This window comes from Arachnia sp. (genome assembly GCF_057238465.1).
On sequence record NZ_DBHHFZ010000019.1, the window covers coordinates 1 to 51,636 of the forward strand.

Genomic DNA, 51,636 nt, shown 5'->3' on the forward strand with positions numbered 1-51,636 from the left:
GTAGCGTTCCCAGAATTCGGGCACCGTCGTGGTGATCATCTTCCTCAACGCCGCGCTCCACGTACGCAACGTCTCCGACGCCGGCTCTATAAGCTGCCCCAACCCCCTGGCACGTTCCCCCAACCGCTTGATCGACTCCGTATAGGCATCCGCATCCTCACCGATCCAACCCGGAACCCCATCAGACCGGTCCCGAGCCACCTGCGTACCCATCACCCCCTTGACAACAGCATCCCAACCCGAAGCAACCTCCTCCACACAAACCGACACATCCTCAGGAAGCGGCATCACATCCTCAGCACCCATCCCTCAACCCCCCATCCTCGCCACCAGCTCCCGATACCCACTGGTGTTCTGAAACTCCGTCACGTCATAGTTCGCGATCGCCGCCTCCTGCCCCGACCCCAACACCGCACACGCATCCGAATACTCCTGCAACACCATGCTCACATTCTGACCGAACACACTCGCAGCCCTCCGCAACGCCGCAACCCCCGCATTGTCCCCGGCAGGAAGCTCCTTCGCCACCCCCGCCGCCGGCAAGGTCGTGATGAACTGACCGATCTTCCCGAACATGTCCGAATCCACCCAGTCCTTCTTCGCACTGACCCCAACAGCCGCCCGATTGAACTCGATCCTGCTCACCGTCGCCCGTCCTTCCCGCCACCATTGGCCCACCCCGACCCTAACCGAAAGCCAACCACCCTGCCAGAGAAACCAGAAAATTTTCCGGGAGCTTATCCGGGGGAGTGGTTGGTAGGGATCCCCGGTGGGCTGGGGTGTCACCAACGAGTGGTTTCGACACGGGCTGCTCCTTCTTCGCAGCCCGGCTCAACCAGCTTCGGGGAGGATGCTTCAGGCACGGCCCCACTCAAGCAGCTTCAGGGAAGGCGGCTCCTGCGCTGGTCGGCCCGGCAGTCGCGTGGAGTCCTCGGTGCGGGAGCCAAAGGGGGCGGGCGGCCGGTGTGGCCGCCCGCCCCCTCTACCGGGAAAGCGCGTGATCCGCGGTCAGCCGATGAGGGCCAGCAAAGGACCCTGCAGGAAGTAGATGATGAAGAGCGCGGCAACCACGTACATGAGCGGGTGCACCCGCTTCGCGTGACCACGGATCAACTTGATGAAAACGTGGGCGAGGAAACCGATTCCGATGCCGACGGTGATGGAGTAGGAGAAAGGCATCAGAATGATGGTGAGGAATGCGGGAATGCCCACCTCGGGATCACTCCAGTCGACATCCACCACCTGCTCGATCATCAGGAAACCGACGAAAACCAGCACCGGCGAGGCGGCCTCGGAGGGCACCATGTTGATGATCGGCGACAGGAAAACGGCTGCCAGGAAGGCGAGACCGGTGACGACGGAGGCCAGGCCCGTGCGTGCGCCCTCACCGACGCCCGCCGTCGACTCGACGTAGCAGGTGTTCGACGACACCGACCCGAGGCCACCTGCCACCGCACCCAGCGAATCGACGAACAGGATCTCGGTGACGTGGTCGGGCATGCCGTGCTCATCCAGCAGCTTGCCCTCGGAACCGACGGCGACGACGGTGCCCATGGTGTCGAAGAAGTCCGCGAGCAGCAGTGAGAAGACCAGCACCATCAGACCCAGGAAGGTCGGGAAACTGAAATGACCGTCGACGTAGAAGGCCCCGATCATGTCCACCCGGAACAACAACCCGAGGTCGGGCAGGGAGAAGTTCGTCAGGGAGGGCACGTTCAGCGCCCAACCGCCGGGATTCTCCGCCCCGACGTGGGCCCCGACATGACCAACGGCCTCAATGACGATCGCCATCACAGTCGCGGCGACGATGGAGATCAGCATCGCGCCCTTGACCTTCAGCACGTGCAGGGCGATCAGCAACCCCAGCCCGATCACGAACACGAGAATGGGCCAGCCGGTCAGCGACCCGGAGATGCCGAGTTCCACGGGCGGGGCACCCGCGGGTTTGCGCACCACTCCCGCGTTGATGAGCCCGACGAAGGCGATGAACAGGCCGATGCCGACGGAGATCGCGGTTCGCAGGGTCTTCGGCACGGCCTTGAACACGGCCGTGCGGAACCCGGTGAGCACGAGGATCGCAATCAGGATCCCCTCCCAGACCACCAGCCCCATGGCCTGCGGCCAGGTCATCTTCGGCGCGAGGGTGTAGGCGACGAGGGCGTTCAGTCCGAGCCCCGTCGCGAGCCCCATCGGGAAACGACCGACCAACCCCATGAGGATGGTCATGATTCCGGCTATGAACGCGGTACCGGCGGCCACCATCCCGATCGAGGCGCCAACCGCGGCGGGATCCACCTGGGTCATTGCCTCGTCAAGGAATTTCGGCGCACCTGAGATCAGGTTGCCGTTGATGTCGGTGGCGGTGCCGATGATGAGCGGGTTCAGCGCGATGATGTAGGCCATCGCGAAAAACGTCACCAGACCGCCGCGCACCTCCTGGCCGACGCTGGACCCCCGCTTGGAAAGGCGGAAGTGGCGTTCAAGCCAAGAAGCATTCGGGGAAACGTCCGGGCTCTCGGGGAGCTTGGCAGCTTTTGGGGATTTCATGACCACGTATCGGGATCATAGACCCGGGACCACGGGTGAGGGCAACACCCGTGCGAGGTTGATCAGTCGAATAGCTGTTCGTCGATCCCGATGGTGTCGAACACCGGGGCGGGCAGCTCCCGGGCCCGTTCGGCGGCCACCACGTCGGAATGCCCTCCGCAGCCGTGTTCGAGGCTGACAACACGCGCATCCGAGGGCGAGTACTCGTTCGCGCAGGCCCCGAACAGGGTGCCGAGTGATCCGCGCAGCGGCACGAAGTAGCCGCATGACGAACAGGTTGCGGGGGCGTGCCTGCTGGATTCGTCGCTGTTGCCCGGTGCACCCGAGAGCCAGCGTTCCGCTGCGGCGTCGCGCCCGGCGGCCGAGAGCACCCGCTCCCTCCCGAGCCCCAGCTCGGCCACGGTGGAACGCAGCTGTGCCCATTCGGCCGGGTCGGCGTCGGCGGGCAGGTCCGTTGCGGCGAAACCGGGTTCCAGACGCGGGTCGTTGTCGGGGGTGGCCATGAGCATCCCCGGGCCGATGTCCCCGGGTTGGATGCGTCGTTCCCAGGGCACCCATGCCGGGGCCAGCAGCGCATCGGTGCGGGGCAGCAGCACCACCTCGTTGACGGTGGCGGTCCGCGCCCGGGACGCACGCACCAGGGTCACCGCCCAGTACCAGTCCGGGTAGCCAGCCAGCAGGCAGGCGAAGGAATGGGTCACCACCCGCTCCCCTTCGGCCACCACCCCGACATGCTCACCAACAGCGTCTTCCCCCCCGGATTCGACGGCCGCGGCGCGAGCCAGGTCGATCGCGGAGGCGGCAACCGAATCAAGTTTCAGCGTCGCCACTCTCACAGCTCCAGTTCATCGGCCACGCGCCGCAGCACCGCTGCGATCTTCGCGCCGTGTTTGTCATCCGGGTAGCGGCCGTGCCGGTACCCATTGCCCAGGGCGTCGAGCATCTTGATCAGGTCCTCGATGATCACGGCCATGTCCTGGGCCTTTTTCCGCGACGCCTTGGACAGCGACGGCGGGGTCTCCACCAGACGCACGGACAGGGCCTGTTCGCCGCGGCGACCCTCGATCACCCCGAACTCCACCTTCTGTCCGGGTTTCAGCGATGTCACCCCCTTGGGTAGCACACCGGCCCGGACGAAAACGTCACCGCCCCCGTCCTTCGTGATGAACCCGAACCCCTTGTCGGCATCGAAGAAGCGAACTCGTCCGGTGGGCATGGCAGGCTCTCCCTCGTGGTCGTGACTGGCAGGCAAGTCTATCTTGCACCGGAGCCGGGGAAAACCTGGCCGATGCGGCGCTCATCGCCCCTGGTCAGATCAGATTGCCGACGACGTGCCGGAAGTAGTCGGCGTGGTTCAACCCGGTGGCGGCGGACTCGTCGACAACCACGAGGACGCTCGGGTGGAACTGGAGGATCGAGGCCGGACACACCGCCGCCACGGGTCCCTCGATCATGGCGGTCACCGCCCGGGTCTTGTGTGGCCCCGTGGCCACCATGACGATGTGCCTGGCCTCCATGATGGTCCCCAGCCCCTGGGTCACGCAGTGCGTGGGGACCTGTTCGCCTTCGCCGAAGAACCGGGCGTTGTCGGCGCGGGTCTGCTCGGTCAGGGTCTTGACGCGGGTGCGGGAGGCGAACGAGGAGGTGGGCTCGTTGAAACCTATGTGACCGTTGCTGCCGATGCCCAGCACCTGCACGTCCACGCCTCCCGCGGCCGCGATGGCCCGGTCGTACTCGAGGGCGGCGACGGCCAGGTCGGGGGTGAAGCCGTTCGGCACACGCACCCGGTTGGGGTCCATTCGCAGCGGTTCAACCACCGTGCGCAGGATGGTCTGCCGGTAACTGAGTGGGTTTTCCGGGTCGATTCCCACGTACTCGTCCAGGGCGAAACCGATGCCGCACGAGAAGTCGACCTCCCCCGCCGCCACCCTGCGGGCCAGTTCGTTGTAGAGGGCCAGCGGGGAACTGCCCGTGGCGAGCCCCAGCACGGGGGTCGCGAGCCCCTCGACCCACTGGAGAACTCGGTTCGCGGCGACCTGACCGACCTGTTGCTCGTCGGAACAGATGACTACCTCCATCGCGGGCTCCTTCACCACACAACCAAAATGTTCATGTTGAATTCAAAATGAACATTACGCCAGGGAAAACTGCGCGGCATGCTCAGCGGGGACCTTCTGCATCATTCAATCAACCTCGATGCGCGGCTCCCGCGGGAAGCAACCCGGAGATGCCTGTCCCGGCTTCCCGCTACTCTGGTGCCCATGGCTTCCTGGACTGACGGGGCCGCTTACGCCCCAATCGAGCGGCCGGACGGTTTCGCGGTCCCCGATGTGGAGCCGCTGACCGCCGCAGAGCCCGCCCCGCAGCTGACCCCGGGAGCCGTGGCACCCCCGTCCGGTTTCGCGCCGATGCCCCCGGCGGTGGCGCTGGAGGATCTCGGGAAGCAGGAGAAGCTCCGCCGCAACCCCACGACACCGTTCAATGTGTCCTCCGCGCTGATGATGGCCTACGCGGCGGGTTACGGTTCCCGCGACCCGAGACAGCCCTTCGAGGTCGCGGTGACCGGTGGGGCACAGCCGTCGCCCGTCCCACCCGACCCGACCGCCCGCCTGAGCCTGCCGCCGAACCCCTATCAGACGGTGCAGATGGCCCCGTATCCGCAGTACGGGACCGGTCCTGTCCCCATGACCCAGGCCCAGCGGGGCATCATGTGCATCGCCGGTGTCGCCTCCCTCCTGGGGGCGCTCCTGCCCTCGGCCCTGCCGATACTGATGCTGATAGGGGGCGGGTTGTTGCTCCGGACCGGCAAGTTGGGCAGCCAGATCGGGATCGCGTCCCTGACCATCGGGGCCATGCTGGCCCTGGTCCTGATCGCACGGGCACAGTACTTGCTGGACGGGCTGGGCAGGTGGATCGGTCTCATATTCGGGATCGCCTGCCTGGCCACCGCTTTCAGCCCAGCGCAGCGTTGACCCGATTCCAATCGGCGGGGCTCAGCGGCACGGCCGATTCCTCCCGGTCGGCCAGCACCAGGGGGTGATCGGGATCTGCCTCGGCGATTTCGGCCACACATGACGGCCAGACCTCCCCCGGCAGGGAGTCGAGCCGCCACCAGCGAAACCCCCTCATGCGTTTCCTCTCGGCTTCGGTCCACCCCAGGTTGCTCGGCTCGAAACGTCGCGTCCGGGCGAGAAAGAAAACCTCGTCCTGCACCCGGATGCGATCGGAGTAGCCATGACAGACCCGGCCCTGCACCACCGGCCCGATGAGGTCGACGGGATCCAGGCGCAACCCGGTCTCCTCCTCCACCTCCCGGCAGGCCGCCTCCGCTGGGTTCTCCCCGGCGTCGATTCCGCCACCCGGAGCCACCCACCAGGAGGAGCCGGGGATACCGGGGTCGGAGTCGTTCAGCAGCAGCACTTCCTCGCCCGCCAGCAGCAGCACCCGGGCGCCGCGACGCAATCTGAGGGGGCGGGGACTCACCGCGGCTCCCTGACAGCGGCGGTCTGCTCGTCGATCAGTTCCCGCCAGGTGCGCACCAGGTCGGGGTCGACGTAGGCCTTGTAGCTGCCCCCGGGACGTGCGGGGCTGCCAATGTGGAAGGCCCGCACCCCGGCGCGGATCAGCCATGGCACGTGTTCGGGTCGCAGCCCTCCCCCGGCCATGATCACCCGCGCGACCCCCGGGTTGGAGCGGGCCCGCTCCAAGAGTTCGTCGAGTCCATGCTCAACCCCCCGGGCCGAGCCCGCGGTGAGCACCTGATCGAGACGCGGCAGGGTGGCCAGATCCTCCCAGGCGTCGTCGAAGTCCAGGCAGTTGTCGACGGCCCGATGGAAGGTCCAGGCGAAGTCACCATCGGCGACGAGCGCGTTGCACACCTCGAGGTCCACCCCGGCGTGACCGTTGAGAAACCCCAACACCACCCCGTCGGCCCCCTCCCCCAGGTAGGCGGAGATGAGTCCCTTCAGGCGGGTGAGTTCTCCCCCGTCGGTGCGGAACCCGCCACGCAACCGCACCATGGGACGGATCTGGATGGAGGTGGCGCGGCGCACCTTCGCGACCATCGCGGGCTCCGGCGAGAGCCCGTCCTCGTCCATGGTGCCGAGCAGCTCGACGCGATCGGCCCCACCCTCCTCGGCGCGACGGGCGTCGTCGGCATGCAGCGCAATCACTTCCAACAGGCTCATGGGACCAGTCTGCCCAGTCCTTCCGCATCCGGTCCATGCGGGGTAAACCACGTACTCCCCCACCCAACCGGTTCACAGAACCAAACGGTTATGCCCAGAACGGGCAGCTCCTGAACGGGCCCGGAAGCCACGTGATCAATGTCAAACAGGAAATCGCTGGGGGTTCGTCCCCCTTCCCGGCACCCAACCTCGGCGGCGTCATGGAATCCTGGCACCTGCGATACTTGTGACAGCTCCAGCAATGGGGACGAGCTACTCGACGTCGGAAAGAAGAACAAGGATGGATGACGCACCTGATTCAGCCGCCGGTGGCGGCAGAGGTGTTGATGAGGTGAATGCTGAAGGAGATTCGCCCGCTTCGAGCGAGTTGAAGATCACAGAGTCAACGATCCTCATGGAAGTGGCCGACGATGTCGCGGTCTTGTTCGGCGAGGTCCCGGAAGGCGTTGAACTCATCGACCTCGATCTGATTCCGGAGTACGACCGAACCCAGCTCTCTAGGGCACTTGGTTCCATCGGGAATGCTGGCACGATTACCGGCAATATCGCGGAGGCCGCCACCAGGGCACAGGGGCTTTTCCGCCTCAACGGAGCAACTTCCTCGCTCCTGAGGAACGGAGGCGAGCTTGCCACCAAGGAGGGCGCCAAGATCGGAGCCATCTTCAAGAACGGTAAGGTCATCGCTCAGGCCCGCTTCATTCCAGTCTCCGTTACCGCCGCCACGGCCTTCGCCGCCATAGGTCCAGCCGTCGCAATGATTGCGCTCCAGATGCAGCTGGGCGAAATATCGAGCCTCATTCGCACCAGTATTGCGCTCACCACACAGACCCTCAAGGCAATCCGCAACGAGCAGTGGTCCGAGCTCGAGAGTTTGGCGGACTCGATCGATGATGCGTCCCAAAAAGTTCGTGAAATCGGCGCCCTCACTGACACGCTGTGGGAGTCAATCGCACCCATGGGGCAACCGACCCGCAAACAGACGAGGCTTTACCGGAAGAACGTCACCGGCCACATCCAGGAAATCAGAAAATCCGGCGAGCACGCCAGAAGGCAATATCTCGAATCCAATGCCGAGGCAATCGTCTTCGACATGTACGCCTTGTTGACCTCACTCAAGACGCACGCGACCTACCAAGCGCTGATGGCCACACGAGCCAGAAAACGAAGCGAAACCGACAAGAACGAAGCCAGGCTTTTCGAAGAAATCACTCGCGACACGCCGCCCAAGATAGAGGAATCCCTCGAAGAGATCGGCCAGCTCACCGAATCACTCGTCCGCGAACTGAGGATCATCGCCGAGCTCCCCGGAAGGGCCACCATGCCGCTCACCAAGAAACACCGGGACGCCAAGGCCGCGAAACTGACGTGCGCTCAACTCCTCGAAGCCATCGAACCGCTGGCCGACTTGCTCCACCCCGCAGTCGCCATGCCGGTAGTCCCGGAGACGGTGTGCGCACCCGATGACCTTGACCTCGATCCCTATCTGCATGTGCTTCGGTGGTTCCTGGAGGACGGCGAACAACTCCACGGCATTGCATTCCCGTACGAGGCCAGCGCACACAACTTTTCGAGGAAACTACTCAACAAGCCAGTCGACGCAGCCTGGCAAGCCGGAAAGGTCGTCTTCAGCACCTTCATCGCGGTGACCGACCGCCGGATCATCACAGCGAATCCGAGGAAGCTTCTCCGTCATGGCGAGCTGGGCGCCACGTACCCACTTGATGACGTGGAGGACGTGCACTCGAGGGCTGACAACACGGACCACGTGTGCCCAGTCATCGGCGTAACCACTAAGCAGAGTGATATTCGGTGGATGTTTCCCGCCCGCGCCGACCAGACGAGCATTGACGATCTGGCAACCATGATTGATGACCTGGCAGCCGCGGTAACAAAGGGCGCTTCCGGCCATGCTGAAACGCGGACCGCCATCGCTTCCTCTGCTATTGAGACAGCATCCTCTTGATCCTCACCTTGCGGCAGCACAGGGACACGACCGATTACGCGACCCAAAAACCAGAATTCGTCACTCCGGCAAACCATTCCGCCGGAAAAACACATCGAGGATGTGGGCGGGAGCACCGGGAAATGACAAAGGGTGGGGCCTCCCGGAGGAGACCCCACCCTCATGGGTTTCGAGCAAGCGATCAGAAACCGCCCATGCCACCCATCTCGTCCATGCCCGGGGCACCGGCAGCGGCGGGAGCCTTCTCGGGCTTGTCCGCGATGACGGCCTCGGTGGTCAGGAACAGGGCCGCGATGGATGCGGCGTTCTGCAGCGCCGAGCGGGTGACCTTGGCCGGATCGATGATCCCGGCGGCCACCATGTCGACGTACTCGCCAGTCGCGGCGTCGAGGCCGTGGCCCTTCGGCAGACCGGCAACCTTCTCCGCGATGACGCCGCCCTCGAGGCCGGCGTTCATGGCGATCTGGCGCAGCGGGGCCTGCGCGGCGGCGATCACGATGTTCGCGCCGACCATCTCGTCGTCGTCCAGGCCCTCCACCTTGGCGGCCTTGGAGGCGTGCAGCAGCGCGACACCACCGCCGGGCACGATGCCCTCCTCAACCGCGGCCTTGGCGTTGCGCACGGCGTCCTCGATGCGGTGCTTGCGCTCCTTCAGCTCCACCTCGGTGGCGGCGCCGACCTTGATGACGGCCACGCCACCGGCCAGCTTCGCGAGGCGCTCCTGCAGCTTCTCGCGGTCGTAGTCGGAGTCGGAGTTCTCGATCTCGCGGCGGATCTGGGCGACGCGACCCTCGATCTGGGCCTGCGCGCCACCGCCGTCGACGATGGTGCACTCGTCCTTGGTGACGATGACCTGACGGGCCCGGCCCAGCAGGTCGAGGGTGACGGTCTCGAGCGACAGCCCGACCTCCTCGGCGATCACCTGACCGCCGGTCAGGATGGCGATGTCACCCAGCATGGCCTTGCGGCGGTCGCCGAAGCCCGGGGCCTTGACCGCGATGGACTTGAAGGTGCCACGCAGCTTGTTGACGATCAGGCCGGCCAGGGCCTCGCCCTCCACGTCCTCGGCCACCACCAGCAGCGACTTCCCGGACTGCATGACCTTCTCCAGCACGGGAAGGAGGTCCTTCAGGGAGGAGATCTTGGAGTTGACGATCAGGACGTAGGGGTCGTCGAGGGTGGCCTCCATCCGCTCCGCGTCGGTGACGAAGTACGGGGAGATGTAGCCCTTGTCGAAGCGCATGCCCTCGGTCAGTTCGAGTTCCAGCCCGAAGGTGTTGGACTCCTCGACGGTGATCACACCCTCCTTGCCGACCTTGTCCATGGCCTCGGCGATGATCTCGCCGACGGTGGGATCGGCGGCGGAGATCGACGCGGTGGCGGCGATCTGCTCCTTGGTCTCGACGTCGATGGCCAGCCCGGACAGCTCCTCGGCGATGGCGGCGACGGCGGCCTCGATGCCCTTCTTCAGGGCCATCGGGTTGGCGCCGGCGGTGACGTTGCGCAGACCCTCGCGGACCATCGCCTGGGCCACGACGGTGGCGGTGGTGGTGCCGTCGCCAGCGACGTCATCGGTCTTCTTGGCGACCTCCTTGACCAGCTCGGCGCCGATCTTCTCGTAGGGATCGTCCAGCTCGATCTCCTTGGCGATGGAAACGCCATCATTGGTGATGGTGGGGGCGCCCCACTTCTTCTCGAGCACGACGTTGCGGCCCTTGGGGCCGAGGGTGACCTTGACCGCGTCTGCGAGGGTGTTCATGCCCCGCTCGAGGCCGCGGCGAGCCTCTTCGTTGAATTCGATGAGCTTTGCCATGGTGTTTCGGGAATCCTCCCGTCCAGCCGGGGCGGGGCCCCGGAATCCTGTTGTCTTGTTCGGCAGGAACAGTGCCCGCGACGGACGGCCCTTGGCCTCACCAACCCTACCGGTAGCACTCGGAGGCCCCGAGTGCCAACTACATTTTTAGCACTCCACCAAGGAGAGTGCAAAGAACAGACGTAGAATCCCTGGACATGACCGGTCCGGCGCGGACCCCGTTACCGACGCCCCTGAGCGCCCCGGCAACGGCCACCCGCCTCGGGCCCGGGCCGGGCAGGCATCGGACAGCCGCCACCCCTGGGGGAGCTGTGCGAGGATTCTCAGGACGCTGTTGGGAAAGGACCGGGAACCAGAAGGATGAAGACATCAGTGAGAATCCGTCCCGCCGTGAAATCCGACTGTCCCGCGATCCTGGAGGTCATGTTCTCCACCCCGATGAGCCGTGAGTCGAGTTGGTGGCTCAACACCGTGGATTCCCTCGAGACCAAGCTGGCCTGCGGTGGGGGTTTCGTCGCCGAGGTCGACGGCCGGGTCGTTGGCTGCGTCATGCATGTCACCTCGGGGACGGATCTGGTGCTGCGCGGCCTGGCGGTGCGGCCGGAGTTCGGGAACCGGGGCATCGGCACCGCCCTGGTGGAGGCGGTCGAGGCCGGGGCACGGGCCCGGGACCTTCCCCGGGTGCTGCTGGCCGTCAGCGCCTCCAATCTCGAGGTCTGCGACTACTACCTGCGTCTGGGCTACGTCGTCAGCGAAGAACCCTACGCGCACGCCGCCCCGGGACGCCCGGCACCGGTGGTGTTCACCAAGGAGCTGTGACCCGACCCCTGCCGGGGGTGGTCAGGGCAACACCACCAGCGTGTGGTCGCGGCCCTCGAGTTCCTCGTCGATGATGGCGGCGATCCTGTCCCAGTCTCCCCCGGCGAGACCCGCCCCGATCTTCGGATAGCCGATCCGGGCGTCGGGGAAGTTCTTCGCGACGGCCCGGAAGTTCGAGCGGACGGCGTCGTAGTCGACGAGCGCCCCACTGCCCCGGTAGTTGCCCTGGGTGTAGGCATTGATGACGGTGAAGCGCACGTCACCACGGACGATCTCCGCACTGGTGTAGGTGCCGAGCTTCCCGAGGTCTCCCTTGATGGTGGCCCTGTCAGCGGCGAACGCCTCGGGCAGCCGGTCCCTGACGGCCCGGGCGATTCCCGCGCCCATCGTGTTGTAGCAGTTGCAGCCGTGAATGATGACGTCGAACTCTCCCTCGAAGGCCAACGTGATCAGGTCACCGGTGACGGTTCTCATCTCAACCCCGCAGCCTTCGGGCGGAGCGGGCGGCCTGACGCTGCGCGCGCTGGCGACGCAGCCGCTTGACCAGCAGCGGTTTGTAGCCGAGGGCCGCCGGGTCGTCGATGAGCGTGTTGAGCCGCTGGTAGTAGCGGGTGGTGGAGCAGCCGAAACGCTCCATGATGGCCTGCTCCTTGGGAACCTCGAGGGTGAACCAGCGTTCCTCGAAGTCGAGCATCGCGGCGTCACGGTCGGCGATCGGGTTCTCCAGGGCGGCCTCGGTCATGACCCCATGCTACGCGACGATTTCCGGTGCGAATCACATGTGTGTCATTCGGGCCGGTTCGGCCAGGTGGCCGACACCCGAGTTTCCCCGAAACGCCTGCGAGCCGGCTGATTCTGCAAGAGACTTGGAGCAACCCGCTGATCCGGGTTCACTGGTATGAACATGTTCATCTGGAGGAAACGATGTTGGAACTGATCGGGGTACGCCAGAGCTACCCCTGGGGCACCAAGGACGCCATCCCCGCTCTTCTCGGCCGGCCCGCGGACGGCCAGCCCTGGGCGGAACAGTGGTTCGGTGCCCATCCGCTCGGTGACTCCCCCACCCCGGACGGTTCAACCCTGTCAGAACACCTGGCACAGGACCCCAACCGGCTCGGCAGGGCATCCGTGATGACCTTCGGACGCCGGCTGCCGTTCCTGATGAAGGTTCTTTCCGCCGCCTCTCCCCTCAGCCTCCAGGCCCATCCCACCCGGCAACAGGCGCGCGAGGGCCACGCCCGCGAATCGCTGATGGGGATTCCCCTGGGCGCCCCCGAACGTTCCTTCAAGGACGACTGGCCCAAACCCGAGATCATCGTCGCCCTGACCCCGTTCGAGGCTCTGGTGGGTTTCCGCGACCCGCTGCTCACGGCCCAGCTGTTCGAGGCCCTGGGGGTCGGGGACGCCCTGGCCTCCGTGATCGGTCCCCTGCGTGACCGCAACGGCTCCCCCGCCCTCCAGGAGGTCTTCCTGGATGTCCTGAGCCTCGACGACCGCCGCCACCTCGTCGACGAGGTGCTGGGTGCCGCCGTGAACCATCTCGACGCCCCCGGGGAGCTCGGTGTCTTCGCCCGCACGGCCGTGGAGATCGACGAGCACTTCCCCTCCGACCCCGGTATCCTCGCGGCCCTGCTGCTGAACCGCTTCTCCCTCGAACCCGGCCAGGCCCTGGCCCTGCCCGCCGGCATCATGCACAGCTACCTGCGCGGCACCTGCATCGAGGTGATGGCGAACTCCGACAACGTGCTGCGGGGCGGCCTGACGGGCAAACACATCGACGTCGACGCTCTCCTGCACGTCGTCGATTTCGCCCCGGGCCCGGGCGAGGTGCTGCTCCCGAGCGGTTCGGACGGCACCTACATCTACCCGACGAGTTTCGAGGAGTTCGAGCTTTGGCTGCTGCAACCCACTGACGAAGACACCCTGCAGGTCCCGCGCGGGGATTCAGGCAGGATCTGCCTGGTCGCTTCGGGATCGTTCGAACTGACCGGAGACGGTGATCCGGTCGTCCTGAGCCCCGGTCAAGCCGTTTTCGTGGCGGCCGAGGAGGCGGTCGTGGTGCGGGGTGAGGGGCAGCTGTTCGTGGCCGCTACGGGCGTTTGAACCCCTCCCGTGGTCCCGACTTGGCCACCTCGCTCCATCCGGGCACAATTGTGCCCACCTGCCTCCGTAGCTCAGCGGCCAGAGCGCTCGCCTTGTAAGCGAGTGGTCGAGGGTTCGACTCCCTCCGGGGGCTCTGACCGGACGTTGCGGGGTTTCGCTGGTTTCGGGTTTCACTGGACGATACTGAAACCATGACTTCTGAGGATGCCGTTCCAAAACGTCCTGGGTGGTTGGTTCTGTTCGCGTGGGGCGCGTTCCTGTGCACGATACCCTCCGCCCTGTGGCGGGTTGCGATGATCATGGGGTGGCTCCCGGGCACCTCGGACCTCCGCGCCCGCGAGCTGAGTTCGAACGCCGTCGACGGCTATCTCTACGTCTACGCCCTGAGCATCGTCCAGGTGAGCTTCGGCTTCCTCGCAGTGGGGCTGGTACGCCCCTGGGGCGAGCGCATCCGCGGCTGGACGATCCCGCGTTTCATCCCCACCCTGCTCGGGATTCTCGGAGGTTTGGCGGCCACCTGGATTTTCAACATCGCCATGGTCTCGGCCATCGCCTTCGGGCTCCGGCCGGATGGAGGCACCATGAGCGGTTGGCCCCTGGTCATCATGGTCTGGTGCTATCTTCCCCTGCTGCTCTGGGGACCGCTCGCCGTGCTGTCGGCGTGCGGCTACTGGTGGGTGCGCAGACCACCCAGGACCACCGCTTCCCGGGCAGCACGGGCGGAACCGGAGGACCCGGAGGATTGACGCCCCCACCGAGCAGGGACTTCGACAATCGGGTGAACCCCGAGCACAATTGGCGTCCATGACTCCTGAGCCGAGCAAGTGGGCGCGCATGATCGCCGCGGACCCCGACCACTCCCATCGCTACATCGAACGTTTCAAGATCATGGAGGCGGCCGGGCACGACCTGTACGGCGAGGCCCGCACCGTGGACTCCATGGCACCGCGAGGTGCGCGCATCCTGGACGCGGGCTGCGGACCGGGCAGGCACGCGGGCTGGCTCCACGAACGCGGCCACCACGTGGTGGGGGTGGACGTCGATCCCGTCCTGATCGCCGCCGCGCAGGAGGATCATCCCGGTCCGGTCTTCCTGGTCGGCGACCTGGCTGAACTGGACCTGCCCGCCCGCGACGTCGAGGCGAACTTCGACATCATCCTGTCGGCCGGAAATGTGATGGGTTTCCTGGCCCCCTCGACCCGCGTCGAGACCCTGCGCCGGTTCAGGGATCACCTGGCCCCCGAGGGTCGCGTGGTCGCCGGTTTCGGTGCGGGTCGCGGCTACGAGTTCACCGACTTCCTCGAGGATGCGCAGGAAGCGGGTCTGACCCCGGAACAGGCCTTCTCCACCTGGGACCTGCGTCCCTGGCGGCCGGGCAGCGACTTCCTGGTGGCCGTCCTCACCGCGTCCTGACGGTTTTCTTGGATTTCAGGATCGCGGAACCGAGCACCACCACCAGCAGGCCGATCGCGACGTAGGTCGCGATGCGGGCGTAGGCGTCGAGCAGGCCGACCACGGGTTCCCCGATCTGCCATCCGAACCAGAAGTACAACACCAGCCAGAACCCGCCCGCCAGGAAGTCGTAGAGGAGGAAACGTTTCAGGCTGAGCCCCGTCGCCCCGGACAGCACGAAGACGACCGGCATGATGGGCAGCGGAATCGGCAGGTAGGCGATGACGAAACCCCAGGGGCCGAGTTTCTCGGCCCAACGCACGGCCCGGGCGTAGTTGCGTGCCGCGCGTTTGCTGCTGCCCGCCCAGATCTCGATCATCCCGTGGCCCCACAGCTTTCCCGCCCACCAGTAGATCCAGTCGAGTTTGATGCTGGCCAGGGCCGCCACGAGCAGCACCACCGGCCAGTGGGGCAGCCTCCCGACCCCGGCGAGCGCCCCACTGGCGGCGACGGAGACCCGGCCGCCCGTGATCATGGCGAGCACTTCGGTGGCGGAACCGAACAACCAGCCGCGCAGGGGAAGCGTCGCCAGTCCGTAGACGCTGCAGATCCCGATCCACACCATGCACGCGATGTCCGCGCGCCCCGGCTTGTGTTTCCAGGGCATGCCATCGGCCTGCCACCATTCCTTGGCGGCCTGCTCCTCACCCTCGACTTCGGGGATCTCTTCGGTGGTTCCGGGTTCCTCGCTCACCCGGCCGATGGTACGCGAGCCTCCCCGGCAACCCCAGCTCCGGCAACGGGATTCCCGCCGAGAAGCGCACACCCTGACCCAGGGACTCGTCCGGGAAACAATGGGTCAGCCATCATACGTGGGGTCACCTCCCCCGGGCCCCACGGCCATCACAGGGGTTCCCACGGCCGGCGGGGCGGTCCGCCCCTTGGACCGGGACCGGCCGCCGGTGAGATTCAGTCGAGGAAGGTGCGGGGATTCCGGATGTCGGCGGGCATGCGCGAAAGATGGTCCTCGAGCGTCAGCTGCGCTTCCTGCGCCGTCGCCCCTCGAACAGGCGGGCGGTCTCCCCAGACACGATTGCACAAAGTGACCAGGGCCGGACCGTCGACCAGTTCAATGCCGACGACCCGGGCATAGGTAATCGCCCCCTTTGAGAAAGTGGCCGTGGTCACCAGGATGAGGTGGTTGGCTCTTTCGACGGCGTTGGCTCCGAAAAGTTTCTGAAGAACGGGACGCCCGACGGAACTGACGGGCCTGAAGCATTTGCACTCGACCAAGATCTTTTCACCGCCACGAAACATCCTCAGGTCGAATCCACCATCCGCAACCGGAGGAGTGACCTCCACCCGGTATCCGAGGCAGCCGTACAGCTTCGCGCAGAATTGTTCGAACTGCGTCGGATCTCCGGAGAAGCGGCGATAGAGGCCATCGCTGGCCTCCCCCGTCCATCTCAACCGGGCTTGGCCGTTTATCCGATTGACTTTCTCCGCCTCTTCGTTCGAAAAAGCGATCTTGTGACCCATTCCACGCAACGCGATGACAAAATCGTAGAGACGCACCACGGACCGGGAAACCAACCGCCAGCGTCCGATTTCAAGTACCGAGAACCCCCTGACCACGGTGTTGTCCCGACATCTGAGGTCTCTCGTGCCGTCCTTCTTGGCCACCCGCCACTGCGGATAGTCCAGGAGGAACGCCCCGACTTCGCGAACCGCCTTGGCGGGTTTGACCCGGAACCCCCTCGGGATCGAGAGCCCGATTTCCGCTTCAGCGCGCAGTCTGCGTATTCCGGCCCGGATCGCACCAAGAACCAGCAGCAGAACCCACCCGAGCAGGATGACAGCGATTACCACCCCAACCGGAATCAGAACCGGCGCTCCCGATTCGACGAAGGTCCTCAGAAGCTGCAGAACTTGGTCGAGCATGTTTCCGCATTCCCCCAAAGATGTTCATAGGACGGAGGGAGCATACCCAACCGGATTCTCGGGATCGGCGCACCCCTCGTGTTCTTCTTCGCGACCATTCCGGAACCGGTGGTCCAAGACCCACCTGGGAACACAGCCAATGGCCCGGGAAACCCTCAGGGACCTCACCGGGCCCGCAATCTCCACGACGGGGCGGTCACCACCGCACGACCGGGCCGCGGCCGGGGCAGGACCCGGAACCACCCGACAAAACGTGCGCACCGCAGATGGCTTCCCCACACTCCATCAACGGAGGTTTCGCAGTCACGGGTCCCTCGTCGACGCGACTTTTCCGGGCATTCTTCTTACCTGAGGGTCTCCGGTTCGGGGCGTGGGGCGGCTGTTAGTCTGTCCACCGAGGAAGAGTCGCTTCCACCACTACGGATCGTCGGGCACGTACCTGCCCGTGGAAAGGAAATGTGGCATGGCCACTGTCAGCTACCGCGAAGCCTCGCGCATCTACCCCGGCTCGGATCGCGCCGCAGTCGACAAGCTCGTCCTGGAAATCGCCGATGGCGAGTTCATGGTCCTCGTCGGCCCCTCCGGCTGCGGCAAATCCACTTCACTCCGCATGCTCGCCGGCCTCGAGGAGGTCAACTCGGGCTCGATCTTCATCGGTGACCGCGACGTCACCGACCTGCCGCCGAAGGACCGCGACATCGCGATGGTCTTCCAGAACTACGCCCTCTACCCGCACATGACCGTCGCCGACAACATGGGGTTCGCACTGAAGATGCAGAACGTGCCCAAGGCGGAGCGGGAGAAGCGGGTCAAGGAGGCCGCCCACTTGCTGGGCCTCGAGGATTTCCTGTCCCGCAAACCGAAGGCCCTCTCCGGTGGCCAGCGGCAGCGCGTCGCCATGGGCCGCGCCATCGTGCGCCAGCCGCAGGTGTTCCTGATGGATGAGCCGCTGTCGAACCTCGACGCGAAGCTGCGCGTTTCCACCCGCACCCAGATCGCCGCGTTGCAGCGGCGTCTCGGCGTCACCACCGTCTACGTCACCCACGACCAGGTGGAGGCCATGACGATGGGAGACCGGGTCGCGGTGATGAAGGACGGCGTCCTGCAGCAGGTCGATTCCCCGCTGGCCCTGTACGACACCCCGAAGAACCTGTTCGTCGCGGGCTTCATCGGTTCCCCCGCCATGAACCTCATGGAGGGCAAGGTCGTCGACGGGGGCGTCCAGATCGGCGACTACGTGGTCCCCGTCGCCCGCGAGATCCTCGCGAGGGCCGCGAACGAGACCACCCTGACCCTGGGTATCCGTCCCGAATCCTTCAGGATCGCCACCGACGGCCGGGGCATTGGCCTGGACATCGCAGTCGTGGAGGAACTCGGCGCGGACTCCTACCTGTACGGCACCCTCGCCGGGCTGGGCGAGGAAGAGCTCGTCGGCGCCCAGCAGATCGTCGCCCGGGTCGGCGCCCGCCAGTCGCCGGCCAAGGGTGATGTGGTGCGGCTCGCCGCCGATCCGGAGAGCGTGCACGTGTTCAGCAACGCCACCCAGGAACGCATCTCCTGAGGCACCCCAGACAAAACGAGGTCCTGTGCCCCCCGGGGTGCAGGACCTCGTTTCGTCTACCGCCGGGCCGGGAACCGACCAAGGCCCTCCGCACGGAACCTGGACGAACCCGGTGAGATGGGTGCCCAGAACACCGCCGGGGTGCGGTAGCTTGGGGCCGGATCTGACGCCCCTGCACAGGAGACGGCCATGGCAGAACTCGGCACCTGGACCCGCGCAATGCGTTCCGGGCTCGGAACGGACACCTCCCACAGGGCGGTGGTGCCCCCCATCCACCTCTCGACGAACTACGTCTTCGCGGCCCCCGGGGAACCGGGCAACTACGACTACTCCCGCGCCGGCAATCCCACCCGCGACCTCCTCTCGGATGCCTTGGCGACCCTGGAGGGTGGAGCCGCCGCCACCGTGGTGGCAACGGGCCTGGCGGCCGTGACTCTGCTGGTCGAGGAGTTGGTCCCGGTCGGCGGCGTGGTGGTCTGCCAGCACGACTGCTACGGCGGAACCTGGCGGCTGCTGAACCACCACGCCACCCGGGGCCGCCTGGATGCCCGTTTCGTGGACTTCAACGACCCTCGGGCCTTCACCGCCGCTCTCGATGGAGCCTCCATGGTGCTGGCGGAAACCCCGTCGAACCCGCTGCTGCGGATCACCGACCTGAGGGCCGTCGCCGAGGCCACCCACGCCGCCGGTGCGCAACTGGTGGCGGACAACACCTTCTGCTCACCGCTGCTGCAGCGCCCCCTCGACCTCGGCGCCGATTACGTGCTGCACTCCACCACCAAGTTCATCAACGGGCACTCCGATGTGGTCGGGGGGGCCGTGGTCACCCGCGACCCCGAGGCCGCGGAGCACGTGGGTTGGCTGGCCAACGCCCTCGGACTGACCGCCGGCGCCTTCGATTCCTACCTGACGCTGCGGGGGTTGCGGACCCTGGATGCCCGCATCCGGATGCACGCGCTCAACACCGAGGCGGTCGTCGACGCCGCACAGGGGCATCCCGCCGTCGCCGCCCTGCACTGGCCCGGACTGGAAACCCATCCGGGACACGAACTGGCCGCCAGGCAGCAGTCCGGGTTCGGGTCGCTGCTGAGCATCGACCTGGCAGGTGGCCGTCCCGCCGCCGAGCGTTTCCTGGCGGGGCTGCAGGTCTTCCACCTGGCGGAGTCGTTGGGCGGGGTGGAGTCGCTGATCTGCCATCCTGCGACCATGACCCACGCCGGCATGAGCCCCGAGGCCCGCGCGGTCGCCGGGATCGGCGACGGCCTGCTGCGTCTCAGCGTCGGCCTGGAGGCTGCCGAGGACCTGGCGGCGGCCGTCACCGAGGCCCTGGACAGGGCGCAGGGCTAGGGGAATTGCGGGCGGATCCCCTGCGTTGCACGCCCGCGGAGCCCCGCTCGGCTCATCCTCCTTGGGAAGCGGAAACAGGCATGGTTAGACTAGCCGGACAATCGATACACAAAACGCTCATCGCCGCGCAAAAACTCATCGCTACGTCCACGGCCCCGCCCAGTGCACCACGATGGTCCGGTCGCGTCCGATGACCCGATTTCAAGGAAAGACGTCTATGACTCTTCTCACGGAAACCGTCCCCGAAAACGCATCCCCCGTCGATCCCTGGGAGGGTTTCACCCCCGGGCCTTGGCGGGAGACGATTGACATCCGGGATTTCATCCAGCGCAACTACACCCCTTACGCAGGGGACGCCTCGTTCCTGGCCGGCCCGACAGCCAAGACGCTGCGGATATGGGAGACCCTGGAGAAGGAATACCTGTCGGTCGAGCGCGCCCGGCGTGTCTACGGCGTGGACACCGAAACCCCCGCGGACATCGACGCCTTCGCCCCCGGCCACATCAGTGAGGACGACGACGTGGTCGTCGGTCTGCAGACCGACACCCCGCTGAAGCGGGCGATGATGCCCAATGGTGGCTGGCGCATGGTGGAGACCGCGATCCGCGAGGCGGGCAAGGAACCCAACCAGGATGTCAAGGACATCTTCACCAAGTACCGCAAGACCCACAACGAGGCGGTCTTCGACATCTACACCCCCCGCATCCGCGCCGCCCGTTCCGCGCACGTGATCACCGGCCTTCCCGACGCCTACGGCCGTGGCCGCATCATCGGTGACTACCGCAGGGTCGCGCTGTACGGGGTGGACAAGCTGATCGAGTTCAAACAGGCCGACAAGGCCGCCGTGGACGAGGCCCCGTTCTCGGAGCACTGGGCACGGTTCCGTGAGGAGCACTCCGAGCAGATCAAGGCGTTGAAGAAGCTCAAGACCATGGCCGCCAGCTACGGCTTCGACATCTCCGGTCCCGCGCGCAACGCGAAGGAGGCCGTGCAGTGGACCTACTTCGGGTACCTGGCCTCCGTGAAATCGCAGGACGGCGCCGCCATGAGCATCGGGCGGCTGTCCGCGTTCTTCGACTGCTATTTCCAGCGCGACCTCGACGCGGGTCTGATCACCGAGGAGGACGCCCAGGAGATCATCGACGCCCTGGTGATCAAGCTGCGGATCGTGCGTTTCCTGCGCACCATCGAGTACGACCAGATCTTCTCCGGCGATCCCTACTGGGCCACCTGGTCGGACGCGGGCATCGGTGAGGACGGCCGTTCGCTGGTTACCAAGACCTCGTTCCGCCTGCTGCAGACGTTGCGCAACCTGGGGCCCGCCCCGGAGCCGAACATCACGATCTTCTGGGACCCGAAGCTGCCCGAGGGATACAAGGAGTTCTGTGCCGCGATCTCGATCGAGACCTCGTCGGTGCAGTACGAGGCAGATGAACAGATCCGCTCCCACTGGGGCGATGACGCCGCCATCGCATGCTGCGTGTCCCCGATGCGGGTGGGCAAGCAGATGCAGTTCTTCGGTGCCCGCATGAACGCCGCCAAGACCCTGCTTTACGCCATCAACGGTGGCCGCGACGAGATGAGCGGCAAGCTGATCGTCCCCGACCACGAGGGGGTCGTGGGCGATGGTCCTCTCGACTTCGACGATGTGTGGATGCGCTACGAGAAAATGCTCGACTGGGTGGCCGCCACCTACGTGGAGGCCCTCAACATCATCCACTACTGCCACGACCGCTACGCCTACGAGTCGATTGAGATGGCGCTGCACGACTCCGACATCGTGCGCACCCTGGGTTGCGGCATCGCGGGCCTGTCGATCGTCGCGGATTCGCTGTCGGCCATCAAGTACGCCAAGGTGACCCCGGTGCGTGACGAGACGGGACTCGTCGTCGACTACATCACCGAGGGCGACTTCCCCACCTACGGCAACGACGACGACCGGGCCGACGAGATCGCCGCCGCCATCGTCCACACGGTGATGAGCAAGATCAAGGAGATCCCGCTCTACCGCGACGCCGTACCGACCCAGTCGGTGCTGACGATCACCTCCAACGTGGTCTACGGCAAGGCGACGGGATCGTTCCCCTCGGGTCACAAGGCCGGCACCCCGTTCGCTCCGGGCGCCAACCCCGAGAACGGCGTGGACAATCACGGTATGCTCGCCTCGATGCTCTCGGTGGGCAAGCTCGATTACTCCGACGCCCTGGACGGCATCTCCCTGACCAACACCATCACCCCGTCCGGCCTCGGCCGCACCAAGGAAGAACAGGTCAACAACCTCGTGGGCATCCTCGACGCCGGTTTCGTGCCCGAGGACTGCTGCTGATTCATCAACCAACCCAGGAGAAAGAAAAATGGCAATCAAAACCTTTGACGAGCGTATTTCCGACATGAAAGCGGCCCGCGAGGTCCGCGGTGACGTGCCTGGCCTGTTCCACGCCAACATCAACGTGCTCAACCGCGAAACCCTCGAGGACGCCATGGAGAACCCGGAGAAGTACCCGAGCCTGACGGTGCGCGTCTCCGGCTACGCCGTGAACTTCGTCAAGCTCACCAAGGAACAGCAGCGCGACGTGCTGTCCCGTACCTTCCACCAGGGTTCCTGAGTGACCCAGACGACGGCATCGGCCGCAGCCGACGGGGTCACGGGCGAATACCGCCCCCAACCAGTTGTGTTGGATACCCCCCGGCTGCGGCCCGGTGGTTTCGGTGTGGCGGGCATCGACATCACCGACGATCTTGAACGCCACGACCACTTGGAGCAGGTGCGCTCCGGTGAGTTGGCGTCCATGCACTCGTGGGAGTTGGTGACCGGCGTCGACGGTCCCGGTACCCGGATGACGGTGTTCCTCTCGGGATGCCCGCTGCGCTGCCTGTACTGCCACAACCCAGACACCATGTTCGCCGCCAAGGGCCAGCCGGTGCGGCTCGGCGACCTGGTGGGCCGGTTGAAGCGTTACCGGAGGATCTTCCGCACCACGGGAGGCGGCCTCACGGTCTCGGGGGGCGAGCCCCTGATGCAACCCGCCTTCGTGGGTCGGCTGCTGCACGAGGCGAAGCAGCTTGGCATCCACACCGCGATCGACACCTCCGGTTTCCTGGGCGTCAACGCCTCCGATGCGCTCCTCGACGACCTCGACCTGGTGCTGCTGGACATCAAATCCGGTATCCCCGAGGTGTACCGGAAGGCCACCGGTCGGGAGCTGCAACCGACCCTGGACTTCGCGCAGCGCCTGTCGGAGCGCGGCACCGAGGAGGTGTGGATCAGGTTCGTGCTGGTTCCGGGCCTCACCGACGCCGTCGAGAACGTGGAGGCCGTGGCCGGGATCGTGGAACAGATCTCCGTCGTGACCCGGGTGGAGGTGCTGCCCTTCCACCAGATGGGGCGTGACAAGTGGGCGACCCTGGAGCTGCCCTACGAACTGGCCGACACCTCACCGCCGTCGAAGGAACTGACCGAGCGGGTCAGGAACCAGTTCCGGGCGCGGGGAATCACCACCTACTGACGAACCACAACGCAGCCGCCCCTACCATGTCGGCATGATCTGCACCCTCACCGACGACTTCGACGCGGCAACCGTGGAAAGGATCCAGGCCCGCCTGGACGGGGTGGAACGCGACCACCGCGTCCGAGTGCTGTGGGCGGTCGAGTCCGGCAGCCGAGCCTGGGGGTTCCCGTCCCCGGATTCCGACTACGACTGCCGGTTCTTCTACGTGCGACGCCACGACGACTATCTGTCGCCGTGGCGTCCGCGGGATGTCATCGAGACCCCCTTGGACGGCGTGCTCGATGTCAACGGCTGGGACCTGATCAAGGCAGTCCGGCTCGCCGCGCGCAGCAACGCAACCGTCCTGGAGTGGCTGCGTTCACCGTTGGTCTACCGCGGACAGCCCGCGTTCGCCGAGGAGCTGCTGGACGTGTGCCGCGATGTGGTGGACCACAATGCCATCCGACGGCACTACTTCCACGCCGGCCGCGCCCACTGGAACCGTTCGGGCGCTGCGGAGGGCGAAAAGGTCTCCCTGAAGAAATTGTTCTACGCCATCCGCCCCGCGGCGGCCCTGCACTGGACGCGCACGCTGGGTTCCCCGGTTCCCCCGATGAACCTGTCGGCGCTGCTCGAGGAAGCACCCCCGGCCGAGGACGTCATCGACGCGATCACCGCCTTGGTCCGGGCCAAGGCGGTCACCCGCGAACTCGGGGAGGGCGTCGTCCCGGAACCCATCCGCAGGTTCGTCCTGCACGAGTTCGGGCTGGTCGCAAAAACCGACGTTCCGCACCTGGGACCCGAGATCCGGGAGAGGGCGTCTGCGGCCTTCACCGATCTGCTCAGGCGATTCGCACCGGTATGTGTATAGAGGCTCCAGACCCAAGTCGATAAATACCTTTGTCACGAATAGAACATTCGACAATTGGGAAGAAAGTTCAAATGGAGCCCGATATCACCGGGAGCGGGTAGTGTTGGTTTGTGCCTAGATTCCTAGCTGCCAAGCCAGATGCAGCGTTGATCCGGCTGCCTTGGAACACGCCACTGGAGGCGTGGCCGACGCAGCACTTGGTGGCGCTGCCCAGAGGCATCTCCCGGCACGTGGTCCGTTTCATCCAGGTGGGTGACGAGATCCTTGCTGCCAAGGAGATCCTGGAGGAGGTGGCGGTACATGAATACCGCCAGTTGACCGAGCTGAGACGCTTGGGCGTACCGTCCGTTGAACCCGTGGGGGTGGTTCTCGGGCGGCAGACCAACGACCAGGAGCCTTTGGATCCGATCCTTCTGACCCGGCACCTGCCGTTCTCCCTGCCCTACCGGGCGTTGTTCTACTCGGGTGTGAAACTGGACACGGTCAACCGGCTGTTGGACGCCATGGTGGCGTTGTTCGCCCGGCTGCACCTGACCGGTTTCTACTGGGGAGACGTGTCCCTGTCGAACATCCTGTTCCGGCGTGACGCCGGCGAGTTCGCCGCCTACCTGGTGGACGCCGAGACCGGTGAGGTGCATCCCTCCCTGACCGCCGGGCAGCGCGCCCACGACCTGGAAATCGCACGAACGAACCTGTTCGGCGAGTTCTGCGACCTGGAGGCAGGCGGAATGCTGGATCCCTCCTTGGATCCGCAGTGGCTGGTGGACACCATCGAGGAGCGCTATCAGAGCCTGTGGGCGGAGTTGACGGGTGTCGAGGAGTTCAGCGACTCCGAGATATATCGCCTCGAGGGCCGGGTGCGTCGCCTGAACGCGCTCGGGTTCGACGTCGCCGAGATCGACGTGCAGACCTCCCCCGACGGCCGCACCATCCGCATGCAACCGAAGGTGGTCGAGGCCGGACACCACGCACGGCGCCTGATGCGCCTGACCGGCCTGGATGCGGAGGAGCACCAAGCGCGTCGGCTGCTCAACGACATGGACACCTTCCGGGCGAAGCTGCCCGGGAACATGAGCGAATCGGTGATGGCCCACAAGTGGCTGACGGAGGTCTTCGAACCCGCCGTCACCCGCATCCCGGCCCATCTGGAGGGCAAACGCGAACCGGCGCAGTTCTTCCACGAGCTGCTGGACTACCGCTGGTACCAGTCGCAGCGGGAGAACCGGGAGGTCTCCATCGAGGAGGCAGCCGCTGGCTACATCGCGGACGTGCTGGCAACGCTGCCCGACGAGCACATGAGCAACGTGGAACCCGTCGGACAGGAACTGGCCAACAAGTACGACCCGTCACAGGGATTCGTGGACGACCAGTACGAGAAGCCCTACGATCCGTGGGAGGACGAGGCCAACGATCCGGCCATCCCCGTCACCTTCGGTTTCGACATCGATGCCCTGCGCGCCAAGGCGGCCCGGGATTCCTGACCATCCCCGTTTCCGGCGGGCTGCACCAGCGGTTCACCGTGCTTCGCGTGAGGCGTGAAGCCTCTCGATGATGCCGTGGTGCAGCCTGTCGGTTTCGACGATGGGGAGCCCGAGGGCTTTGACGTGCCGCTTGGGACGCCGGGTCCAGTGCTCCCCCTCAGTCGGGATGGTGTTCAGGGCCCCGGAAGTCCCAACGGAACGACGGCCACCTTGTCCCGGCGCCGACAGTCATGCTCGCCGGTTGTCGAGGCCACAGGATCCGCGATCCGCTCCGGAACCATTCCCGGGGAAAGGACTCGCGTCAGGTACGACTCGAACTGCGCTCGCCCGGCCCGGTCACAGGGTGAACGGATGCCCGGAAAACCGGAGGATTCGATCTCCCTGACATAGTCGGCGAATCTCAAATCACAAGCGCCCGGTATACCTTTCCGTCGTTCCAAACTGTACCTATCCGGCACCGGTTACTGTACTTTTCCGCCATCAGGGAGCGCGTGGTTTCGGGTCGTCCGCTGACGCCGGCGCCGGGCGGCACTAGACTCCGCAGGGTGAATCTGCGCCTGTACAACACCGCCACCCGAGCCGTCGAGGAGTTCGTTCCCCTGGTTCCCGGGAAGGTGTCGGTCTACCACTGTGGATTGACGGTGCAGGCCTCCCCGCATCTCGGGCACATCCGCAAGGAAGTGGTCTTCGACGTGCTGCGCCGCTGGCTGACGCGTCAGGGCCTCGACGTCACCGTCGTCGCGAACATCACCGACATCGACGACAAGATCCTCGCCAAGTCCGCGGAGGCCGGTATCGAGTGGTGGGCGCACGCCTACCGTTTCGAACGGGAGCTGCACGACGCCTACGCCGCACTCGGGTGCCTGCCCCCCACCTACGAGCCACGCGCCACCGGTCACGTCCCGGAGATGATCGAGCTGGTGGAGGAGCTGCTGGAACGCGGCCACGCCTACGTCGCCGACGATGGTTCCGGGGATGTCTACTTCGATGTGCGTTCCTGGCCGCGTTACGGGGAGTTGTCGGGCCAGAAGGTCGACGAGATGGCCGCCGCGGAGGACGCCGATCCGCGCGGCAAACGCGACCCCCGCGACTTCGCGCTCTGGAAGGGACACAAACCCGAGGAACCCGAGACCGCGTCCTGGCCCACCCCCTGGGGCAGGGGACGTCCCGGCTGGCACCTGGAGTGCTCTGCCATGGCCGGGAAATACCTCGGCGACACCTTCGACATCCACGGCGGCGGCATCGACCTGCGTTTCCCGCACCACGAGAACGAACTGGCCCAGTCCGCCGGGGCCGGGCGCGGTTTCGCCCGGGTGTGGATGCACAACGCCTGGGTGACGATGGCGGGCGAGAAGATGAGCAAGTCGCTGGGCAACACGGCGCTGATATCGGAGGTCACGAAGGCCTTCGATCCGCGCGCGGTGCGGTTCTTCCTGCTGGCCCCCCACTACCGCAGCCAGATCGAGTTCTCCCCCGCCGACGAGCAGACCCGAGGATCTTTGGCGGAAGCGGAGAAGGGCATCGAACGCATCGACTCCTTCCTGGCCTCCGCCGGTGAACGCGGTTTGACGCGGGGCAGGGTCGGTGGGCCGTTCTGGGATGCGTTCGAGGCCGCGATGAACGACGACCTGGCCACCCCGACCGCAGTGGCCACGCTCTTCGAGGCCGTGCGAGCAGGAAACAAGGCCCTGAGCGACGGCGACCCGGGGGCCGCCGACCTGTACGCCACGGTCTCCGAAATGACCAGCATCCTGGGAATCAACCCTGGCGACGCCCCGTGGGCGAGCGCCACCGGGGGCGATGACCTGACCCCCGTCGTGGATCGGCTGGTTTCCAAGCTGCTGGAGCAGCGCGCCGAGGCCAGGGCCGCCAAGGACTGGGGACGCGCTGACGCCATTCGCGACACCCTGACCGAGGCTGGATTGAACATCACCGACACCCCGGAAGGGGCCCGTTGGAGTCTGGAGAAGAAATAGATGGCAGGCAACTCGAGACACCCCGGGGCCGGTAACCGCGGCAAGGGCAACACCGCGGGTTCTGGCGGGCGGATCCGCCGTTCGCTTCGGGGCAAGGGCCCCACCCCGAAGGCCGAGGACCGCGTCTACCACAAGGCGTACAAGGCCAAACAGGAGGCGCTGAAACGTCAGGCGAACCGCCCGAGGGCGAAAACAACTGGCCACGCCCCGGTGGGGGCGGACTGGGTGGTGGGCCGCAACCCGGTGTTGGAGGCCCTCACAGCCGGGCTGCCCGTGAAACAGGCCTACGTCGCCGAGGGCGCGGAGCGCGACGACCGGCTCCGTGACATCCTCAAGTTCGCGGCCGAGCATTCGCTTCCGCTGCTGCAGGTGACCCGGGCCGAGCTGGACCGGGTGACCGGCGGTCTCGTCCACCAGGGGGTGGCCCTGCAGCTTCCCGCCTTCGATTACACGGATGTCGAGGACATCTTCGACGCGGCCTTCGAGGTTCCCTCGCGGGGTCTCGTGGTGGCCCTCGACCAGGTGACGGACCCCCGCAACCTGGGCGCGATCATCCGATCGGCGGCCGCCTTCGGCGCACAGGGCGTGGTGATCCCGGCCCGCCGGTCGGCCTCCATGACGGCCGCAGCGTGGAAGACCTCCGCGGGAGCGGCGGCGCGCATTCCCGTCGCGAAGGTCACGAACCTGAACCAGATGCTGCGCCGCGCCTCCGGTGCCGGATTCACAGTCGTCGGTCTGGCCGGTGAGGGCGAAACCCCCTTGTCGGGTATCCCGGGGCTCGACGGCCCCGTCCTGGTGGTGGTCGGCTCCGAAGGGGAGGGCCTGGCGCGTCTGGTGCGGGAGAACTGCGACGCCCTGGTCTCGATCCCCATCGCCTCCGCGGTGGAGTCGCTCAATGCGTCGGTGGCGGCTTCCGTCGCGCTCTACGAGATCAGTCAGCAGCGGGCCTCGTAGGCCGCGATCTCACCGACTCTGGGACCGTAGCTGCCCGCCGGGTCGTGACGCAGGTCGAGCCAGATGTCCACCAGCGCCCAGGCCGCCGGTGCCGCTATGACGTTCTGACCCATGCACAGGATCTGGGCGTCGTAATTCTCCACCGATCCCCGGACGGTCAGCAGGTCGTGGGCGGTCGCGGCCCGTATTCCCGGTACCTTGTTGGCGGCGATGGCGGTGCCGATGCCGGTGCCGCACACGAGGATGCCCCGGTCGGCTCTTCCCTCCGCGATGGCCCGGCCCGCCTGGAAGGAGAGCTCCGGGTAGGTGATGTCCGGCGTGGACAGGTCCACCAGGGCACTCACCCGCTCGTCTCCCGCCAGTTTCTCCTTGAGCGCTTCCTTCAGCACGGCTCCGTTGCCCGGAGCGCCAATGATGATTCGCATGTCCGAAGCCTTTCATGTCGGGACGCGGAACGCTCGGCGACGGGCGCCTCATTCCTGTTCCTCCTCGATGTGCATCAGGAGCGCGTCGCGGACGAACTCGGCGCCGGCCCGTCCCCCGAATGCGTGCCGCATCGCGGGGTCCTGCACGTACATGCGGGCAAGTCCGCGGATCATGGCCGATGAGCGTTCCCCGTCGCCGGTGTGCGTCGGGGTTCCCGGGATCTCACCGAGCCGGGCCACGTGCCGGTCCACGAGCCGGCGCACCTCCGGGGAGTCCAGTGCGGCCCCGGCCCGCTGGGCGCGAACCCAGTCGGCGACGAGCCGTTCCGAGCGCTTCTTCCACGCCTGCTGCTGGGCGAGGGTCTTGCCGTGCCACCAGTCATGGCCCGCCCGGTAGGCCTCGCGACCCCAGCGCGCGACCACCTCTTCCTCATAACGGTCGTTGAACCCGTCGAGCAGCACGTCCGGTCTCGGTGCCCTCCCGCGACTCGCCTGCCCTCCCGCCATTCGCCTGCCCTCCCGGCAAGAACGCTTGTCTTGTGGGCGTCTGCTTGCGCTGTAGCGCAAGCAGACGCCCACAAGACAAGCGTTTCAAGAAGAGTCGACAGCCCGGGGAAAGGCGGCGGCCCGAGGAGAGTCGGCGGCCCGGGGAAGCTGGCGGCCCGGGGGAAGTCGGCGGGGAGCTGCCCTCGTCGAGGCACATTCTCGGAAAGCCCCACCCCTTGTAGGGGTATACCCCCAGAATGCTAGTTTAGGCATGCCTGCCTTCTATCTGGAAGAGACCTCATGTCAACGCAATCTTCTGTACCCGACACCATTCCCGCGAATGCCCCGAGGTCCGTGTGGGACCTGGTCCGCAGCGCACGCGGCTCGATGTACCTGGGGTTCAGCCTCGCCGCCATGGGAGCGGTGTTCAAGGTGGTGCCCTACATAGCGATCGTCGAGATCACCCGTTCCCTGCTGGCGGGGAACCCGGATCCCGCGTACCTGTGGGGGTGGGTGATCGCCGCGGTGGTGTGCATGGTGGTCCATTCGCTCTCCTACACCTACGCGCTGGGGAACAACCACACCACGGAGGCGAGGCTCCGCCACGAGCTCCGGCAGCGGCTCATCAGCAAACTGGGGGTCGTGAACCTCGGCTGGTTCTCGGCCCGGAGTTCAGGTCGCATCCGGCAGGCCGTCTCGAACGACACCGCCGATATCCACTCCCTGGTGGCGCACCTGGCCGGCGACTTCGCCAATTCCCTCATCAGCCTGCTGGTCAGCCTCGGCTACCTGTTCTGGCTGGACTGGCGCTTCGCCGGTCTGCTGACCGGCTGCTACCTGCTGCTCTCGGTCGTGGTGTACGCGACCGGCATGACGGGGATCAGGAAGGTGTTCGATGACTACGCCGAGGCCGAACGACAGCTCTCGGACCGGACGGTGGAATTGGTGGACGGCATCAAGGAGGTCAAGAACTTCGGCATGACCGCGGATGTCTTCGGGCGTTTCGACGAGGCCCAGAAGAGGTTCTCCAGGGTTTCCCTGACATGGATGCAGAAGCAGAGCATCGGACTGAGCCTGATCGCTTCGCTGCTGCAACCCGGACCGGTGTTCGCCGCAACGATGGGGCTGGGGCTGGTGTTCACGCTCCAGGGGTGGTTGTCCCCGGTGACGGTGGTGGCCTTCGCCCTGGTGTGGGTCGGGCTGCCCGAGGGACTGCTGACCCTGATGGAGATGTCACAGAACCTGTACGCGGCGAAGCAGGCCGCGAACAGCACCCTGCACATCCTGCAGGCCCCCGAGCTGTCCGAACCGGACACCGAGATCGCCCCGGCGGAGGACGCCCCCGCAGTGGAGTTCCGCGACGTCAGTTTCTCCTACGACCCCGGGGAACCGGTCATCCAGGAACTCTCCCTGAAATGCCCACCGGGTACGGTCACGGCGCTGGTCGGCCCCTCCGGCGGCGGGAAATCCACGCTGGCCAGGCTAATCGCAAGGTTCTGGGACATCGATTCCGGGACGGTGCTCGTCAACGGCCGCGACGTGCGGGACCAACCCACGCGGGAACTGCTGTCATCGATGTCGCTGGTCTTCCAGGACATCATGCTCAGCACCGACACCGTCCGCGCGAACATCGCCCTCGGAAACGCGGAGGCGACCGAGGCCGAGATCGAGGAGGCGGCCAGGGCCGCCTGCATCCACGACCGCATCATGCAGCTTCCCGACGGCTACGACACGATCATTGGTGAGGGAGCCCATTTCTCCGGGGGTGAGGCGCAGCGCCTGACGATCGCGCGGGCCTTCCTGGCCGCATCCCCCATCCTGATCCTCGACGAGGCGACGGCGCAGGCCGACAGCCATTCCGAACGCCTGATCCAGCAGGCCATCAGCAACCTGGCCCAGAAACGCACGGTGATCGTGATCGCCCACCGGCTCTCCACGATCCAAGGTGTGGACCAGATAGCCGTGATCGACGCGGGCCGGCTCGTCGAGCTGGGAACCCACGACGAACTGCTGGCCCAGGACGGCCCCTACGCCCGGTTGTGGCGGAACCAGACCGACATCGCCCAGGCCCTTGAAGGGATCGAGGAAAAGGAACCGGCATGCTGAAGCATTTCCGTCGCTATCTCGACAAACCGGGGGTCGTGAACGCCCTGATCGTCGGTTACGCGGTCTCCGCGTTGCTGCAGGGCCTGGCATTCGTGGCCCTGATCCCCTTCCTGCGGGCCTTCCTGAGCCCGGACCCGGCATCCGCCCTGCCGTGGTTGTGGGTCCTGATCGGCCTCGGGGCCGCAGCCTTCCTGGTGAACTGGATCAGCATGGTCATGGCCATGCGCATCAGCGTCATCGATGTCTGCGGCAACCTGATCTCGAAGATCGGACGCCGGGTCTCGGCTCTCCCACTGGGTTGGTTCCGGGCCAGGAGCGCCGGGGACGTGGCCGCCGCTGTATCCAGCGAGGTGGACATCCTCTCCCACCTCGCATCGGTGGTGCTGCCCAACCTGGTCTCGGCAATCGTGATTCCCGGCACCGTGCTGGTGGCCACCTTCTTCTTCGACTGGCGGTTGGCCCTGGTGATGACGGTCAGCCTGCCCTTCACCTATCTGGTGTGGCGTTGGGGTCTGCGCAGCTTGAAACAAGAACAAGCCCTGGAACCCGTGCTCAGCTCGGCCAGCGCGGGAAGGCTGATCGAGTACGCCCAGCTACAGCCCGTCCTCAGGGCCCGTGGCCTGGCCGGCATGCAGTGGTCCCCCATCCGGGGCGCCCTGGAAGCGGAGAACCGGGGCGTTCATCAACTGCTCAAACTCCAGGGCCCACCCATGGGGGCCCTGCTGGTGGTCACCCACGCCCTCTTCGCAGGGGTCCTGGCCTTCGGGCTGGGGTTCGCCCTGAACGGATCGCTGGACCTGGCCACCTTCGTGGCCGTCGTGGTGATGACCACCCGGCTCGTGACCCCCATGTCCCACGCGTTGCTGTACCAGGGGGAGATCCAGAAGTGCGAGATCTCGCTGGAGGCCATCGGGAAGATCCTCGACACCCCCGTGATGCCCGAGCCCGAGAAACCACAAATTCCCGGGAACCACGACATCGGGTTCCAGGACATCACCTTCTCCTACGACCAGGATGCCCCCCTGTTCCGGGACTTCTCCCTGGAGGCGCCGCAGGGCCGGATCACCGCGATCGTCGGGCCTTCGGGCTGTGGCAAGTCGACGCTGACGAAACTGGCAGCGAGGTTCTGGGACGTGTCCGCCGGGCGGGTCACCATCGGTGGGGTCGACGTCAGGGACATCGCCACGGAGCAGTTGATGTCGATGATCTCGATGGTCTTCCAGGACGTGTACCTGTTCAACACAACCATCCGCGAGAACGTCCGCATCGCCAAACCCGGGGCCACCGACGAGGAGGTGGACGAGGCCATCCGCCGGTCCCGCCTGGAGGGGGCCCTGACGCGGTTGCCGCAGGGACTCGACACCCCCGTCGGCGAGGGCGGGCAGCGCCTGTCCGGCGGTGAACGGCAGCGCGTCTCGATCGCCCGCGCCTTCCTGAAGGACGCCCCGATCCTGCTGCTCGACGAGGTCACCTCGGCGCTGGACGCCGAGAACGAGGCGGTCCTGACCACGACCCTCGAGGAACTCTCCCGGGGTCGCACGGTGGTGGTGATCGCCCACCGGTTGAGCACCATCATGAAAGCCCACTCGGTGGCGGTGCTGAGCGGCCGCGAGGCCGGTCAGGTCACCCGGGTCGTTCAGCAGGGCTCCCCCGCCGAGCTGGCGAAAACCGAGGGGCTGTTCGCGGAACTGCTCGAGGACTCGCGGGCCATCAGCAGGTGGCGGCTGGCCTGATGCGCGTCGAACAGGTCCTTGGTCAGGTCTTTCCCCGGGGTTCGGCCCTCACGACCGCTCCCCGGGGACTAGATTTGGTCCCACCACCAATTCCCCAGAGGAGTAGATGTGACTGATGCAGCGGCGCTTTCAGGCGCTTACAGGACCCTGCTGGACGTGATTGGGAAGGTCGAGCCCCGGATCTGCCAGGCGATCCGCGACGAGCTGACCGACCAGCGCGCCTCCCTGAAACTGATCGCTTCCGAGAATTACGCCAGCCTTCCGGTGCTCGCGACTATGGGCACCTGGCTGAGCGACAAGTACGCGGAGGGCACCATCGGCCACCGGTTCTACGCGGGCTGCCAGAACGTCGACGTGGTGGAGTCCGTGGCCGCCGAGCACGCGCGTGAACTGTTCGGCGCCGAATACGCCTACGCACAACCCCATTCCGGGATCGACGCGAACCTGACCGCCTACTGGGCGATCCTGGCCCACCACATCGAGACCCCGGCGCTGACGGAGTTCGGTTCGAAGAACGTCTCCGAGCTGTCCGAGGCCGACTGGGAGACGCTGCGGGCCCGGTTCGGCAGCCAGCGGCTGCTGGGCATGAGCCTGGATGCGGGCGGGCACCTGACCCACGGGTTCCGGCCGAACGTGTCGGGCAAGATGTTCCACCAGCGTTCCTACGGCACGAACCCCACCACCGGGCTGCTGGACTACGACGCCCTCGCCGCGCAGGCCGCCGAGTTCAAACCGCTGGTGATCGTCGCCGGCTACTCCGCCTACCCGCGCCGCATCGATTTCGCGAAGATGCGGGAGATCGCGGATTCCGTCGGCGCGGTGCTGATGGTCGACATGGCCCACTTCGCCGGCCTGGTGGCGGGCAAGGTGTTCACGGGCAACGAGGACCCGGTGCCGTTCGCCCAAGTGCTGACCACCACCACCCACAAGTCGCTGCGCGGCCCGCGCGGCGGCCTGGTGCTGGCGACCAAGGACTACGCGGGTGACGTCGACCGCGGCTGCCCGATGGTGCTGGGCGGTCCCCTGTCGCACATCATGGCGGCCAAGGCCGTCGCCCTGGCGGAGGCCCGCACCGAGGAGTTCCGGGACTACGCGCACCGGGTGGTCGACAACGCCCGCGCCCTGGCAGAGGGGCTGCTGAAACGCGGCAGCACCCTGGTGACCGGAGGCACCGACAACCACATCGTGCTGCTGGACGTCTCCTCCTTCGGCCTGACCGGGCGGCAGGCGGAGTCGGCGCTGCTGGATTCCGGCATCGTCACCAACCGCAACTCGGTGCCCAACGACCCCAACGGCGCCTGGTACACCTCGGGCATCAGGCTCGGCACCCCGGCCCTGACGTCGCGGGGCTTCACCACCTCCGACATGGACGAGGTCGCGGCCATGATCACCGACGTGCTGAAGAAGACCACACCGACCACCACGAAGGACGGCAAACCGGGCAAGGCGAAGTACGAACTGGCCCCGGAGGTCGCGGATGGATCGAAGGATCGCGCGGCGAAGCTCCTGGATCTGCACCCGCTCTACCCGGGTCTGACGTTGTGATGACGACGTTTTCGATCTGATTCCGCTGCTGGCCTCTCTGCCGGGGTGTTCCTTCCGCTGTTCGTCTGACTCAGCCTGAGGAAACCCCGGCAGAAAGGGGCCGGCACACCCCGCAGTCGGGTGTTGCTCGCACTCGGTGGTTTCGCTGCGCTGGTGTTGCCCTGCGCGACCTTCCTGCCCCCCGCAAGATCCCGTGTGCGTTACTTCTGCGCCCCGTCCGGTTCGTACCGCCGGGTGGGACGGCACTCCGGCTGATTCGCCGAACGAATCAGTCCGCCAGGGCATGGCTCATTTCGTCGGCGACGCCTTCGCCATCAGTTCTGCGATGCTTCGTCTCAGTGCGCGCGGGTGCAGGTTGCGGGCTGTCACCAGGGACAGCAGTAGGCACAGGACCCCGGAGAGGATGAAGACCGATCGGACTCCGAGCAATTCCGCGGCGACTCCGCCCAGCAGCGCACCACCGGGCATCGCGATTCCCATGGCCATGAACGCCTGGACGCTCGCCACCCTGCCCGCAAGCTCGCGCGGAGCGATCTTTTGCCGCAGAGATGCGACCAGGACGCTGACCATGATGCCGAAGAACGAGTTGAAGAACAGGCAGCCGGCAAGCAGCACAAGATTGCTTGAAACGGTCATCAGGAGCAGCAACGGTCCCGCCAGAGCCACCCCCACCGGCAGAACGTAGCTGAAGCCCAGTTTCCGATCGGCCACCGGCGCCAGGGCCCCTCCAAGCACACCTCCTGCGCCGGAGATGCTCAACACGACGCCGAACGCCGTCGCTGATGCGCCCAGGTCGTTCGTGACGTAGATCACCATGATCGCCAGCACCCCGCTCTGGGCGAAGTTGACGACACCCATCACCGACAACAGGGCGACCACCACAGGCTTGCCCCGGCACCAAGCGACGCCCTCCCGCACGGCCTGCCACATCCCCACCTCGCCGCTGGCGGGCGCCTGGCCTCCGCCTGCGATGCGCGCCACCAGCGCTGAGGCCAGCAGGAAAGAGACCGCGTCGATCAGGAACGGCAGCCAGCGCGCGAAACCGAACAGCAGCCCACCCAGTCCGGGCCCGATGAAGTTCATCGACGCCGCCTGCATCACATAGAAGATGCCGTTGGCCGCAGACAGGTCGTCGGGGTCCTCCACGATCTCCGGGATCATGCCCTGGTTCGCCGCCGAAAAGACCGTCTCGCCGACACCGAGACAGAAGCTGACGACCGCCAGCACCCAGATTCCGGTGAGGTCGAAGAACACAGCCCCCGCGAGCGCCCCCACCAAAACGCACCGCGACAGGTCGACCAGCACCATCAGCGACTTCCGCTTGAACCGATCCGCGACGACCCCGCCTGCCAGGCCGAACAGCAGCCAAGGGAGCCGGTTGGCCACGACGACAAGCGAGATCAACAGCGGATCCGACGTGACCGTCGATGCCAGCAGCGGCGCAGCAACAAGCCGGATCCCATCCCCGACCGACGACACACCCATCGCCGAGGCCAGTTTCAGGTAGCTTCCGTTGCGAATCAGCGCCACTTCCATTCCTCCCGTATGAGTGAACCCGAATCAGCCAGCAGCCACCTTGACGCCCATCCCGCCTGCCCAAACTGCATCGGCCCCACCCGGACTCTATTTTCCAGGAATACCCGCAACACATCCTCTTGGAGCACCCACGCCTTGCCTTGACTGCTTCTCTCGGAGACGAGGATCAGCAACCCTCCCGCCGCTTCTCAATCCCCCATGGCCGGTCGAGCCGATCCGCGAGCGCCAGCGAGCGGATCGTGTCGAAACCACCTCGCGCATGTCCGAGGGCCCTTCCCCGGCTTCCGGCAGTGGTTTCGACACGGGCTGTTCCTCCACTGAGACCCGGTTCAACCAGCTTTGGGTTCCGGGGACGGGGTCAGGGCCGGGCCCGGAGTCCCCGATGGCGGTTGATGGCGGCCAGGATTTCGTGGCGGCGGGGGCGGGCGAGGTGCCCGGGATGACCGCGGTGGGGCGAGAGCCAGTCGAGGCCTTCCTCGTCGATGCGGTGCAGCAGTTCGTCGATCCGCTCGGGCATGCCCGCCCGGTCGTCGAGGAGGTCACCGATGCGGTCCAGCACGTGGGCGATGGCCTGCGTCTGCGCGGCGTCGACCAGCTGCGGGACCGCGGCGAGGTCGATGTCGTCGCGGCCGTACTGGATCCTGGTGCGGCTCCGTGCCTTGGCGGGTTTGCCGGTGCCGGATGGCGGCAGGGACACAGCCCCGGGCCGTCCCGCCCGCATGCCGGTGAAGACCTCCGTCGCCTCGGTGGGCGACAGGGCAGCCGCTATTTCGTGTGCCCTTTCGGTGACGTCGACGGGCACGTAGCGGTTGATGGCGATGACGTGGTCGGCGACCTCGAAGAACGCCCCGGAGCCCCCGGCGACGAGGATCGTCGATGTCCCGAGCTCGCTGTAAAGGGGCCGGACGCGGTCCACGAACGGGGTGATGGGTTCCTGGGCGGCGGGGATGAGAGCGCGCATGCGTTCGTCGCGGATCATGAAGTTCGTGGCCGAGGTGTCCTCGTCGATCAGCAGCGTCGACGCTCCGGCCTCGATGGCCTCGACGAGGTTGGCGGCCTGGGACGTGGAGCCGCTGGCGTTGGTCGTGCTGAAACAGCGCGTGTCGGTTCCAGAAGGCAGGTTGGTGATGAACGGGGAGATGTCCACGCCGGTGACCGCCCGGCCGTCCTCCGCGCGGATGGTGACCGCGTCCGGGCGGGTGATGACCCATTCGCGGCCGTCACCGCCGATGTGGGGATAAACGCCCCGTTCGATCGCGCGCAGCAGCGTCGATTTCCCGTGATACCCGCCGCCGACGATCACGGTCACGCCCTCGGGGACGCCCATGCCGGTGACCCGGCGGCCGCTGGGCAGGTCGAAGGCGACCCGCAGGTTTCCCGGGCTCTCGAAGGGCACTGCGGCATCACCTGCGAGGGGCAGGTCGGAATCGCCGGAGCGGCGGGGCAGGATCGCGCCGTCACCCACGAACGCGACCAGTCCACGCCCCGGCAGGAGACCACGGAGGTGTTCCTGGTCGCGCAGCAGGGTGACGTGTTCGCGCAGGGCACGCCGGTCGAGGTTCCGGTGCAGCAGGGAGGCCTCGGCGACGCGCGGCAGGACATCGATCAGGAGCCTGGCCGCCTGGTGTCCGCGGGCCCTGCGCCCGGATGCGGGCAGGCCGACGTCGATGCGGGCCTCGACCCGGTCTACCAGGACGGCGACGCTGGTGCGTTCCAGCACCTCCTGTCCGGGCCGGCCGATGCCCACGAACCCGCCATTTCCCGTCCCCTCCGGCCTCGGAACCATCCGATGCGCGGCGTCCGCGAACCGGCGTGTGAGGAAGTCGGCGACCGCGATCCTGCCCGCGGCGTCGTCGGTCAGGTCGGAGGGCAGATCCGCGACCTCCCGGTCGACGATGATGCGCATCCGTGACGGCGGGGCGTAGGGGTCGACCTGCACGTGGTCGACGACGAGCCGGACAGTACCGATCCGGTAGCTGCCGGTCAGTTGTTTGTACGAGGCGTATCCCCGCCCGTCGAGTTGAGCGAGGACACGCCTCAGCGTTTCTGCATCACGCATGAACGTCCTTCCTGCTCCCCCAGTGCACGAAACCTTCCCCTTCGCACGAAACCTTCCCCTTCGCACGAAACCTCCCCCTGTGCACGAAACGCGGAAGAAAAACGGTTCGACGTCACGTGACGACGTTGAACCGTCGAACTCCCGCGTTTCCTGAGCGGGGAAAGGCTTCCACTCATGCCATGGGCGGTACCTGCGCACGTGCAGCACGACCCTGGTCATGCCAGGAGGCTACCGCCTTCCAGCAGAGCGTGGGCGAAAACCTGTGGTGCGGCCCCGGTCACGCCGTGAGAGAGCTACCTGCTGGTGAAGACCGGGATGACGCCGTCGAAACTCAGCTGGACCCCGAGTCCGTGGGCGACGATCGTCGCGATTCCCGCGAGAACGGCCAGCAGCACCACGGCGAAACACAGCCCCGCTATCACCTTTCCCAGCAGGGTTGGTTTCCGGTTGGGATCATCCCCGGTGCCCATCGACAGGGAACGCACCCCCAGCGCGAACAGCGTCGGGAGCCCTGCCCCCAGGATCAAACCGGCCAGCAGAACGTGCCAGGTACCCTCAAAAGCGAGCCAGAGGATGTTCATGCTCGGCTGCCCTCGGGCTGTTCGATCTCGATCAGGTCACCCATTTCAGCGGTTGCGGCCAGCGGGCGCGGGGCGGTGACGTTTTCCACCCATTCGTCATTGACGTTGCTGTGGTCAATTGCGGACTTCTTGGAGTGCAGGTACATCCACAATGCCGATGCCAGCAGGATCACGGTTATCGCCAGGGCCCCGAACAGCCCGCCGAGCAGGTTCCCGACCAGCCACATGGCTGCCCCGGCGAGCGCCGCGGCGGGCAGGGTGATCGCCCACGAGATCAGCATCCTCCCGGCCACACGCCAGTTGACCTTGGCACCGGAACGCCCGAGACCGCTTCCCAGGATCGAACCGGTGGCGACGTGCGTGGTGGACAGGGCGAAGCCCATGTGGCTGGAGGCCAGGACCACCGCTGCCGACGACGCATCAGCGGCCATGCCCTGAGGGGAGCTGATCTCGACGAGTCCTTTGCCCAGGGTGCGGATGATCCGCCAGCCCCCGAGGTAGGTGCCGAGCGCGATGGCAACGGCGCAGGCCACCTTCACCCAGAACGGCACCGCGTGCAGCTGGGTCCAGCTTCCGGTGGCGATCAGCGCCAGGGTGATGACCCCCATGGTCTTCTGGGCGTCGTTGGTGCCGTGCGCCAGGGAAATCAGCGAGGCGGACCCGACCTGTCCCCACCTGAAACCCCGTTCCCGGCGTTTCTCATCCATTCCACGGGTGATCGCGAACACCAGCCAGGTGCCGACCGCAGAAACGATGCTCGCCACGACCGGTGAGACGAGGGCGGGCAGGATCACCTTCCCGACCACCCCGTCGAGCTTGGTGCCATCGCCGACCCAATTGACCCCGCCGAAACCCAGGCCCGCGATGGTCGCGCCGACGAGACCGCCGAAAAGGGCGTGTGAGGAGCTCGAGGGCAGGCTCCACAACCAGGTCAGGAGGTTCCACAGGATGGCGCCCACCAGGCCGGACAGCACGATCAGCAGCAGTCCCTCACCGCCGTCCATGAGCAGTTCGGGACGCGGTGCCCCGACCTCGTCCTGAAGGTTCACCACGGCGTTGGTGACGGTGAGCGCCACCTCCACGGAGAGGAAGGCTCCCACGAGGTTCAGCAGCGCCGAGAGCATGACGGCGGTCTTCGGTCTCAGTGCACCCGTGGCGATGGAGGTGGCCATGGCGTTGCCGGTGTCGTGGAAACCATTGGTGAAATCGAAGACCAAGGCTGTAGCGATCACCAGCAGCAGCACGACTAACAGTTCTAGCGGCACAGCACTAGTTTGCAGCTTCCAGCCGGGATTCGCGCAATTGGCATCTCAAACCTCAGACATGTCGCAAAATTTCTGAGCGGATCCGGCCCTCCCCCGGCGACGCGCCGACCCCACCAGCCGGGGATGAAACACACGGCGACCATACGCTGGTGACCCATCCCGAGCGCACAGGGACGGCGCGTCGGCGCCCCGGGGTCCACCCCGGGGCGCCTCCCATCCCGAGCGCACGGGGACGGTGCGGTTCGGTCACGAGTCCGCACAACCACGACCCGAAAGCCGCGAACGACCGTCAGCGGCTGAACAGCTGCCCCTGGACGGTGTTGACGAACTGCGTCAGGGAGGCGGGCAGGTCACGCAGGTGCCAGGTCTCCGGGGCGTGGTACCAGGCGACCTCCGTCGGGTCCGGGGTGTCGTCGGCGTCGGCCGCCGCCATCGCCTCCAGCCATCGCTGACGTCCGCCCAGGACGATGGTGTAGGGCAGCAGACGGGAGATCTCCGCCAGTTCCCTGCCCTTCGGCATCTGGTCGGTCGGATGGGTGTTCAGGAGCGCCGAGAGCGCCCCGAGGGCCGTCACGAGCCGGGTGCCGTCCGGTGTGCGGCGGGGCATGCGCGGCGCCATCCAGAGCAGGGAGATGGCCAGGGCCAACAGCACCAGCGCCACCAGGCCGAACCGGGTGAAGGCGATCAGGACGGCACCCGCGGCCAGCGCCACACCGAGCCCGACCCAACCGCGCACGGCCCAGGAGCTGCGGGTGGAATCGGGGCGGGTCTCGAACCAGCCGCGTTCGACCACCTCGTCGTAGAGGGCGTCCTGCACCTGTCCGAGGGCGGGCGCCAGCACCTCGGGCAGCTGTGAGGCGAGGGATTGTTCGCCGTTGGGCACCACGGCGTCCAAGAGCCGGGATTCGTAGGCAAGCAGTTCGTCGCCCGGATTCTCCAGGCGGCTGAACTGCCAGTCCACCAGGCCGTGCTGGGTGTGTTGGAGTTCGGTGATGCGCAGGTGTCCGCGAACTGCGAGGTCGATCAAGGTGGCCGTGATGTCGACGGGATCGACGCGCTCATCGGCGACGGTACCCACCAGGCCGGGGCGCATGCCCTCAGCGGGTTCGAACACCGACTCCCCGTCGCCGACGGGGCGGAACGACCCGACGGCCGAGACCTCACCGGAGAAGACGAGATCCGCACCGGTGCGGCGATGCAGCCACCACAGCAGCAATGCACCAACCACCAGGGTGGCCAGCGCCGCGCCCGTCGTGGCCAGGTCCATCGTGAACGCCCGGTCGAGGTTCCACTGCTCGTGGATCTGGGCGGTCACCGCGATCTGTTCGGGGCTGAAACCAACGGTGAAGGTCACCTGTTCGCCGGCTCCCCGCGTCGCCGACTCGAACCTGGGGGTGGGTGAGTTGTGGGCGCCGGCCGTGTAGAGCTGGCACTTGTCGAGAGTTCCGGGCGGGCCGGCGGTGCAGTCCACCAGCTGCGCCAGGTCGTCCGCCTGAAGGCTTCCGGAAACCTTCTCGACCCCGACCGACAGCCCTTGGAGCGCACGCCAGGTGAACACGCTGCTCTCGCCGTAGGACCCCGGTTCGGAGCGGGTGGTTCCGGTCACCTTGTAGGTGATCTTCACCTCTGCGGAGGGCTTCATGGAGAGCACCGTGTAGTCCTGCTCCACCTTGGAGGTGAAGTTCTCGGCGCCCGTCGCGCTCACGTCGGAGATGTCGTAGAGGTAGTAGCGGTCTCGGTCTAGGGGGGCACGATTCGCGATCCGCTGGGTGAGTTCCGCGGGTGGGGTGTCGAACTTGATGGTCTCGGTAACCGTCAACACTCCGTTCGCATCGAGCTGCCCCTCGAAAAGGTATGACTTGGCGATCGGCTCATCGGCATGGGCCTGCGGCACACCGATCAGACCGAGCAGCAGCACGAACGGGACCAGCAACAGGCGGACTGTACGCACCTCGGGCTCCTTGGGTTGAAATTCTCGCTGCTGACGGTACCGCATGACCCGAGCAAGTCAGTTCCTCAGGTGCGCGCATTCATTCACCGTGTGACGACCCCCGATACGGCTACCCTGAAAGCTGTGGAGAACTCGATGCAACCGCAGTACCCGGGCCGGCCCAATCAGCAGGGCCCTGGAGGGAATCCCTCCCCGGGGCAGCGTCCTGCTCCTTGGCAACAGCCGGCTCCTTGGCAACAGCCGGCTCCCCCGCAGGACCAGCAAGCCCCGCAGCAGGGGTTTCCCACCGGCCAGCAGCCTCCCCGGCCGCCGATGCCACCTTCCCCCTATCAGCCGCCGACCGCCCCGCGCAGGATGACACCACAGCCGACCACCCCTCACAGGGCGATGCCGCAGCAGCCGCCCCAGCAGTTTCCCGCCCCCCAGCCCGCGGTGACCTACCCGGCCCCGGTCGCGACGCAGATGTCCACAACCCCGGGTCCTGCTTTTCTTCCCAACGCCCCCACGGGTTTCCGGCCCGCCCCTCAGGGTTTCCCTGCGATGCAGCAGCCCACCCCGACCTTCATCCCCGGCGGCTATGCCTCACCGGTGACACCCAGGCGCCCCCCGACGGGGTTGCTGGTCGCCCTGTTCAGTGCCCTCGTCCTGCTGACCGGAATGGTCGCCATCTCCATCTTCAACCAGTCGGGTTCCTCGACCGTGGCCTCCGATTACAAGAACGAGGATTGGAAGGTCCCGCCCGTCAACGACACACCCCCGCCGCTCGTGGTACCGGAGAACGGAGAGGAGGGGAAGAAGCTGATGGAAGAAAACCTCCTGTACGACACGTCGCTGGAATCGCCCGTGCGGTGTGATCTCGAGCTTCCTCCCGGTGACAGGCAGAGTGACAAGGAGTTGGAAACCCATCTGCAGGCATACCTCGGTTGCCTGACCCGGGTTTGGGGCCCCACCTTGGAAAAAGCCGGCTACAAGGCCTTCCAACCGAGGATCACGGTCTTCCCGGAGGGCGGGAAGGTCACCACGGGATGCGGAACCCAGGAGTCCCAGAACGCCTTCTATTGCGCGGCGGACCAGCGGATATACATCGCCCAGGACATGCTCGATGTCCTCTCCACCGATCTGTCCAAGGCTCGTGCCATCTTCAACCTGATCATCGCCCACGAGTACGGGCACACCATACAGGGGCAGTCCGGAATACTGGTCAGCGGAAACGCCTTGGCCAAGCGCGGCAGCGATTCCAAGGCCATGGAGATAAGCCGACGTCTCGAGACCCAGGCCGACTGCTTCGCCGGAGCCGCCATGAGCTCCCTCTGGCAGGGGCTCAAGCTCACCGACGCGGATCGCCAGGACATTCTGAACATCATCATGGACCTGGGTGACGACAAGCTGAGGGAGCGCAACAACGGCGACCCGAACGAGGAGGGCGACCACGGCAAGGGCAGAAACCGTCATATGTGGTTGGAGCGTGGGCTGAACTCCGGGGGATCACTGGGCCAGTGCAACACCTTCAAGGCGCCGTCCAGTGAGGTCGAGTAGAAAACCGCCGGGAAGCGCTGATTGATAGTTGTTCCCCGCGGGGTCTGCTCAGTCGGCGCTTCCCCCGGGTCGCGGGCTGGGTCGTCGGGACGATTCAGCCCGCGATCGTCATTGCAACCGCTATCGCCGCGACTCCCTCTCCGCGGCCCGTGAGACCCAGTCCGTCGGTGGTGGTGGCGGAAACCGACACGGGCGCCCCGATGGCCTCGGAGAGCACCCGCTCCGCCTCACCGCGGCGCGCGGCCATGCGTGGCCGGTTGCCGATCACCTGGACGCTGACGTTGCAGATCCCGAAGCCCGCGGCCCGGAGCAGCCTGGCCGTCTCGGTCAGGAAAGCGATCCCCGATGCGCCTTTCCACTCTGGACGGTCCGTGCCGAAGTTCGATCCGATGTCCCCCAGCCCGGCCGAGGCCAGCAGCGCATCGACGATGGCGTGGGCCGCCACGTCGCCGTCGGAGTGCCCGGACAGGCCGAACGGTTCGTCCGGGAAGTGCAGCCCGGCCACCCACATCGGCACCCCGGCCTCCAGCCTGTGGACGTCGGTTCCAATACCGACCCTCATGTCCGGCTCCTGCCGTCCAGGATTCCCTGCGCCAGGGCCAGGTCGAGTTGTTCGGTGACCTTCAGCGCGTCATGATGCCCGGGCACGAGCACCACCCGGTACCCGAGCGCCTCGATCGCGGATGCGTCGTCGGTGATGGCCATACCGTGCCGGGCCACGTGGTCGTGGGCCTCACGGAGCAGCCCCAGCCGGGCCCCCTGCGGGGTCTGGATGGCTCGGAGGGTGGATCTGTCGACGATCCGGGATCCGTCGTCACCGACCTGTCGGATCGAGTCGTGGACCGCGACCACCGGTATGGCCGCCTCCGCGCCGTCCGCAACCGCGCGCAGTACGGCGGTGACGACCTGCGGGGGCACCAGGGGACGGGCCGCGTCGTGGATCAGCACGATGGTCTCGGGGCCGAAGCGTTCCGACAGCACGTCGAGCCCGAGCCTGACCGAATCCTGGCGTTCGGTCCCACCCACGGTGCAGGTGATGCCGTCCAGTCCGGACAGGGCCGCTTCGAAGATCGACAGGCATCCCTCGGGTGTGGTGACCACCACGTGTCCCACGCCTCCGTCACGCATCGCCAGGACGCTGCGGCGCACCAGGGACATCCCGCCGAGTTCCACCAGCGCCTTCGGCACGGATGCGCCGAGCCGAGACCCGGAACCGGCCGCCGCCACGATGGCGACGACCGGTTCGTTCGTGTTGTTGTTCAACGGCTCACGAGGCCAGGACCTCGTCGAGCATCACCTCGGCGCGGTCCTCGGCGACGTCCTCCGCGAGGGCCAGTTCGGCCACGAGAATGGCGCGGGCCTTGGCGAGCATGCGCTTCTCGCCGGCGGACAGCCCCTTGTCACGGTCGCGACGCCACAGGTCACGGACCACTTCGGAAACCTTGATGACATTCCCGGAGTGCAGTTTCTCCAGGTTCGCCTTGTAACGGCGGGACCAGTTGGTGGGTTCCTCCGTGTGCTCGGCACGCAGCACCTGGAACACGCGCTCCAGGCCATCGGCGTCGACCACGTCGCGCACACCGACGAGGTCCAGGTTGCAGGCGGGAACACGCACCACGAGGTCGTTTTGACCTATGATGCGCAGTACGAGGTAGAGCTTGTCCTCTCCCTTGATTTGTCGGGTCTCTATGTCTTCGATGACAGCCGCCCCGTGATTCGGGTAGACCACCGTCTCTCCGACTGTAAAAGTCATGTCTTGTAGGCCCCTTTCCGGAGGCCATCCTACCACGGCACTACGAACCGGCCCCGTGAATGATCCCGGCCCCCGCCACCGGGACCTGACAGGTACCCGGGCGCTCCCGGTTCGTGGCCGGGGCCACCGCTCATCCCCGGAACTTGTACCCCAAGCCCCTGACCGTGATCACCCGGGAGGGGTTGGAGGGGTCGCGTTCGATCTTGTTGCGGAGGCGTTTGACGTGGACGTCAAGGGTTTTGGTGTCGCCGACGTAGTCGCTGCCCCAGATGCGGTCGATGATCTGGCCGCGGGTCATGACACGTCCCGCGTTGCGCAGCAGCAGTTCCAGCAGCTCGAATTCGCGAAGCGCCAGCCTCACCTCCTGGCCGTCGACCAGGACCTGGTGGCGTTCCACGTCGATGCGCACCCCGTCCATCTCGACGATCTCCGAGATCAGGGTGGAGTCGTGGCCGCGCCTCAGGATGGCGCGGATCCGCGCCACGAGTTCGCGGTGGGAGAACGGTTTCGTGACGTAGTCGTCGGCGCCGATCTCCAACCCCACCACCTTGTCCGTCTCGGAGTCCCTAGCCGAGACCATGATGATCGCGACGTCGCCGCGGGTCCGTAGCCTGCGGCACACCTCGGTCCCCGGCATGCCGGGCAGCATCAGGTCCAGCAGCACCAGATCAGCGCCGTTGCGTTCGTACTCGGCCAGGCCGCTCTCCCCGTCCGCCGCGGCGGCGACGTCGAATCCCTCCTTGCCGAGCATGAAGGTGAGCGCCTCACGATAGGAGCCCTCGTCCTCGATGATCAGGATCCTGGCCATCCCTCATTCCTCCCGGGTCTCCCCATCGACGACCCCACCCTGGTGGGCCGGAAGCCGCAGCGTGAAGGTGGACCCCCGACGGGGCCGCGACCACACTTTAACGCTTCCCTTGTGGGCCAGGGCGATGTGGCGGACGATCGACAGCCCCAGTCCCGTGCCCCCGCTTTCCCGGGAACGCCCGTAGTCGACCCGGTAGAAGCGTTCGAAGATGCGTTCCTGGTCCTCCTGGGAAATGCCGATGCCGTTGTCGGTCACCGTGATCTCGACGTGTTCGCCGTCCTCGTCGGGCACCCGCACGGCCGCCACCACGACCCGGGCGTTGTCGTCGGAGTAGTTGATGGCGTTCTGCACGAGGTTGACCAGGGCATCGATCAGTTGCCAACGGTCCCCCAGCACCCGGGCGCGGGGCACGGCGGCGCGCACGAGGTTGATGCTGCGGGCCTCGGCGGCCTCCCGGGTCCGTCCAACCGCCTCGTCGACGATCTCCTCCACATCAACCACCTCACGGTTCAGCATCGGGTCCGAGGACTGGAGCCGGGAAAGTTCGATGATCTGGCTGACGAGTTCGGCCAGCCGGGCCGATTCGCGCTGGAGACGCCTGGCGAAGTGGGTCACCTGTTCGGGGGCCTCGGCGGCGGCCTCGATGGTTTCCGCGAGAATCCCGATCGCTCCGATCGGGGTTTTCAGTTCGTGCGAGACGTTCGCCACGAAATCCCTCCGCACCGCATCCATGCGTCGGGTCGCGGCCTCGTCCTCGGCCATGACCAGGACGAGACCTTGGCGAAGTGGAACCACTCGGGTGGACAACTCGACGTTCTCCACGCCCGGGGGACGGTCCTGGATGACGCTTCCCAGGTATTCCGCGTTCGTCCTGCGCACCTGCCGCACCCGGTCCAGCAACCCCGGGAACCCGACCCGTGTTCCCCGCACCAGGCCCATGGAAGTTCCGGAGACGTTCACCTTCAACACCTCGTCGTGGGGGCCGACCAGCAGTCCCCCGACGGGAAGCGCCTCGACGGCGGCGGCCAGGTCGTCGTGGACGGGCATCGTTTCCCGGGGCGCGGGCTGCGGCTTCCCCGGTCGGGTGCGGGGCCCGAGGAAGCCCGCGACGCGCGCCACCGCCAGCGCGAGCAGGGCACCCATCAGGAAGGCGACAACGACGGCCATGCACCAGATCCTATTGTCGGATCCGATGGTCGGCGACGACCACTAGACTGCCGTTCCTAGGGTTCCCATCCCGAAGGACGGAGACGAAATGCGCGCCAGCTACCACGAAGAACTCAATGGCCTGCTCGACAGCCTCCAGCACATGGCGGTCCTGGTGGAGGTCGCCGTGAGCGAGGCGTCCGCCTCCCTGCTGGAACCCGACCTGGCCCGCGCGGAAGCCGTCATCTCCAATGATTCCCAGCTCGACGCCATGCACGAGGAACTCGAGTACCGCTGCCTGTCCCTCCTGGCCCTCCAGGCCCCGGTGGCGGGTGAGTTGCGCACCATCGTCTCCGCGATCCGGGTGGTCTTCGAGCTGGCGCGCATGGGTGATCTGGCGGCGCACGTGGCCAAGATCGCCCGGTTGCGTTTCCCGGAGTCGGCGGTGCCTGATTCGCTGCGCGAGAACTTCTCCCGCATGTCGGAGGTGTGTCTGGCGATGATTCGTCTGGCCAACCAGTCGTTGAAGGACCGCGACGCCGTGGCCGCTCTGCGCATGGCGGAGATCGACCACGAGATTGATCACCTGCGTCGCGACCACTTCGGAGTGCTGTTGGGCGAGAGCTGGTCGGGGTCGGTGGAGCAGGCCATCGACGTCGCCTTGCTGGGACGCTATTTCGAACGCTTCGCGGACCACGCCGTCGCGGTGGCGCGCCGCGTCATCTACATCATCACGGGGCAGTTCCCGGAGGGCGAGGAGTGGCCGAACGCCTGAGCGTGATCGGAATTTGAATGGCCGAAGGTCTACACTGCTCGCGTAGTTGGATTTTGTCTTTACGAGGGGATTTCAATGACGCCGTTCAATCGCCGTTGCCTGTTGACGGGCACCGTGGCCGCCATGGCGGTCGGGCTGGGGGCCTGTGGGCCCTCCCCGGAAGCCACGCAGTCGGCATCCGCCCCGGCATCTTCGGAACAACCCAAGGAGTCCACCGCCGAGGCGAGCCCCACCCCCGAGCCGTCCCCGGCGCCTTCTCCGTCGCCCTCCTCGAACGCGTCCCCCGAGGCCTTGAAGCCGAACACCAGTCACAACCACGCGGCCGCCGAGTACGCCTACCCCTCTGAGAAGGTCCAGGCGTGGATGAAGGATCCCAGTTCGGCCCCCGAGAAAATCGTCTTCCTCACCTTCGACGACGGCCCGAACCACACCAATTCGGTGCAGATCCTGGATGCCCTGAAGGCGGGCGGGGTGCACGGCACGTTCTTCGTGGTCGGGAATCTCGTGAGCAGCGCACCCGAGACGCTCAAGCGTGAGATCGCGGAGGGACACTCCGTGGCCATGCACAGCTACACCCACAACTACAACAAGCTCTACCCCGGTCGCGTCGGAAGCCTGGAGGCCATCAAGGGCGAGTACGAGAAAACCAAGGCCGCCCTCGAGGAAGTCCTCGGCCCCGATTTCAAGACCAACACCTGGCGCTACCCCGGCGGCCACATGAGCTGGAAGAAGCTGGAGGCCGCCGACGAGGCCCTGGCCGCCGAGGGGGTGCACTGGCTCGACTGGAACTGCCTCACCGGTGACGCCGAGCCGCCGAACCGTCAACCCAAGGATGTCGCGGGCATGGTGAAGATGGCGACCTCCGCGATCGGCGAGGGTTTGAAGGTCGCGGTGATGCTCGCCCACGACTCCGAGGGCAAGGACTTGACCGTCAAGTCGATGCCCCAGATCATCAGCGCCTACAAGAGTGCGGGGTACAAGTTCGGGGTCATCGCCTGAGCCCCGGTGGGTTTCGTTGCGGCGGCCCCTGTGCCCGGGGTCGTCCGCCTTGTAGGCTGACGCCATGACCGGAAAGCTGATCCTGCTCCGTCACGGCGAGAGCGAATGGAATGCGAAGAACCTGTTCACCGGTTGGGTGGACGTCGACATCAATGACAAGGGTGAGGCCGAGGCCCGGAAAGCAGCGGAGCTGCTGGCCTCGGAGGGGCTGCTGCCGACGGTGCTGCACACCTCATTGCTGCGTCGCGCCATCCACACCGCCTACCTGGCCCTCGACGGCTGCGACCGCCACTGGATTCCGGTGCGCCGCAGCTGGCGTCTGAACGAGCGCCACTACGGCGCGCTGCAGGGGCTGGACAAGACCGCCACCCGTGACAAGTACGGCGACGAGCAGTTCATGTTGTGGCGCCGCAGCTACGACACCCCGCCGCCGGTGCAGGACACCGACGCGGAGTACTCGCAGTTCAACGATCCCCGCTACGCCGACATCCCCGCGGATGAGCGTCCCCGCACCGAGTGCCTCAAGGATGTCGTGGCGCGCATGCTGCCGTACTGGGAGGAGGCCATCATCCCGGATCTGGATGCCGGTCACACCGTCCTGGTCACCGCGCACGGCAACTCCCTGCGTGCGCTGGTCAAACACCTGGACGACATTTCCGACGAGGACATCGCGGGGCTGAACATCCCCACCGGGGTTCCCCTGCTGTACGAACTCGACGAGAACCACAGGCCCCTCGTCAAGGGCGGCCGTTACCTCGACCCGGAGGCTGCCGCCGCCTCCATCGAGGCCGTCAAGAACCAGGGCAAGAAGTAGTCCCGGAAGGTTCAGTTCGTCTCTTCAACGGGTCCTGTCGCGAGAGCGACGGGACCCGTTTGCGCATCGTCGTTGTTCTCGCCGTGTTCCTTTCCGCGGTTCCGCCACCAGGATGCGACCGCCGTGGCTCCCGCGATCGCCAGGGCCGTCGGCACCAGGACCGTCGCGCCGGAGTGCGTCAGCTCCAGCACCAGCACGAACCCGGTCAGGGGGGCCTTGATGGTGGCCCCGAGGAAGGCCGCGGCCCCGATGAAAACGCAGGCGACGAGGCTGGTTCCCGGCCAGATCAGCGACCACGCGAACCCGGTCAGTCCCCCCAGGGCCGCGCCCAGCGCGATTCCGGGATTCAGCGTGCCACCCCAGGCACCCACCCGCACCGTGATCAGCGTGGTGACCGCCTTGGCAGCCAGCAGCAGGGCGATCAACCCGAGCGCCTGCGGCCCGACCTCCGACACCTGGTTCGTGACCGTCTGCGTGACCAGGTGTCCGTTGCCCAGCACCCACGGCACCCAGATGGAGACCGCCCCGACCACGGCGAACCCCAGGGGCATGACCCACAGCAGCCGGGTGGTGGTCGGGCGTTTCTGCTCGGCGCGTTTGACCGCTTCACCGAAGAGCGCGCCGGCCAAGCCGATCACGGGACCGAACAGCACGGCCCACGCCACCAGCGCGGGTGAGGAAACCAGTTCCGGCATCCTGTGGTAGGCCTCCGGCCTGGCCCAGCCATTGGCGACGAGAACGGCGATGCCGGAGACGGCGAAAGCCGAGGCCAGGGAGCGTTTCGAGAAGGTGACGAGGAGGACCTCGAGGGCGAAGAAGACACCGGACAGGGGGATACCGTAGACGGCTGCCAGACCTGCCCCGGCCCCGCAGGCCACCAGGATCCGCCGGTCCGCCGGGGCCAGGCCGAACCGGTCGCTGATCCACCCGGACAGCGCGGCACCGGCCTCCCGCGGCGCGACCTCACGGCCGAGCGAGGCACCCATGGCGATGATCATGATCTGTGTTGCGGCATGCCAGATGGTGCGCAGCACCGGCATGCGCCTGCCCGCCACGGCCTGTTCCGTTGACACCGGTCCGGTTCCGGTGCGGTGCAGCAGCACCCACGAGGTCGCGCCGATCACACCGGCCACCGCGAGGGTGAGGATCCGACGCCACCACGGGATGGTCTCCAGGGCCGTGATCAGGTGCCCCTCGGAGGCGCCCCAGACGAGGTGCTCCACGGTGTGCAGCAGGTGTGCACAGACCCATCCGGTGACACCCGCTGCGATTCCCGCCAGGACTACGGCGGCAACGAAACGCCGGAGCCCCGTGACTCCGGCGGTGGTGTGCGATGCGGACGGACGGAAACTCACGTTCTCCTACTCTAGGACTTCTTCCCCCTCGAACCGCACCCGTCCGAACCCCGCTGAACCCCATGCCGGAGCTCCATCCCACCGAATTCCACTATCTGGGGCCGGGCGCGACGATGGTCGCTGGTCCTCAAGGCCCCGACGGACCTGCCGAGGGACCGGACCACGCCGACCGGGCGGCCTCTGGCCTCGTGCGTCGCGGTGAAGGCGGGTGGCACGAACCGGTTTGGTCCCATTTGCCCGAGGCCCGAGTCGAAACCACCCTCCCCAAGCAGACCGACCCGAACCGCGACATCCCCTCCCCATCCCCCTCCCCCTCCCCC

Annotated in this window: 48 protein-coding genes and 1 tRNA gene; 23 read left to right on the forward strand and 26 right to left on the reverse strand. The window is 66.5% G+C overall.

Annotated features, from left to right (window positions below):
• The 6 genes from ACO6D6_RS14580 to nagB all read right to left on the reverse strand — a co-directional run.
• The coding region (locus ACO6D6_RS14580; RefSeq protein WP_484785970.1) for a hypothetical protein at positions 1-306 on the reverse strand (306 nt) is incomplete at its 3' end.
• Between the two features lie 3 nt (positions 307-309).
• The gene (locus ACO6D6_RS14585) at positions 310-645 is read right to left on the reverse strand and encodes a hypothetical protein (protein WP_484785971.1); all 336 of its coding nucleotides are present in this window, start codon (positions 643-645) and stop codon (positions 310-312) included.
• A gap of 363 nt (positions 646-1,008) precedes the next feature.
• The gene (locus ACO6D6_RS14590; protein ID WP_484785972.1) at positions 1,009-2,547 is read right to left on the reverse strand and encodes an NCS2 family permease; all 1,539 of its coding nucleotides are present in this window, start codon (positions 2,545-2,547) and stop codon (positions 1,009-1,011) included.
• A 62-nt stretch (positions 2,548-2,609) separates the two neighbouring features.
• On the reverse strand, positions 2,610-3,377 hold the full coding sequence (locus tag ACO6D6_RS14595) for a DUF3027 domain-containing protein (RefSeq protein ID WP_484785973.1): 768 nt from the start codon (positions 3,375-3,377) through the stop codon (positions 2,610-2,612).
• Between the two features lie 2 nt (positions 3,378-3,379).
• Complete coding sequence (locus ACO6D6_RS14600) at positions 3,380-3,763, reverse strand: cold-shock protein (protein ID WP_014845830.1); 384 nt, start codon at positions 3,761-3,763, stop codon at positions 3,380-3,382.
• Between the two features lie 94 nt (positions 3,764-3,857).
• Entirely contained in the window at positions 3,858-4,625 is a 768-nt protein-coding gene (gene nagB / locus ACO6D6_RS14605) for a glucosamine-6-phosphate deaminase (protein WP_484785974.1), read from the reverse strand.
• A gap of 183 nt (positions 4,626-4,808) precedes the next feature.
• Here nagB and ACO6D6_RS14610 point away from each other — a divergent pair, with 183 nt between their 5' ends.
• Positions 4,809-5,519 (forward strand): hypothetical protein, encoded by a 711-nt coding sequence (locus ACO6D6_RS14610; RefSeq protein ID WP_484785975.1) that lies wholly within the window; start codon positions 4,809-4,811, stop codon positions 5,517-5,519.
• On the opposite strand, the gene ACO6D6_RS14615 is transcribed toward ACO6D6_RS14610, so the two are convergent.
• Positions 5,500-6,030, reverse strand: a complete 531-nt coding sequence (locus ACO6D6_RS14615; protein ID WP_484785976.1) for an NUDIX hydrolase — start codon at positions 6,028-6,030, stop codon at positions 5,500-5,502. The two genes, ACO6D6_RS14610 and ACO6D6_RS14615, sit on opposite strands and share 20 nt — an antisense overlap.
• Positions 6,027-6,734: a copper homeostasis protein CutC gene (locus tag ACO6D6_RS14620; protein ID WP_484785977.1), complete on the reverse strand. Its 708-nt coding sequence runs from the start codon at positions 6,732-6,734 to the stop codon at positions 6,027-6,029. Before ACO6D6_RS14620 ends, ACO6D6_RS14615 begins: the two co-directional genes overlap by 4 nt.
• A gap of 280 nt (positions 6,735-7,014) precedes the next feature.
• Here ACO6D6_RS14620 and ACO6D6_RS14625 point away from each other — a divergent pair, with 280 nt between their 5' ends.
• Positions 7,015-8,697 (forward strand): hypothetical protein, encoded by a 1,683-nt coding sequence (locus tag ACO6D6_RS14625; RefSeq protein ID WP_484785978.1) that lies wholly within the window; start codon positions 7,015-7,017, stop codon positions 8,695-8,697.
• 181 nt (positions 8,698-8,878) lie between these two features.
• Here ACO6D6_RS14625 and groL read toward each other — a convergent pair whose 3' ends face one another.
• Complete coding sequence (groL, locus tag ACO6D6_RS14630; RefSeq protein WP_484785979.1) at positions 8,879-10,510, reverse strand: chaperonin GroEL; 1,632 nt, start codon at positions 10,508-10,510, stop codon at positions 8,879-8,881.
• Positions 10,511-10,882: 372 nt separating this feature from the next.
• Here groL and ACO6D6_RS14635 point away from each other — a divergent pair, with 372 nt between their 5' ends.
• Positions 10,883-11,329 carry a GNAT family N-acetyltransferase gene (locus ACO6D6_RS14635; protein ID WP_484785980.1) on the forward strand — a complete coding sequence of 149 codons (447 nt, stop codon included), beginning with the start codon at positions 10,883-10,885 and terminating at the stop codon, positions 11,327-11,329.
• 21 nt (positions 11,330-11,350) lie between these two features.
• Here ACO6D6_RS14635 and ACO6D6_RS14640 read toward each other — a convergent pair whose 3' ends face one another.
• Together ACO6D6_RS14640 and ACO6D6_RS14645 are read right to left on the reverse strand one after the other, a co-directional pair.
• Complete coding sequence (locus ACO6D6_RS14640) at positions 11,351-11,803, reverse strand: macro domain-containing protein (RefSeq protein WP_484785981.1); 453 nt, start codon at positions 11,801-11,803, stop codon at positions 11,351-11,353.
• 1 nt (position 11,804) lies between these two features.
• Positions 11,805-12,071 carry a DUF3263 domain-containing protein gene (locus tag ACO6D6_RS14645; RefSeq protein WP_484785982.1) on the reverse strand — a complete coding sequence of 89 codons (267 nt, stop codon included), beginning with the start codon at positions 12,069-12,071 and terminating at the stop codon, positions 11,805-11,807.
• 182 nt (positions 12,072-12,253) lie between these two features.
• Here ACO6D6_RS14645 and manA point away from each other — a divergent pair, with 182 nt between their 5' ends.
• The 4 genes from manA to ACO6D6_RS14665 all read left to right on the forward strand — a co-directional run bounded on the left by manA (position 12,254) and on the right by ACO6D6_RS14665 (position 14,845).
• Positions 12,254-13,432 (forward strand): mannose-6-phosphate isomerase, class I, encoded by a 1,179-nt coding sequence (gene manA, locus ACO6D6_RS14650; RefSeq protein ID WP_484785983.1) that lies wholly within the window; start codon positions 12,254-12,256, stop codon positions 13,430-13,432.
• Positions 13,433-13,492: 60 nt separating this feature from the next.
• A tRNA-Thr gene (locus ACO6D6_RS14655) sits at positions 13,493-13,565 on the forward strand.
• A gap of 58 nt (positions 13,566-13,623) precedes the next feature.
• Positions 13,624-14,178, forward strand: a complete 555-nt coding sequence (locus ACO6D6_RS14660; RefSeq protein WP_484785984.1) for a hypothetical protein — start codon at positions 13,624-13,626, stop codon at positions 14,176-14,178.
• A 58-nt stretch (positions 14,179-14,236) separates the two neighbouring features.
• A complete protein-coding gene (locus ACO6D6_RS14665) occupies positions 14,237-14,845 on the forward strand; it encodes a class I SAM-dependent methyltransferase (protein ID WP_484785985.1) in 609 nt (202 codons plus the stop codon).
• Here the strand turns inward: ACO6D6_RS14665 and ACO6D6_RS14670 are convergent.
• Positions 14,832-15,578: a DedA family protein gene (locus ACO6D6_RS14670; RefSeq protein ID WP_484785986.1), complete on the reverse strand. Its 747-nt coding sequence runs from the start codon at positions 15,576-15,578 to the stop codon at positions 14,832-14,834. The two genes, ACO6D6_RS14665 and ACO6D6_RS14670, sit on opposite strands and share 14 nt — an antisense overlap.
• A gap of 215 nt (positions 15,579-15,793) precedes the next feature.
• Positions 15,794-16,507 (reverse strand): restriction endonuclease, encoded by a 714-nt coding sequence (locus ACO6D6_RS14675; RefSeq protein ID WP_484785987.1) that lies wholly within the window; start codon positions 16,505-16,507, stop codon positions 15,794-15,796.
• A 721-nt stretch (positions 16,508-17,228) separates the two neighbouring features.
• Here ACO6D6_RS14675 and ACO6D6_RS14680 point away from each other — a divergent pair.
• The 9 genes from ACO6D6_RS14680 to rlmB all read left to right on the forward strand — a co-directional run bounded on the left by ACO6D6_RS14680 (position 17,229) and on the right by rlmB (position 28,443).
• Positions 17,229-18,326 carry an ABC transporter ATP-binding protein gene (locus tag ACO6D6_RS14680; protein ID WP_484785988.1) on the forward strand — a complete coding sequence of 366 codons (1,098 nt, stop codon included), beginning with the start codon at positions 17,229-17,231 and terminating at the stop codon, positions 18,324-18,326.
• A gap of 189 nt (positions 18,327-18,515) precedes the next feature.
• The gene (locus ACO6D6_RS14685) at positions 18,516-19,673 is read left to right on the forward strand and encodes a trans-sulfuration enzyme family protein (RefSeq protein WP_484785989.1); all 1,158 of its coding nucleotides are present in this window, start codon (positions 18,516-18,518) and stop codon (positions 19,671-19,673) included.
• Between the two features lie 217 nt (positions 19,674-19,890).
• The gene (locus ACO6D6_RS14690; RefSeq protein WP_484785990.1) at positions 19,891-21,999 is read left to right on the forward strand and encodes a pyruvate formate lyase family protein; all 2,109 of its coding nucleotides are present in this window, start codon (positions 19,891-19,893) and stop codon (positions 21,997-21,999) included.
• Positions 22,000-22,027: 28 nt separating this feature from the next.
• Entirely contained in the window at positions 22,028-22,279 is a 252-nt protein-coding gene (gene grcA2, locus ACO6D6_RS14695; RefSeq protein WP_041696198.1) for an autonomous glycyl radical cofactor GrcA2, read from the forward strand.
• Entirely contained in the window at positions 22,280-23,179 is a 900-nt protein-coding gene (gene pflA, locus ACO6D6_RS14700; RefSeq protein WP_484785991.1) for a pyruvate formate-lyase-activating protein, read from the forward strand.
• Between the two features lie 34 nt (positions 23,180-23,213).
• Positions 23,214-24,032, forward strand: coding sequence for a nucleotidyltransferase domain-containing protein (locus tag ACO6D6_RS14705; protein ID WP_484785992.1), 819 nt, complete (start codon positions 23,214-23,216; stop codon positions 24,030-24,032).
• Positions 24,033-24,142: 110 nt separating this feature from the next.
• Complete coding sequence (locus tag ACO6D6_RS14710) at positions 24,143-25,513, forward strand: DUF4032 domain-containing protein (protein ID WP_484785993.1); 1,371 nt, start codon at positions 24,143-24,145, stop codon at positions 25,511-25,513.
• Between the two features lie 545 nt (positions 25,514-26,058).
• Entirely contained in the window at positions 26,059-27,489 is a 1,431-nt protein-coding gene (gene cysS, locus ACO6D6_RS14715; protein ID WP_484785994.1) for a cysteine--tRNA ligase, read from the forward strand.
• Complete coding sequence (gene rlmB / locus ACO6D6_RS14720) at positions 27,490-28,443, forward strand: 23S rRNA (guanosine(2251)-2'-O)-methyltransferase RlmB (protein ID WP_484785995.1); 954 nt, start codon at positions 27,490-27,492, stop codon at positions 28,441-28,443.
• On the opposite strand, the gene ACO6D6_RS14725 is transcribed toward rlmB, so the two are convergent.
• Together ACO6D6_RS14725 and ACO6D6_RS14730 are read right to left on the reverse strand one after the other, a co-directional pair.
• Complete coding sequence (locus ACO6D6_RS14725) at positions 28,425-28,868, reverse strand: RpiB/LacA/LacB family sugar-phosphate isomerase (RefSeq protein WP_484785996.1); 444 nt, start codon at positions 28,866-28,868, stop codon at positions 28,425-28,427. The two genes, rlmB and ACO6D6_RS14725, sit on opposite strands and share 19 nt — an antisense overlap.
• A gap of 48 nt (positions 28,869-28,916) precedes the next feature.
• Positions 28,917-29,375, reverse strand: a complete 459-nt coding sequence (locus tag ACO6D6_RS14730; RefSeq protein WP_484785997.1) for a TipAS antibiotic-recognition domain-containing protein — start codon at positions 29,373-29,375, stop codon at positions 28,917-28,919.
• A gap of 279 nt (positions 29,376-29,654) precedes the next feature.
• Between ACO6D6_RS14730 and ACO6D6_RS14735 the strand changes: the two genes are divergently transcribed.
• From ACO6D6_RS14735 to ACO6D6_RS14745, 3 genes are all read left to right on the forward strand, one after another.
• Positions 29,655-31,460: an ABC transporter ATP-binding protein gene (locus tag ACO6D6_RS14735; RefSeq protein WP_484785998.1), complete on the forward strand. Its 1,806-nt coding sequence runs from the start codon at positions 29,655-29,657 to the stop codon at positions 31,458-31,460.
• Entirely contained in the window at positions 31,454-33,193 is a 1,740-nt protein-coding gene (locus tag ACO6D6_RS14740) for an ABC transporter ATP-binding protein (RefSeq protein ID WP_484785999.1), read from the forward strand. The genes ACO6D6_RS14735 and ACO6D6_RS14740 overlap by 7 nt, the downstream gene beginning before the upstream one ends.
• Positions 33,194-33,265: 72 nt before the next feature.
• A complete protein-coding gene (locus tag ACO6D6_RS14745) occupies positions 33,266-34,738 on the forward strand; it encodes a glycine hydroxymethyltransferase (RefSeq protein WP_484786013.1) in 1,473 nt (490 codons plus the stop codon).
• A 288-nt stretch (positions 34,739-35,026) separates the two neighbouring features.
• On the opposite strand, the gene ACO6D6_RS14750 is transcribed toward ACO6D6_RS14745, so the two are convergent.
• From ACO6D6_RS14750 to ACO6D6_RS14770, 5 genes are all read right to left on the reverse strand, one after another.
• On the reverse strand, positions 35,027-36,268 hold the full coding sequence (locus tag ACO6D6_RS14750; protein WP_484786000.1) for an MFS transporter: 1,242 nt from the start codon (positions 36,266-36,268) through the stop codon (positions 35,027-35,029).
• Between the two features lie 364 nt (positions 36,269-36,632).
• Positions 36,633-38,333, reverse strand: a complete 1,701-nt coding sequence (locus ACO6D6_RS14755) for an ABC-ATPase domain-containing protein (RefSeq protein ID WP_484786001.1) — start codon at positions 38,331-38,333, stop codon at positions 36,633-36,635.
• Between the two features lie 293 nt (positions 38,334-38,626).
• Positions 38,627-38,914 carry a hypothetical protein gene (locus ACO6D6_RS14760; protein WP_484786002.1) on the reverse strand — a complete coding sequence of 96 codons (288 nt, stop codon included), beginning with the start codon at positions 38,912-38,914 and terminating at the stop codon, positions 38,627-38,629.
• Complete coding sequence (locus tag ACO6D6_RS14765) at positions 38,911-40,179, reverse strand: anion permease (RefSeq protein ID WP_484786003.1); 1,269 nt, start codon at positions 40,177-40,179, stop codon at positions 38,911-38,913. Before ACO6D6_RS14765 ends, ACO6D6_RS14760 begins: the two co-directional genes overlap by 4 nt.
• Positions 40,180-40,468: 289 nt before the next feature.
• A complete protein-coding gene (locus tag ACO6D6_RS14770; RefSeq protein ID WP_484786004.1) occupies positions 40,469-42,130 on the reverse strand; it encodes a DUF2207 family protein in 1,662 nt (553 codons plus the stop codon).
• 312 nt (positions 42,131-42,442) lie between these two features.
• Here ACO6D6_RS14770 and ACO6D6_RS14775 point away from each other — a divergent pair, with 312 nt between their 5' ends.
• Positions 42,443-43,666, forward strand: a complete 1,224-nt coding sequence (locus ACO6D6_RS14775; protein WP_484786005.1) for a neutral zinc metallopeptidase — start codon at positions 42,443-42,445, stop codon at positions 43,664-43,666.
• Between the two features lie 94 nt (positions 43,667-43,760).
• On the opposite strand, the gene ispF is transcribed toward ACO6D6_RS14775, so the two are convergent.
• The 5 genes from ispF to ACO6D6_RS14800 form a co-directional block, all read right to left on the reverse strand.
• The gene (gene ispF, locus ACO6D6_RS14780; protein WP_454965827.1) at positions 43,761-44,228 is read right to left on the reverse strand and encodes a 2-C-methyl-D-erythritol 2,4-cyclodiphosphate synthase; all 468 of its coding nucleotides are present in this window, start codon (positions 44,226-44,228) and stop codon (positions 43,761-43,763) included.
• The gene (ispD, locus tag ACO6D6_RS14785) at positions 44,225-44,929 is read right to left on the reverse strand and encodes a 2-C-methyl-D-erythritol 4-phosphate cytidylyltransferase (RefSeq protein ID WP_484786006.1); all 705 of its coding nucleotides are present in this window, start codon (positions 44,927-44,929) and stop codon (positions 44,225-44,227) included. Before ispD ends, ispF begins: the two co-directional genes overlap by 4 nt.
• Positions 44,930-44,933: 4 nt before the next feature.
• Entirely contained in the window at positions 44,934-45,419 is a 486-nt protein-coding gene (locus ACO6D6_RS14790) for a CarD family transcriptional regulator (protein WP_041696187.1), read from the reverse strand.
• Positions 45,420-45,549: 130 nt separating this feature from the next.
• Positions 45,550-46,227, reverse strand: coding sequence for a response regulator (locus tag ACO6D6_RS14795; RefSeq protein WP_484786007.1), 678 nt, complete (start codon positions 46,225-46,227; stop codon positions 45,550-45,552).
• 3 nt (positions 46,228-46,230) lie between these two features.
• The gene (locus ACO6D6_RS14800) at positions 46,231-47,394 is read right to left on the reverse strand and encodes a sensor histidine kinase (protein ID WP_484786008.1); all 1,164 of its coding nucleotides are present in this window, start codon (positions 47,392-47,394) and stop codon (positions 46,231-46,233) included.
• A gap of 88 nt (positions 47,395-47,482) precedes the next feature.
• On the opposite strand from ACO6D6_RS14800, the gene phoU reads away from it, so the two are divergent.
• The 3 genes from phoU to ACO6D6_RS14815 all read left to right on the forward strand — a co-directional run bounded on the left by phoU (position 47,483) and on the right by ACO6D6_RS14815 (position 49,961).
• A complete protein-coding gene (gene phoU / locus ACO6D6_RS14805; RefSeq protein WP_484786009.1) occupies positions 47,483-48,148 on the forward strand; it encodes a phosphate signaling complex protein PhoU in 666 nt (221 codons plus the stop codon).
• A 75-nt stretch (positions 48,149-48,223) separates the two neighbouring features.
• Positions 48,224-49,147 (forward strand): polysaccharide deacetylase family protein, encoded by a 924-nt coding sequence (locus tag ACO6D6_RS14810; RefSeq protein WP_484786010.1) that lies wholly within the window; start codon positions 48,224-48,226, stop codon positions 49,145-49,147.
• Positions 49,148-49,211: 64 nt separating this feature from the next.
• Positions 49,212-49,961 carry a phosphoglyceromutase gene (locus tag ACO6D6_RS14815; protein ID WP_484786011.1) on the forward strand — a complete coding sequence of 250 codons (750 nt, stop codon included), beginning with the start codon at positions 49,212-49,214 and terminating at the stop codon, positions 49,959-49,961.
• An 11-nt stretch (positions 49,962-49,972) separates the two neighbouring features.
• Here ACO6D6_RS14815 and ACO6D6_RS14820 read toward each other — a convergent pair whose 3' ends face one another.
• Entirely contained in the window at positions 49,973-51,316 is a 1,344-nt protein-coding gene (locus tag ACO6D6_RS14820; RefSeq protein ID WP_484786012.1) for a chloride channel protein, read from the reverse strand.
• Positions 51,317-51,636: the final 320 nt, after the last annotated feature.

Bases quoted from the DNA above. Each gene is read 5' to 3' on its own strand.
- phoU (WP_484786009.1), top strand. From the start codon at position 47,483: ATGCGCGCCAGCTACCACGAAGAACTCAATGGCCTGCTCGACAGCCTC.
- ACO6D6_RS14620 (WP_484785977.1), bottom strand. From the start codon at position 6,734: ATGAGCCTGTTGGAAGTGATTGCGCTGCATGCCGACGACGCCCGTCGC.
- ACO6D6_RS14685 (WP_484785989.1), top strand. From the start codon at position 18,516: ATGGCAGAACTCGGCACCTGGACCCGCGCAATGCGTTCCGGGCTCGGA.
- ACO6D6_RS14815 (WP_484786011.1), top strand. From the start codon at position 49,212: ATGACCGGAAAGCTGATCCTGCTCCGTCACGGCGAGAGCGAATGGAAT.
- ACO6D6_RS14725 (WP_484785996.1), bottom strand. From the start codon at position 28,868: ATGCGAATCATCATTGGCGCTCCGGGCAACGGAGCCGTGCTGAAGGAA.
- rlmB (WP_484785995.1), top strand. From the start codon at position 27,490: ATGGCAGGCAACTCGAGACACCCCGGGGCCGGTAACCGCGGCAAGGGC.
- groL (WP_484785979.1), bottom strand. From the start codon at position 10,510: ATGGCAAAGCTCATCGAATTCAACGAAGAGGCTCGCCGCGGCCTCGAG.
- ACO6D6_RS14775 (WP_484786005.1), top strand. From the start codon at position 42,443: ATGCCACCTTCCCCCTATCAGCCGCCGACCGCCCCGCGCAGGATGACA.
- ACO6D6_RS14760 (WP_484786002.1), bottom strand. From the start codon at position 38,914: ATGAACATCCTCTGGCTCGCTTTTGAGGGTACCTGGCACGTTCTGCTG.
- ACO6D6_RS14755 (WP_484786001.1), bottom strand. From the start codon at position 38,333: ATGCGTGATGCAGAAACGCTGAGGCGTGTCCTCGCTCAACTCGACGGG.
- ACO6D6_RS14590 (WP_484785972.1), bottom strand. From the start codon at position 2,547: ATGAAATCCCCAAAAGCTGCCAAGCTCCCCGAGAGCCCGGACGTTTCC.
- ACO6D6_RS14610 (WP_484785975.1), top strand. From the start codon at position 4,809: ATGGCTTCCTGGACTGACGGGGCCGCTTACGCCCCAATCGAGCGGCCG.
- ACO6D6_RS14705 (WP_484785992.1), top strand. From the start codon at position 23,214: ATGATCTGCACCCTCACCGACGACTTCGACGCGGCAACCGTGGAAAGG.
- manA (WP_484785983.1), top strand. From the start codon at position 12,254: ATGTTGGAACTGATCGGGGTACGCCAGAGCTACCCCTGGGGCACCAAG.
- ACO6D6_RS14660 (WP_484785984.1), top strand. From the start codon at position 13,624: ATGACTTCTGAGGATGCCGTTCCAAAACGTCCTGGGTGGTTGGTTCTG.
- ACO6D6_RS14800 (WP_484786008.1), bottom strand. From the start codon at position 47,394: ATGGCCGTCGTTGTCGCCTTCCTGATGGGTGCCCTGCTCGCGCTGGCG.
- ACO6D6_RS14665 (WP_484785985.1), top strand. From the start codon at position 14,237: ATGACTCCTGAGCCGAGCAAGTGGGCGCGCATGATCGCCGCGGACCCC.
- ACO6D6_RS14730 (WP_484785997.1), bottom strand. From the start codon at position 29,375: ATGGCGGGAGGGCAGGCGAGTCGCGGGAGGGCACCGAGACCGGACGTG.
- nagB (WP_484785974.1), bottom strand. From the start codon at position 4,625: ATGGAGGTAGTCATCTGTTCCGACGAGCAACAGGTCGGTCAGGTCGCC.
- grcA2 (WP_041696198.1), top strand. From the start codon at position 22,028: ATGGCAATCAAAACCTTTGACGAGCGTATTTCCGACATGAAAGCGGCC.
- ACO6D6_RS14680 (WP_484785988.1), top strand. From the start codon at position 17,229: ATGGCCACTGTCAGCTACCGCGAAGCCTCGCGCATCTACCCCGGCTCG.
- ACO6D6_RS14600 (WP_014845830.1), bottom strand. From the start codon at position 3,763: ATGCCCACCGGACGAGTTCGCTTCTTCGATGCCGACAAGGGGTTCGGG.
- ACO6D6_RS14740 (WP_484785999.1), top strand. From the start codon at position 31,454: ATGCTGAAGCATTTCCGTCGCTATCTCGACAAACCGGGGGTCGTGAAC.
- ACO6D6_RS14645 (WP_484785982.1), bottom strand. From the start codon at position 12,071: ATGACCGAGGCCGCCCTGGAGAACCCGATCGCCGACCGTGACGCCGCG.
- ACO6D6_RS14795 (WP_484786007.1), bottom strand. From the start codon at position 46,227: ATGGCCAGGATCCTGATCATCGAGGACGAGGGCTCCTATCGTGAGGCG.
- ACO6D6_RS14810 (WP_484786010.1), top strand. From the start codon at position 48,224: ATGACGCCGTTCAATCGCCGTTGCCTGTTGACGGGCACCGTGGCCGCC.
- ispF (WP_454965827.1), bottom strand. From the start codon at position 44,228: ATGAGGGTCGGTATTGGAACCGACGTCCACAGGCTGGAGGCCGGGGTG.
- ACO6D6_RS14640 (WP_484785981.1), bottom strand. From the start codon at position 11,803: ATGAGAACCGTCACCGGTGACCTGATCACGTTGGCCTTCGAGGGAGAG.
- ACO6D6_RS14625 (WP_484785978.1), top strand. From the start codon at position 7,015: ATGGATGACGCACCTGATTCAGCCGCCGGTGGCGGCAGAGGTGTTGAT.
- ACO6D6_RS14735 (WP_484785998.1), top strand. From the start codon at position 29,655: ATGTCAACGCAATCTTCTGTACCCGACACCATTCCCGCGAATGCCCCG.
- ACO6D6_RS14790 (WP_041696187.1), bottom strand. From the start codon at position 45,419: ATGACTTTTACAGTCGGAGAGACGGTGGTCTACCCGAATCACGGGGCG.
- ACO6D6_RS14690 (WP_484785990.1), top strand. From the start codon at position 19,891: ATGACTCTTCTCACGGAAACCGTCCCCGAAAACGCATCCCCCGTCGAT.